The following is a 57,671-nucleotide window of genomic DNA, read 5'->3' as shown; positions in this document are numbered from 1 at the left end:
TGCTGGTGGCCGCAGCGACGATTGGGAAGCAGAAATTGTTAACTGGGGTAGCGAGAAAGAGTGGCTAGACAGCAAACGCCGCAATGAAAAAGGTGAACTGGCTAAGCCTCTGGCTGCAGTACAAATGGGTCTGATTTATGTTAACCCTGAAGGCCCTAATGGCGTGCCTGATCCGCTGTTATCTGCACAGGAAATTCGTGACACCTTCGGCCGTATGGCGATGAACGACGAAGAAACCGTTGCGCTGATCGCGGGTGGCCACACCTTTGGTAAGGCACACGGTGCACATAAGCCTGAGAAATGTGTTGGCGCAGATCCCGCTTCAGCCGGTACTGAAGAGCAAGGCTTTGGTTGGAAAAATAAGTGTGGTAAAGGCCACTCTGAAGACACTGTGACCAGTGGTTTAGAGGGGGCTTGGTCTGTGAGCCCAACCAAGTGGACTATGCAATATTTAGATAACCTATTCGGTTATGACTGGGTGCAAACTAAGAGTCCAGCAGGTCATATTCAATGGATCCCTAAAGACGGTCAGGCAGCTAATCTGGTACCTGATGCGCACGTAGCGGGTAAACGTCATGCCCCAATCATGTTCACATCAGACTTAGCACTTAAGGAAGATCCGGCATACCGTGAAATTTCTCTGCGCTTTAAGAACGATCCTAAAGAGTTCGAACTGGCCTTTGCTAAAGCCTGGTTCAAGTTGACTCACCGCGATATGGGACCAAAAGCAAGATACTTAGGTAGCGACGTTCCAGCTGAAATGCTGATTTGGCAAGATCCTATCCCAGCAGTTGATCACGTGTTAATCGATAACGCTGACATCAAAGCGTTAGGTAACAAGATCTTGGCTTCTGGTGTGACGGTTCCTGAGTTAGTCAGAACCGCTTGGGCTTCTGCGAGCAGCTTCCGTGGTACCGACATGCGTGGTGGTGCAAACGGTGCGCGTATTCGCTTAGAGCCAATGGCTAACTGGGAAGCAAACAATCCGAAAGAGTTAGCTAAAGTGTTAGCGAAACTCGAAAAAGTACAGAAAGACTTTAACAGTTCACTGAAAGGTGGCAAGAAGGTTTCTCTGGCTGACGTGATTGTACTCGGCGGTAGCGTAGCTATCGAGAAAGCGGCTAAGGACGCGGGTGTAACAATATCTGTTCCATTCACACCAGGTCGTATGGATGCGACACAAGCGCAAACAGATGTGGCATCATTTGCCGTACTTGAGCCAACAGCAGACGGATTCCGTAACTACTTTGGTAAGGGCAACGCTCACTCACCAGCTGAAATGCTGATTGACCGTGCAGCTATGCTGAACCTGACTGTGCCTGAAATGACCGTATTAGTCGGTGGTTTACGTACTTTGGATGCGAACAGCGCTGGCGTGAAACATGGTGTGTTCACCGACAAGCCTGGCACCCTGAGCAATGACTTCTTCGTTAACTTACTCGACATGTCTACCAAGTGGAGCAAGTCTGAGAAAGAAGAAGGTATCTACGTAGGTCAAGACCGTAAGAGCGGTAAATCGAAGTGGACAGCAACACCTGTAGACTTAGTCTTCGGTTCACATTCAGAGCTGCGTGCAGTATCTGAAGTGTACGGTGCCGCTGACGGTAAAGACAAATTCGTACAAGACTTTATCAAAGCTTGGACCAAAGTCATGAACGCTGACCGTTTCGATATCTAATTTGATTTTGAATCAAAAGCTTAAGTGTTGGATTAAGTTGAGATTAGCGTAAGTAAACCCAGTTATATAAGTAAATTATAAGTCCATCCGCAACCTCCTGTGCGGGTGGACTTTTGCTTTAGGCATTTTCTAAATATTGATAATGGTGTAACCACTTTGTTGGGGAAGTGTTATGGCATCAACTAAAGCGTTTGCTTATCCGCTGCTGCCAAGTAGTATCGGTATATGTCTTTCTTTAATGAATGAGTCAACATGGGTCTAACACATAGTGCAACTCAAGTCGGAAGAGCCGCTTATCCTCGACTGACCAATGCCTTCGGTCCAACCTTACAACGTGGGTTCACTGGGCTGCAGGTTTTATTGATCATCTTAGTGACTATCGCCGTGACGATAGGAGTGACCTTTTTTGTAGTACGCAGTTATATCTTCCCAAAACCGCTGACGCCAGTGAGTTTAACGGCAAAGGAAGAAGCCAAACTCGATAGCAAATTGAGCCAACTCGGCTGGCAGAGTGATCGCAGTACAAAATCAAATGCGACAAACACAGGCTCTGGCAAGACTTCGGGCAACCTTTCTGACAAAAATTCGACCAATACAGATGATTTTCAGCCCGAGCCCTACCGTGAAAACCCTGAGAATAGAAAAGTTACCTTTAGCGAGCGTGAGGTAAACTCCATCATTGGTCGTAATCCCGATTTTGCTAAACGTATCGCCATCGATTTTTCGGATAATCTTGCCAGTGCCAAAATTCTTATCCCTATTCCACAGGATTTTCCGATTATGGCGGGGGAAATATTAAGAGTGAATGCAGGGCTCGATATTCATCTCGATGCGAATCGTCGCCCGAGTGTGGCCTTAGTAGGGGTAAGTTTAATGGGCGTGCCTATTCCCAATGCTTGGCTTGGCAATATTAAGAATGTGAATCTGGTGAGTGAGTTTGGTGACCGCGGATTTTGGAATGCCTTCGCCGATGGTGTAGAGGATATTCATATCCGAGAAGGTGAGTTGTATATCCATTTACGGCCTTGATATGAGTTAAAGTAGAGTTCTCTGGAAGAGCCTACTTATTCGATCACTAATTTACGATTGTGAGAAAAATAAATGGGGGCATAAAAGCCCCCATTTATATAGGTAACATCAACCGTTAATCGTTACTTTTTACCTTTCTTTTCGACGGTAATGAAAGCCACTTTTGGTTTATCTTGAAAACAATCGCTATCTCCAGTCTCCACCACAATGGCATAAGTACCATTTGTGAGTGCAGATAAATCGGCATTGTAGATATATTGCTGTTCTACAGGGTCATAACGCATGATATTGCCAGAATCAGCACTTGATACTGAACTTGCTGCTTCGATTACCTCACCAAGCTCATTTCCTTCATACGCTTTATAAATCCAAACTGTCGGCTGAGCATCTGATACTGGATTTTGATTAGCATCAAACAGTTTTATTTTTACAGGGATAACACGGCCATTGCCAAAAATACTGTTACCTTCGGGATTGATCGGGGGCAAGAAGCCGCTGAAATTGTAGTAAATACCCATCATTGCGCTATCGTCACTGGAAGTGTAATGGCTATTACCTTTATAGGCGGCAAATAAGTTGTGATCACCAACTTTTAGATTATTGACGTTGTATGGCAGATTGGCCTCACCACTTCCATCTGTCATGGCAGAGTCAACTGGTTCGCCATCAATCATATAGTTTACAGTCGCATCGGAAATAACTTTTTTGCTGCTAGTTTCAAAGAGGTTGGAAGTTAAATTAACTTCACCAGCTTGATAGGCAAAACATTGGCTGTCCTTAACTTTTAGCGTAGTGCCAAGTTTGACAATATTTTCTTCTTCAACAGTGAAGTTGATGTGCGTATCTTCAGCTTGAAGCACATTATTCTTATTGACTTCATTAGAATCAGGACTGGATGTTTTAATATGAATTTGTGCTTGGTTAGCTTCATTTGGCAGGTTGAAAGAAATATCAAATTCGCATGAAGACTCTGCAACTGTATCAGGATCTGCAAATGTACATGTAGTAGTTGAAAGTTGGATATTTAGTGCATTGTTTGCTGGGGACATGGCACTAAATGTAATGACATTATGTTTGTTATCATAAAGGGTTGGAGCGCCGTTTCCTGTATCAACTTTCCATTTAAGTGTTAATTTCACTTTTGAATTAACAACGAAAGGTGTTGCAAAAGTTAATTTTTCCTTGTCCGCCAACCTACTTTTGAAATCATCTACAGTAATATCATTGATTGTTAGGCCAGTAATTTCATCAAGGTAAACAGTATCCTTTGCATAAGCCGATGTGGCGAGTAATAAAGCCACACTACCCGCAATAATATTTGCACGCTTTAGAATTGAAGCATTAAACATGTATATACACTCCAAAAAGGGCAGTCCTGCCCATTGATAAATTCAATGAGGCAGCATTACGCATCTTCGGAAATATTCCACGCTCGGCCTCAAGCGCAGATTTATTTTAATTCTTGGCCAAAAAAGTTGCAGATAATCATTCGGTATAAAGTGTGATGCTTGTCACATTTTTCGTAAAATTTAAATACCCATTAAATTACGAAATTAACGTTTTCTACTTTTAAAAATTGAGAGGGTTTACATTAGATTGATAAGTGAGCATTAATCGCTAGGAGATGTCGATTTCGTCCTCAAATATATGTAGTGGGATTTATATACGCCGAGTTTGGTTTTGATGTGCTTCTTAGATTGGTTTTTGGTTTAACTTTGGGTTTTGCTTTATTTTTGAGCAGTTTTAAGAGGTTAGTTTTGCTTCATAAGCCCCATAGCTTAGATTTCACAATATCTTTTAGGTGTACATAAAATAATCGTGACTGTTTGTGATTCGTCAAAGTTCTTAAAGGTGCAGTTAAATAAGATGGCTATTTTATATAGTGAATCTGAGTGTTGATTTGGGGTTTAAAGTCTAAAAAAACGTTTTTCAAGTATTTAATGCTGAATATGTTTGTGTTTTATGTTTTAAAATCTATGTGTTGTTGTTATTGTGGTTTTTTATTTGGCTTAAAGCCTGGGGTGAGTGAGATGTGATAAGTAGAAAATAACCTTCGGCATGTTCAATGTTTGCTCGGAATTGGCATATTGTTTAAACGTGATGAAAACAACGGATGGTTTTTTAAATACGAGATGCAATTGGGTTGCATAAAGACAAGATATTTTGAGAGGCAAATTCTTGCTAGTTTGCGTTGAGCGCTAATTCCGAACTATTCATTTTCGGTCAAAGGTGCCCTAGGGCATCTTTTTTATTGCGCTAGTTTTGGGGAATTTGCTGCATTTTATACAGAACCGAAAACCATTTAACCATCATTTTATTCATAGTGTATTGATTCATTTGGTAAAAATGAGTAAGGCCGTTCAATCGCGCTACGTAGATCATTTAAAGAGAATACTTTGGCAAAGCGGCCAAAGGATTTCCCCTCAAATAGACATTCCACCACGGGTAGGCTGAATACTTGGTACTCCGCGGCAATTTCGCTGTGCTGTGTGCAGTCTATGTAGGCCATTTGCATCAGCGGAAACTCCGCTGCGAGCATGTCGGCAATTCGCGGTTTGAGGTTCTGGCATACACCACAATCCTGTGAGCCGAAGAGTAATAGCAGAGCTGAATGCATATTTATTAATGAAGTGAGATGTTCCATTGAGTCAATTTGATGGATTGATTGTGTGTTCATCGTTTTTCCTAAGGTATTTTGGGATAGTTTGGTGTACTCACTTGTTTACAAGTTGATATTTTGGTTTTGAATTGCCAGTCAATAATTTTGCATTTAATTAGTTTTGAAGCATCAATTGTCACCCATTGCTTTTTGGGTGATGCCTTGTTTTGAATGTAGCCATTTGTACCAAGTGTCGGTGCTAAATTGACCGTCAACGGTTTACTTGTGATTATTCGCGATGTTTTAAAATTGTTACCACTTGGTAGCTATAAATAATTTTTATTGTGAAATATAAGGGCAAGTAATGCTTACAATGAATAAAGTCGCCGTGATGGTGGCTACAGCTTTGTATGTTGGTAGCGGTGTCGCTTCAACTGCTACTGTTGCGCCATCTGATGAGCTGAACTCCGTTTGGGCAACGCAACCTGCGGATTATGCTCCGCAGCCATTAGCAGAAGAATCCTATACTTGGGAAAACCAAGTTAATAAAACAATCAAAAAACAGCGCGAAATCTTCACTGCTGAAGCCGATATTCATGGTGTACATAAGTACATTGTACAGCTAAGTGATGCACCTATTGCGACTTACGATGGTGGCGTTGCACAACTTGCCGCGACACAAAATACGGTAGTCAAAGCACGTGGAACTAATACTCCGCTTAACTTGAATCAACCTCAGTTAAAAGCTTATAACAATTACTTGGCTGAGAAACGCGCGAGTTTCGTTGCCCAAGCACAGGCATTACAAGGCGTTGATGTCAAAGTTAGCCGTGAGTTTTCGGTTGCATTAAACGGTTTTGTTACTGAACTTACACAGGAACAAGCTCAACGTCTGGCTAAAGTACCAGGTGTTAAGCGTATTACCCGTGAAAAAATCTATGAGTTAAAAACGTTTAGCACGCCAGCTCAAACTGGCGCGACGAGTGTTTGGAGCTCTAGCGCACTCAATACGTTGTCTAACAAGGGTGAAGGCATGGTAGTCGGTATTATCGATACCGGTATTAACTATGATCATCCGTCATTTGCAGAAGTCGGCGGCGATGGCTTCAAACATACTAACCCTAACGGTTCGGGTAAGTTCCTCGGCGATTGTGTTGACTCACCAGAGTACTGTAACGACAAGCTTATTGGTATTTACTCTTATCCAGAAATCACCCAAGCCTATACTGACCCAGTGTTTGCTGAAACTCGACCTGCAATAGGTTTGGACTATAACAGCCACGGTTCACACGTAGCTGGCACTGTTGCTGGTAACATCATCAAAGACTTAATCCACTCAGGTCCCGATTTTGCCGCTCAGAGTAAAGGGGTTGAAACGGGTCTTAAGTTAGACCAAGTGTCTGGTATGGCTCCACACGCTAACATTATTTCGTATCAAGTCTGTTGGCCAGGTGGTTCGGGAGACCCATATGCGGGTTGTCCAAGCTCTGCTATTGTCGCTGCAATTGAGCAATCTGCCATCGATAACGTTGATGTTATCAATGCTTCTTTAGGTTCGCTTGAAGAAGATCCATGGTTAGACCCAATGGAGCAAGCATTCTTAAATGCGGCTGCATCGGGTGTATTCGTCGCTGTGGCTGCGGGTAACTCGGGCCCAGACTTAATGACTGCAGACCACTCATCTCCATGGGTGACGACAGTTGCAGCTCACACTGCTGATCAAATTGTCGGTTTCAAGAAAAACACCGTTGAGCAAATGTCGGGCGGTGCTACGGCTGCTCCAGCAGATATCATTGGTGCAACCCGTAACTTCAATTCAGTTACAGGACTGATGGTTGATGCGAGTAAATTCAAAAACGCTAATGAAACCGTTGCGTCTGCGATTAAAAACTGTGATAAGCCGTTCCCTGAGGGCACATTCGATCTGGCCGATAATCCAGATACTGAAATTGACGAAAGTGCACAAGACGTAATTGTTCTGTGTTCTCGCAGCTCTTACCCTCTGATGACGAAAGCGGCTAACGTTAAAGCAGGTGGTGCAGAAGGTATTGTTATTGCAAACCAATCATCGGTATTGGATTCGAGTGCCCCTGAAATTCCTTATGCGGTTCCAGGTTCACTGATTAAGTTTGCCGATGGCGCTAAACTGCGCACTTGGTTAGCGACTGGCTCAGGTCATATGGCGACGATTACAGCTGGTGCGGCTGAAATTAAAAATGTAGATAAAGAGCGCGTCGCTCACTTCTCTGGCCGTGGTCCATCTTACTTTGGTATTGATACCCTGTTTGTGGATATCGCAGCTCCAGGTGTCGATATTTTCGCTGCTGCATCAGACGATCAGCCATTTACCAAAAACCCTTCAGCAGGTGATTGGGCGACCTTATCAGGTACTTCCATGGCGAGTCCGCACGTGGCAGGCGCTGCTGCGCTACTGCGTCAATCGCACCCAGATTGGACACCAATGCAAGTCCAATCGGCACTTCTGATGACGGCATCGAACGATCTGACAAACTCTAGCTTCTTAGATTTCTATTCAGATTTCAATGAAACTTCAGCTCTGCAAGATGTGGGTGCGGGTCGTATGCACGTTGAGTTAGCCGATAAAGTGGGTCTGGTGCTCGACGAGTCTATGGATAATATGGCGACTGCTAACCCTAATCTGGGTGGACGTCCTAAGAACTTGAACACGGCGTATATGGTCGATAACGAATGTCCGACAGAATGTTCGTTCGTGCGTACCTTTACCGCAACTGAAGATGCAACTTGGACTGTTAACGCTGAAACTTGGTTCGGTGATTTTGATATCAGTGTTGCACCACAAAGCTTTACCATTAAAGCAGGTGAAAGCCAATCTATCGTTGTGACCGCTAAGACGAGAAAGAATGTTGCAGGTACTAGCGTTATTGATTTAACCGGTAACCAAGGTCAAATCGTGCTCACTTCTGATAATCCAGCATCTCCAGTGCTTGAACTACCAGTGTGGACCTATGAAGGTGATTCTGGTTTACCTGATTACTTGAAGATTAACGCACACCGTAAGTCTGCAACCTTAAACGTGGGTCCATTCAATACTGCGGAAATCACCGATTTCACTGCGCGTAGCTTTGGTATGGTGAAGGGTGAAGACAAGACTGTTCATCTGTATACCGACAAAACGGGTGCCGATCCGTTCGACACCATTGAGATTGATGGTAAAGACGTTGTGAATTACAACCACGTCGAGTGGACTGATGTGCCTGAGGGCGCTAAGTTACTAGCGGGTAGTGTTGTCGGAAGTGATTACGGTCGCGTACTGGTATTTATGGGTCAAGACACAGATGGTGACGGTTTACCATCAATGGATGAAACCCTATGTATGTCTACCACTTACACGATTGCTAACTTCTGTACCATCACTAACCCACAGGCGGGTCGTTACTTTACCGTCTATATGAACCTAGCGACTATCTCTACCGGTCAAACGGATATGGGTCGTGATATTAGCTTCTCGACCGCGGTTGTTACAGGTGACAACGGTAATTTAACCGTTAAAGCGCCTTCGCAAATCCCTGGTTACGAAGAGTACAACTTAGAACTAGCTTATCATCTGCCAGAAATGGAAGTGGGTAATACTTACTTCGGTGGTTTCGATATCGGTTCTAACGCTAATGACGCGGGTAACTTAGGTTTTGTGCCGGTTATCATCAACCAAATCGACAAAGATGTGACCTTTACTGCGAGTCGTGAAACGGCCCATGCTGGTGAAGTGGTTGAATTCAACATCAATGTGATTGCTAACAATGAAGCGGCTGCCCGTGATTTCGCCTTAAATGCGAAATTCCCAGAGGCTATCCAAATCATTCCAGGTACTATCGTTGCTTCTAACGCAACGCCTGGTACGCCAGTGCTGGAAAATAACAGCATCAACTTATCGGGTGTACAGGAAACGACTAAAGACGTTGTCCGTAACTATAAGATCACGAATAACCAAAATGATCCTATGTGTTCGTTGACTGCGGCTAAATCGCCATACCCTGGTTATCTTGAACTGAAAGAAGGCTTAGGTTGGAGAACGTTAGAAGGTGTTCAAGGTACTTATAGAAATGAGTTTAAGTACAATCTGAAAGACTTGATGAATACCCAGGAAGATATTACCTTCCCATTATTTAATAAGTTTATGATTAACACCATTAAACTCAATCCAGCGGGCCTAATTAGTTTAAATACTGATCGCCGTGCACCAGCCTACCACGTAGAGTTTCCATCTGGTGGTGCTGCAAATGGTATTCCTGAGTTCATCATTGCTCCTTACTGGACAGGTGATAACACTATTCCTGCACGCTTCGATGGCGGTTATGGTAAGTACCACCTAAACGCAGGTATTACCCCAACTTATACTTCTTCACGTGAATGGTTAGTACTGGAGTGGGATAACGTTGAGCGTACTGGCACGCCTGGCCAACTGGTTGACTTTGAAATGTTCTTACGTATGAACATTAACTACGAACCAGGTAACTATGAAATGTTGTTTGCCTATGACAACTTGCAAATGGTTGATGGTAGCGGTTCTATCGGCTTTAAAGCTGCCGATGGTCGTATCCTAGTTGACGGTGACATGCCAGTCGATTTAACTCTAGGTGATTCAGTTGCCTATAACAACTTAGATGCAGTGATCAGCAACAAGTTTGTGGTTTGTATGGATTATACCGGTCCAGAAGAGTCACAATTCAATGTGAAGTTCAATGCCTATGTGTCTGAAAAGGCTGCGGGTACCACGCAAACTCTGATGGTTGAAAACCACTTAGCAGGCGCGGATAGCGAAGTGTTAGAACTGCAACTTGAAGTTTCAGGCAACATCACTTTAGCACCAATTGGCGACAAGACGGTGAAGGAAGAAGAGACCTTAACTTTCGAAGTGCTGTATGCGGATGAGAACCAAGTCAGCAACATCATTGAAGTAAGTGGTGATAACTTTACTTCAACTGTAAGTGGTAACACTTCAGGTAGCATTGTTACCTTAACACCTAAGAAGCACTTCCATGGCGAAACGACTGTGACTGTTAAAGTAAAAGACAGTGTTAACCCAGAAGATGCAGCAACAACTAGCTTCAAATTAGAAGTGATTTCTGACGGTATTGAGTACGGCTGTACCGATAAGAAAGCCTCTAACTATAATGCGAATGCTAACAAGGATGACGGCAGCTGTAAGGTGCCTGTGACTCCTGAAGCGGAAGCTGAAGAGAAAAGTTCTGGCGGTGCTTTAGGCTGGTTAGCTTTAGGTCTGCTGCCTTTCGGCTTCAGAAGAAACCGCAAGTCACACTAATCTGCTAATGCTTATCAACTGGTAATAGTTGTAGCTAACAGGCTGAATACTCAGCCTGTTATCCAGTGAGAGAGATAAAAGCCCCAGTATTGCTACTGGGGCTTTTTTATTTTGCAATTTTGAGTCTTTCTTAGTGTCCACACCACTGGGATTCACAGGGAATACCATCGCCATCACCATCCATTTTGGTATCAGGGCAATGGTTTATATAAAAAGTGGCTTCTTCACAGGAAGTCATTTGGCTGCAGTAGGTTTTACCCGATTCGCATTGAAATTTAGATACGAGGGGGAGAGTTTCATATTTTTGCATCCTTGCTACGTCTTCGTTCGTGATAATCGGTGTACCTAAATAGGCTTGATACTTGTTATAGGCAAATAAGCCGATTCCCACGATTAGGAATAACGGCATGATAAGTCGAGGAAATGATCCAGTGGTAGAACTTGGGTTACGGTGCGTGCGTGAGGATTTTTTGAGGTTATTGGAAGCAGCAATGACAGCAACGCCTTCAATTGAAGCGATAACGGCTTTTACCTTACCGTCATTTTGTCTTTGCGCCTGATAGCGAATGCTATCACCCACTTTAGGTTTGCGCGCCATATGTCGTAACACTGAGATATGAATAAAGACATCTTGGTGTTCGGAAGTATCTGGTTTAATAAAGCCAAATCCTTTGTCGTCATTCCATCGAACTAGCATACCTTTTTCCATCAACTTTTCCTTAAGTAAACTGACATTCCCTAGGCGGGGATTGTTGCCTTTAGGTTAAGTTTTGTAAAGGTGTTGCTAGCATCACTAATTTTTGTATCAGAAGAATTGCGTAATTGAACTTAAGCCGAGTACAACTTCTTGGTTTTACGTTCCTTTTTAACTAGATACATGGCTTGGTCGGCGTAATTGATCAGGGTTTTAGCATCGGTACCATTATTGGGATAAATGGATGAACCAATACTGACGCCAATTCGCAATTGGTGCCCCTGTATGATGCAAGGTTCTGTCACCATTTGAACGATTTTACGGATCAGCGGTGGCACGCTTTCTTCATTGGGTAGGTTTTCGAGTAGAATGACAAACTCGTCGCCGCCAAGTCGGGTAATGGTATCAATTTGCCGAATGCTGGCTGACAAGCGTTTAGCGACTTCCTGCAGTAATTTATCGCCTACATCGTGGCCGTATTCATCATTAACCGGTTTGAAGTTATCTAAATCGAGGAACAATATCGCAAACATGCCCTTCGCGCGCTGGGCATGGACTATTGCCTGTTCTAATTTTGTATGAAATAGCACACGGTTGGGGAGGTTGGTTAGTGCGTCGTGGTGAGCGATATGGCGCAAATGTTCTTCTTCGGCTTTGCGCTCCGAAATATCGGTGAGCACTATAACAAAATGAGTGAGTCTGTCCTGTTCATTGCGCACTGTACTAATGCGAACACTAAGGGGAAGGATGCCATTTTCCTCGGTTTCTTTGATTAATTCTCCCTGCCACTGCTCACCCTGTTGAATCAGGTTCACCATCGCCTGATAGGCGTCCTCATTGACATGTCCGGTATTGATAAAGCGATGGGCATCGTATTGTAATTGCTGTGCAGTGAACCCAGTAATATCAGTAAACGCTTGATTAATAGATATAATGTTAAGAATTGGATCCGTGATAATAATACCATCGGTACTGGCATTAAATACGGTCGCTGCCAATCTCAGTTTATCTTCAGCCTGTTTACTGCTGGTGAGATCCATAAAATACGCAACCCCCTCTTGGGTGCTGCCACTTAAAAGGCTTCCCCCTAACATCACCGGAACTAAGGCGCCGCTTTTACTGATCAGTAATTTTTCATACTGATTACAGTGCCCTGTAGTGAGTAATTCCTCTATCGCGATAGCATCTCTCGCTTCACATTCTGGAGGGGTTAATAGGCGCCAATTGACTAAACCTGCATTTAAGTCTTCGCGATCGTATCCGATCATTTGTAGGAAATGATCATTGGCATCATGGATATCGCCATTCACTTCCCATGAAATAATGCCGATAGTGTCTGAGTTTTTAAGACTGCTAAAGCGTGACTCGCTGATCAGCAATTGTTTCTCTGAGCTTGCGATGCTGCGAATAATCTGGCGGCTGGCGAAGGTGGCGATACTGATAAACAGTAGCAGTGAGCCAAGGCTTATCCACCAAGTCACATTTTTTACCCAGCGAGCGCCTTCACTCAAAACGGCGGAAAATTCGATCTCAAGGTCGAGTAATTCTTCGTTTAATGCGATAAGTTGCTGTCGATATTGAGCGAGGATCCCTGGTCTGCCGCCAAAGAGCGTGATTTCATTGTGCATCGAGTCTGCTAATAGCATCGTGGTTTTGAAGCGTTCGTCCGCTAAAGTCCATATTTCGATGGCTCTTTGCATGTAGTAGGTGGATTGAAAATTCTGAAAGAACCAAATCAGTGATTCGGTATCCCGTTCGTCATTTAATCCCTGAATAAAGCCTGCTTTGGCCTTTAATAGATCAGGGGGATTAGCTAACAGGGCCCTACGGGCACTGTTATCACCTTGCATGACATGGGTCGCCTCAAGATAGCGTTGGTATTCTATTTCGTTTTTATTGTAGGAGTAGTGGATCAGATAGAAGGTGGCATCCTTTTGCGCCTTTGCCCATAACCCCTCGCCACGAACATAGGTTCTGACGCCATCGAAAATATTTCCTCGGATATAGATAAGCGCGGCTAGGGCAAAACAAATCCCAAAAAACATACCAATAATCAACACGACCTTAGGGACGGTTGATTTTGAGGGTTGACGTAGCCGATGTAGGATTTGTCTAAGCTTAGCGAACATGCGATTCCTCGTTCCTAGTAAAGTGCAAACCAAGAGGCGGAGAGGAATGTTTGGACGCCGTAAGTTTGTATGGGAGTGGCTTTTTGATAGTGATTCATCTGTTCCTTAGAAGTTATCTGTGTTATCGGCATTTCATCCATAAAAATGCCCAAAAACCTGCCTTTATGAGCCTATGTATGAATGTAGCAAACACTGATGGGCTTTCAAGTTAACTGAATGAAATACCATAAATTTAATTAATTAATCGCACTATTGTGGGCTGGTGCTCCGATTCATTTCTAAGCGCGCATTTTCGAGATAAAGCTCAAACAATCCCTCTTGTTTCATTTGCTTTAGCGTTTCACTCAGTTTTGGGGCAAGCAATCGATGTCGTTTGTGTAAATAGGCGAAGCTGATGAGGGTTTCTAGGTCGACGACTGAATGTATTTTGCTGTGTTCAAATTCGGCCTTTTGTAGAAGGGGAAATCCTATTACGGCTGTATCAATATAAATATCGATTCTATCGTGCAACAGCTTACGGAACGAATTTACAGGGGAGGAAGAGGTGGTCAGGCGCTCTGCTGGCAAAAGGGTTACAAGTTTTTGCTCCGCGAAAAAGATGCCGCGATTATATTCGACGCGATAGGGGAATTGTTTTAGCGAGTCCCAATCCACCAATCTAATATCAGGGTTACGCGCGAATGCGAGCAATTTAGTCTCCAGAATAGGCTCTTCAACGCGGACAAGGTTTTGAAATTTCATTCCGTAGGAAAATACGCGGGCCGGCTCTCCATCCACTTTGCCTGAATCGGCTAACAGGCTGGCACGCATGGCAGGAACCACTTGATAGGAAAATTGATAGCCAAGACGTGCAAAGGCTTCGGTATAAAGCAGCTCACCCCATCTGAAATAGAGGTTGTGTTTTGGATCGGCATAAAAGGCCATTGTGAAGGTCGGATGCTCTTGGTTTTGCTGTGTTGCACTTTGCTGTGCTGGCAGCTCTGATGCGTGCAAGCTGGTCAATAGCAACAGACTAATGCCAAAACCAGATATCCCCGAAAATAAATATTTTACTGTCATGGGCATTTCTTTGTTGTTACGTCTCCAAAGTATAGACAGCACATTATGGTCATATGGCGCTAAGGCGGATTTTTCCGGTTAGATTTTCGAGCATCACGGGTAAAACCCCATTGTGGCGGGCTATGCGGTGATACTGGGCGGTTAACGTTATTTATCGATTATTCTTTTTCGGCTGCTTAGATGCAGTGTTTAGCGTCTTGATGACGATTAAGTGCAATCCTACTGACATGCTTTTGCAATCAAATCGCCATTTAAATCATTGAGAATTTGGACGCTCAAAAGGGAGCCCCTCATACACTCTAATAACTCGGTGATGAATTGATGAATATGAAAAGGATTGCTGCAGCCGTTACCTGCAGTTTAATGACGCTTGTCGCCCATGGCGCAGTCTTACCCACCACCCAAACTGACAGCCAGTGGTTTAAGGACAGTGCCGCGAATGTCGAAGCCAAAGCGCAGCTACAGACCCAAACCCATGCTAAAAACGTGATCCTGTTTGTGGGTGACGGCATGGGTATTTCAACCCTGACCGCAGCTCGTATTCTGCAGGGACAAAGCCAAACGGGTAACCAAGGTGGTGAGGAAAACTTCTTAAGTTTTGAGCAGTTTCCCCATACTGCGTTAGTAAAAACCTATAACACTAACCAACAAACACCTGACTCTGCGGGTACGATGACCGCTATGGCAACAGGGGTTAAAACCAAGGCTGGTATTATCTCGATTTCCGACACGAGTCTTCGCGGTAATTGCTTATCTTCCAAGGGCAATGAACTGGTTTCGCTCCTTGATCTTGCTAACGCCAAGGGATTATCGACAGGGATTGTCACCACGGCACGATTAACCCATGCGACACCGGCGGCAACCTACGCCAAATCTCCTGAGCGTGATTGGGAAGGGGATGCTAACTTGCCAGCTGAAGCGGTTGCCAATGGTTGCACCGATATTGCCAGTCAACTAGTGATGCGTGATGAAGCCAATTCATTAAGCGTTGCCCTCGGTGGTGGCCGCAGCTATTTCTTACCTAAAGAAGTCACAGACGGTGAAAACAAAGCGGGCAAACGTAAAGACGGTAAGGACTTAACCCAAACTTGGGTGGAGAACTTCAGCAACGCCGCCTATGTGTGGAATAAAGAGGGTTTCGATGCCATCGATAGTGCCAACACTGACCACCTATTAGGCCTGTTCAATCCCTCCCATATGGAATACGAAGTCGACCGCAATGATGATGTGGGAGGTGAGCCTTCACTTACCGAGATGACCGCAAAGTCATTAGAGATCCTGAAGAAAAACGATAAGGGTTATTTACTTATCGTCGAGTCGGGTCGAATCGATCACGGTCACCACGCGGGGAATGCAAGCCGCGCCCTAAGCGATGCGGTGGAATTATCCAATGCAGTAAAAGCGGCGGTCGATGCCACCAGCAGCGATGACACCTTAATCATGGTCACCGCCGACCACAGCCACGTATTTACCATTGCGGGCTATCCAAAACGCGGCAACCCAATCCTAGGTTTAGTCCACGATGTGGATGGTTCGTTAGCCCTCGCTAACGACGGTAAGCCCTATACGACGCTGGCCTACACCAATGGTCCTGGTGCAGTCGTAGGTGGGCGTGACGACTTAACTTCGGTCGATACTCAAGATAAAAACTTCATGCAACAAGCGCTCATTCCAATGGAAAGCGAGACCCACGCCGGTGAAGACATCAGTTTGCACGCCACAGGCCCAGGTTCAAATCTGGTGCAGGGCGTGATTGAACAGAACGTCATCTTCCACATTATCAACCAAGCCCAGCAGCTTGGTGGCACTAAGTACTAATCGGTCTTTCACGACCTGAGTCTCACTTTTGGAGTTAACAATGAATAAGAAATTACTGGTACTCGCAATGTCAGCCCTGCTGGGATTAGCCGCCTGCGGTGATGATGGCGATAACGGCGTGGCGGGTTCGCCCGGTTCAAATGGAGCTAACGGAGCCGATGGCGCAAACGGTAGCGATGGTAAAGACTGGAGCGCAGTCAACCAATGGTATGTGGATGCGCAGGCCCGCGTGACTAAGGCCGAAGGCTTAACGGTCAATAACGATGTCGGCGCGGCGAAAAATATTATCCTCTTCGTGGGTGACGGCATGGGCGTATCGACTATTACGGCAGCCCGTATTTTAGACGGCCAATTAAAGGGGAATACGGGGGAGGAAAACTCACTATCCTTCGAGACCTTACCCTATGTGGGCTTATCTAAGACCTATAACGTCGATGGTCAAACACCTGATTCTGCGGGCACTATGTCGGCGATGGTGACGGGTGTGAAGACCGATGTCGGCGTGATTTCACAGGCTGAAGGCGTAGTGCGTGCTAACTGCGCATCGACTAAAGATCAAAATCTGGTGACATCATTGGAATTAGCCGCAATGGCGGGGATGTCGACAGGTGTTGTGACAACTGCGCGTTTAACTCACGCGACACCCGCGGCAACCTATGCCCATGTGCCAGAACGTGACTGGGAGGCTGATTCAAACCTGCCAGCAGAAGCCGTCACGAACGGCTGTACCGACATCGCCGCCCAAATGCTCAACTTTAATTACGGCGATGGCTTAAACGTGATGATGGGCGGTGGTCGTCGCAGTTTTATCCCTAAAACCACTGTCGATCCGGAGGGGAAAGCGGGTAAGCGTAACGATGGCCGTGACCTCACCGCAGAATGGTTAGCCAAATACACAAATGCTGCCTACGTGCAGGACAGAGATGGTTTTCTCAATGTGGATGTATCGAGCACAGATCATTTATTGGGTCTGTTCAATTCCTCCCATATGGAATACGACTACGACCGTACCGAGTCGGGAGTGACAGGTGAGCCGTCACTGGCGGAAATGACCGCTAAGTCGATTGATATTTTGAAGAAAAATACCAAGGGCTATGTGTTGATCGTCGAAGCTGGCCGCATTGATCACGCCCACCATGCGGGTAACGCTGCCCGTGCGCTGTACGATACTGTGGCCTTATCAGAGGCGGTGCGTGTCGCGATGGAAAAGACCTCGGCCAACGACACCCTGTTAATGGTCACGGCGGATCATAGTCATGTGTTTACCATTGCTGGTTATCCAACCCGTGGTAACCCCATCCTAGGGCTAGTGAAAACCAACGATGCTAATGGTATCGCTGAAGTGACGAACTCGACCGATGCTAATGGCCTGCCTTACACCACAGTGGGTTACGCTAACGGAATGGGCTATGCGTCGTTGGCGACTGGCGGTGATGAGCGTTATAGCTTCCCCATCGATGGTGGTCGTAAGGATTTAAACTTTGTGAATACCGAGGATGCGGGCTTTCATCAGGAGGCGTTAGTCCCGCTGAGCGATGAAACCCACGCAGGTGAGGATGTGGCGATTTTTGCCCGTGGCCCAAGCGCGGCACTAGTCCAAGGTACGGTTGAGCAAAACCATATTTTCCACGTGATGAACCGCGCAGGTAACTTAGTTGCGAAAGCGGAAGCTGCGTTGGCGGCTAAATAAGCCAGATGCCGATGGTGGGATGGCTCACTATCGGCATTGTTATGGGTATTTCAGAATCAGTTTGGTTTGTAGTGAGAAAACAGATGAATAAATTTTGCTTGGTCACGCTTTTTTCTACCTTGGTCGTATCGGTACAAGTTTCGGCGCAGCCTATCGAGCCCTTAAATACACTGGGCGGCAGTAAGGTAAGTCGTCAATGTCTGCCCTTAGATAGCGCTCATTTAAAAGCACAATATCAAGTGACCAATGCCAAGGGACAAAACTGGTCGATGACGTTGCTGCGTGATGGTCAAGATTTTATTATTCAAAGGGATGCGACCAGCTTTGAGCTATGGTCGGCCAATGGCGAGTATGTGCGCTATTTCCCGAAGGAAAAGCGCTCTGTCACCTATCGTAGGGGGGATTTATTGGCGCTAAATATTCAGCATGACCGCGAGCAGTTATACCATTTAGTGTCTCCGACCTTAACTAAGCGCATGCATAAAACGCTGCTTAAACATGATGGTTGCTTCGATGCGCAAGGCTATGCGGGTAAAGTGAATGGCGTTGAGAGCGAGCTCAATTGGATTGAAGGCATTGCGCTGCCAAAGCAGTTTACCCTCGGTGAGGTTACTAACTTTCAGTTGCAATATAAGTTAGTGTCGGTCGAGCCATTTGATGCTAAGGCTTTTGCGGCGTTAACCCAGCATTATCAAGATATCGATTTTGCCGATGTAGGTGACAGTGAGTCAGACCCATTTATTGCCAAGATGATAAATCAGGGCTTTATTGAACACGGCAGCAGCGGCTTTTACAGTAGCGAAGGCCATGCGATTGGATCCCAAAATGACCATGGTAGCCATGTTCACTAGTCATCATCGCTCGCCTTTGCCCTTAAGCCTTTAATGTCGTGATGGCTAAAAGGGTAGATAGCATGACAAAACAGTTAAGCCCCGAGAGGGGCTTTTTTCTGCTTAGGGTTTTCATTATGCTTGGGAGTTATTTAAGAATTTATTTTAAAATTAACGACTAATACACAGCTGTTATAGGGTAAGTCGTTATTTGCCTTAATTGCGGAGTCTTCGATGGATTTATCCCTGTTAGCGACCTTAGCCATGATTCACAGCGTTGCGTTGGTAAGCCCTGGGCCCGATTTTGCCATTATGCTGAAAATCGCCACCTCCCAGGCACGCAGGACAGCCATTGCTACCGCACTTGGCATTTCCGTCGCCATATTAGTGCATACGATTTTGAGTCTCACAGGGGTGAGCCTAGTGATTAAAAGCTCCCATAACCTGTATCTTCTAGTGCAGTTAATTGGGGCGAGTTACTTGGCGTGGATGGGTTATGGTGCGCTGCGCGCCGTTATCGGGCAATTTTTTAAAGCCAAGACAGAAGTCGAGCTGGTGGGGAGCCCCATAAAAGAATCGCGAGATACACAAGGGAATGAGGAAACCGCTGCTCATCCATCTGTGACTGCTAAACATCTTAAATCAGTGCGTCAGGGTTTTATGACGGGGCTTTATACCAATCTGTTAAACCCTAAGGCGCTGGTGTTTTTCTTAACCTTATTTTCTGCGCTAATCACTCCAAGTGTGACAGTTGCAACTAAGGTCACTGCGTCAGTGCTTCTGTTTAGCCTGTCTTTTATCTGGTTTGGCACCTTGGCGCTGGTACTTTCAAAACCCCAAGTGCAACAAAAATTAACCCGTATTACGCCGATTATCGATGCCATTATTGGGGTGATTTTTATCTCGGTTGCTATCGCGATTGTGGTCAGTCTGTTTAGCGTGTGATGGTCAATGATGAAAAGAACAATAGGATAATAAGCTTATCGAGGGTGAATCCTTAACGGCTGAAATTGTGATCTTCACTATTGGAGCCGATTAACGGTAAGTGAACCGCAATCTGCAATGCCGCAGCAATGAGTCCGTTTATTAAGTTGTGTTAGTAAAATTTAGCAGTAAATAACCAATTTAAGCTTTGATAATATGACTCTAGTTAACCCCAGAAACACTGTGATTGCCGCAAAAAACAGCAATAAGCGGGTTTGGCACTTCATAATAACTGGCGCTCACGACTTCAATCGCGACCTCCAAATGTTGAAGGTCGTCATTTCAGGTTTCGTGGGCGCCTGAATCGGCTGAATGATTAAGCCGTGAACTCTTCTTCCGCTTTTTTGTAGAGTGAGCGAACAGGCTTTTTAAAGACCTTGCGGATCATCGGCTCAAAGAATTCTAGTGGTAAGGTATCCAGCTTGGAGTCGAATGCTGGTGCATCGTACTGACGCACAAACTCTAGCGTGCGCTCATAGTGAGGGTGCTCGCTGTAAGCTTTGTATTGATCTCTGTCCATATTGAGATAGTGGAAAAAATAATAGCCTTGGAAGATAGCGTGGTGCTTGATCATCCAATGATTTGCCTCACTGACAAAGGGCTCAAGAATCGCCGCTGCAATATCGGCATGATTAAACGAGCCTAGAGTGTCGCCAATATCGTGCAGCAGGGCGCAGACCACATATTCATCATCTTTACCATCACGGTGGGCTAGGGTTGCCGTTTGTAAACAATGGGTCAATCTGTCCACCTGAAAACCACCAAAATCACCATCAAGCATCAATAAGTGACTGATAATTCTATCGGGTAACTCTGCGGCATATTCAATGAAGTTTTTGGCAATAATTTGCCAATCCTGAGCCGTGCCATGTTCCATATGGGTAAAGTTTGCGCAGGTTTGGTTTTCTGTTTGCATTATGATTTCCTGATGTAGAGTGTATGAACCTTATCACAGCACAATAGTTGCGGACTAAATGTAAAAAGATTTACATTTGGGCAAAATGTTTGGCGAGGTAAGCAATGGAAAATCTGCAGGCACTGCTCCAAAAATGTCCTGTGCTGTCGGGATTGCCAGCCGAAGGCATAATTGAAGCGGCCAGTTTTGCCCGTGTACGCCATTTCGATGCTAAGGAAATTATCTACAGTAAGGGCGATGCCCACTCGGCCTTATTGGTGATTGCCAAGGGGGCGGTGCGGATTAACTCAGTTAGCTCACTCGGGAAAGAAGTCTCATTGATGATTTTGGAGTCCTATAGCTGGTTTGGTGACAATGTTTTTTCACCCGGTACGCCGCGAGTGTTTGGGGCTACAGCCCACACTGATGCCACTTTAATAGAGCTTCCCGGTGATAAATTTCGCCAATTGCTCGGTAAATACCCTGAGAGTTATCCCTTGGTGCTGGACTTACTGAGCCGCAGATTGTGGGCGGCTATGTCTGTTATGGAGGATGATGCGTTAAGGGGCATTGATGCCCGTATTGCGCGCAGATTGTTACTGCTGGCAGAGCACCAACATAATGCAGTCGATTGTGCAGAGCAATGTGTTGTGAGGGTCACCCGCGAGCAGCTCGCCAATATGATGGGACTGACACGGCAAAGCGTACATAAAGTATTAAAAAAATTAGAAAAACTTGGTGTAATTAGTCTGCAGTATGGTTATATCCGGATTTTGTCGAGTTCAGGGATAAAAGCGCAACTTAAAAAGCTGGAGCAGGAGTGCTAATTAGCTGGGATGGATTAGCCTCCTACTTACACAAAGGTTCGCGATGGGATAGCGCAAACGACGGCTTATTATTTTATCAACTTTAGCAATGCCTTAAAGCGTTCACCCTGCGCTTCATGCTGCAGTTCAAAGAGCAGCGACTCCACATTATTCAGTTTCGCGCCATGTGAGAGCATCATCTGTAGTCCTAGCTGTTTGTTGTCGTTGCTGCGGGACGATACCCCATCGGCTATGACGTGCACGCCATAGCCTTGGTCGAGTAAATCTCGGCAGGTTTGATAAACGCACACATGGGTTTCAATACCTGCAAGTAAGACTTGTGGGCGAGTCGATGTCTTTAACGCTGTTGCAAATTCTAAGCAGGGCCAACCACTAAAATGATGCTTGGCGATAGGCTGAGTGCTTTGCAGCAAAAGGTTTTGGAGCACAGGGCTAGTTGCGCCGAGTTTTTCGGGGAGTTGCTCTAACCACAGAATGGGAATTTCAAATAGCTGCGCCCCTTGGATCAACGTCTGCAGCTGCCTGTGCAGTCCCTCAGTATTATCCATAATTTGGGCGAGCTTGCCCTGCACATCCACTATCACAAGTACGCATTCTTCAGGCTTTAGCATCTGTCACTCCTTTCTTGGCGAAGACTTTTAGCTGAGATTGTTGATTTTTTGCACCACTAGTTAACCTTATTTGGGCAATGGCACCAATAGGGCAAAGGTCGAATAGTGTTTGCACAAAAATTGCTCACTAAAAGAGTGCGCTGCTCCCTATGATGCACAGATATGGTGCATTTTTAATCTTAAAATAAAGCTGAAAATAAAATAAATTAATAAAAAACAACAATTTAAAATATTGGCCTGATGATTGAATTACCTCTGACACAAGTTAATAACAATCGTGTTTTTTGGAGGTCAGGATGAAACTAGTCAGCGCTATCATCAAGCCGTTTAAATTGGATGATGTCCGTGAAGCTATCGCCGGAATTGGCATTGAGGGTATGACGGTGACCGAGGTTAAAGGTTTTGGCCGTCAGAAAGGGCACACTGAGTTGTACCGTGGCGCCGAGTATCAGGTTGATTTCCTGCCTAAGGTAAAATTAGAAATAGCCACTAAAGCAGAAAACCTAGACATGCTGATTGAGGCCATTACCACTGCAGCTCATACGGGAAAAATTGGCGACGGAAAGATTTTCGTTGTCGACTTAGAACATGCAATCCGTATTCGTACGGGTGAACTCGATACTGAAGCGCTATAGGGGGCGAAGATGGAAGAATTAACCAAATTAGGTGTCACGGTCTCTGAACTGCGTTTTGCACTCGATACCTTTTACTTTTTGATTTCTGGCGCATTAGTGATGTGGATGGCTGCGGGTTTCGCCATGCTCGAAGCGGGTTTAGTGCGCTCTAAAAATACCACTGAAATTTTAACTAAAAACGTCGTGTTATACGCAATTGCCTGTGTGATGTATCTGCTGGTTGGCTACAACATCATGTACGTCGACAACACAGAAGGCGGTTGGTTGCCATCTCTTGGCATACTCATCGGCACTCAGGCTGCCGATGCTGATCATGCATTAGAATCTGACTTCTTCTTCCAAGTGGTGTTCGTGGCAACGGCAATGTCGATTGTCTCGGGCGCAGTGGCAGAACGCATGAAGCTTTGGGCTTTCTTACTCTTCTCTGTGGTGATGACGGGTATTATCTACCCAGTTGAAGGTTACTGGACATGGGGCTCAGGTTTTATCTCTCAACTTGGTTTCGTTGACTTCGCAGGTAGCGGTATCGTGCACATGACAGGTGCAGCTGCAGCCATCGCTGGTGTGTTATTACTGGGGGCGCGTAAGGGTAAATACGGTCCAAACGGTCAAGTAAACCCAATCCCAGGCTCTAACTTGCCAATGGCGACCTTAGGTATGTTCATTCTGTGGATGGGTTGGTTCGGCTTCAACGGTGGTTCACAACTGATGGTATCTGACGCTGCTAACGCAAGCTCTGTGGCTAAAGTGTTCGTTAACACGAATACTGCAGCGGCCTTCGGTGCTATCTCTGCGCTGATCGTGTGCAAAATGATCTGGGGTAAAGCAGACTTAACCATGATCCTCAACGGTATTCTGGCAGGTCTTGTCGCCATTACCGCTGACCCATTATCACCCTCATTATTAATGGCCGGTGTGATTGGTCTGGTTGCTGGTGGTATCGTGGTATTTGCTATTGTAGGTTTCGACCGTATCAAGATTGATGACCCAGTAGGTGCTATCTCTGTTCACGGTGTTGCGGGTTTCTTCGGTTTAATGTGCGTTCCTTTGTCGAATGCCGATGCATCTTTTAGCTCACAATTAATCGGCGCGGCCATCATCTTCGCCTGGGTATTCACAGCATCATTCGCAGTATGGTTTGTACTGAAGATGACCTTAGGTATCCGCGTATCCGAGGAAGAAGAGTACAATGGTATGGATGCTTCTGATTGTGGTATCGACGCCTACCCTGAGTTTGTGACAGTTAAAAGTGCAGCTTAAAATCTGCCTAACAACTTGATCCCTTGATACCTTCAAGGGATAGTTAAACAGAGCACTAATATGAATTAGTGCTCTGTTTTTTTATGGATGACGAAAGCTCACAGCAGTAGGAGGTTAGCTATGGGACAGGGATTCAGAGGATTTAGCCTGTTGAACTGGTGTTTTATGCTCATGATGGTCGGTGCGACCTCTACCTATGCAGGAGAGGTAATAGTGACTCGCTCTAGTGAGGAGCCCGTTGATGTGTTTGCCGTTCGCGATCAACTGCTTAAGGATCATGCGTGGCAAGAGTCTCTGAGAACTCAAGAGCAAATTCACATTTTACAGTCACTGCCCATTGGCTGCATCGCACTGCAACATCCCTACCCCTATTTTAGCTGTGGTCAGGAGACTTATCGGCCTTATCGTTATCAGCAGCAAGATGTGTTTATTAAAGTTAACCCACCCAGACAACGCTAAAACAGTTACCCCTGCAATCTAGTCATTCACTATTTGTAACCATTTAGTGGCGTGTTTTTGCCAAGTTGACATAAGCTCAAATAGACGTCACTCAATGGGGATGAATGATGGCAAGATTACGCGCGATTCTTAGTGGGATTCTATTTGGTGTGTTGTTGAGTCTGTTATGGTCTTGTAGCTCGTCATCGCAAAGACCTAAGCAAGAAGACATTGAGGCTCTATTTGCCGATAGCCTCTTTAAACCAGTTAACGATATTCCAAGTGTTGACGCTATTTTTGCCCTACCAGCTGAAGCTGTGACTGAGGCTAGAAGGGCTTTTGAACGGCATAATTTCAGCAGTAAAAGCCCATTGCCTGTGCACCAATGGCTTGCTATGTACATCAATGCTAATCAAGAGGGGGGTAAGAGTCATTTTCGCTATCAGGACAACCTTACTCAAGTGGCGAGTTTGACCTATGACCAGCGTGCGGGCAATTGTATGTCCCTAGTCATCATGGCATCGGCGCTCGCCGATATCTTTAACATCGGCACCGAGTTTCAGGATATTGCTATCGAACCTGTTTGGGATAAGCAGGGTAACTTTTACCTCGTCAATGGCCATGTCAATTTACGTTTTTTGCCCACTGAAATAGGTAACACTGTCTATGTTTCGAGCCATGCGATATTAGTCGATTTTATGCCAGAGCGTACTTTGAGGGGATATCAAAAAACACTGATTAGTCGCCAAACCCTAACCGCCATGTTCTACAACAATATGGCGGCCGAATCCCTAGTTGATGGGGATGTTGATAGAGCTTACGCATTAGTAAAGGCAGGGCTTAAGGCAGGCAATTTTGTCCCAGCATTAAATACGTTAGCGGTGATTTATCGTCATCGGGGGAATAATCATCTTGCTGAGCGAGCCTATCGCTATGCCCTTCAGTTTGACCCTAAAGATATGACGACCCTGTATAACCTAGCGTTGATTTTAGGGGAGCAGGGGCGGCTGGAAGAATGGGCTGAGGTCAACAAAGTGCTCGAATTAGCCCGTATTCAAAATCCTTTTTATTACTATGATATGGCTGAACATGCCTTCGATGAACATCAATATGATGCGGCCTTGACTTGGTATAAGCGGGCGGTTGAAAGGGCAGATTATCGTCATGAATTCTTCTTTGGGTTATCGCGTACCTATTGGGTATTAGGGGATGAAAAGCGAGCCAAACAAAATATGGAAAGGGCATTTGCATTGAGTCGCGAGGCAACCGACAAATTTAGGTATCAGGCAAAATTAAAGGCAATGCAGCAGCATTAAGGCATTCAAGTGTATATATCCATGCTTCCTTGAACGGTTTAATTAAGGCCAAGCAAGCTGAGGGAGCATACTCTTTCGGATTATTCTCATTTCTAGGCAATCTCCCGTTTGCACCAGTCGAATGCACTTAATTAAAGTATTTATGATTTATATTTTTAAAAATATTTTAAAACAATGTGTTATATATGAATTTTTGAAATTTTGACAACTTGGTTGCATAAAATTCGCATACTAGATAAATTGAACTCAGTAGTGCAGTTGAGAATTCCTTTTGCAATAGTAGACACAGCCAAAAAAACTAAGTTGGAGCAGTAAATTATGTTTTATCAGAATGATGACGTTCGCATTAATGAGATTAAGGAATTACTTCCACCGATTGCGATCCTCGAACGATTTCCTGCCTCCGAAAAAGCCTCTGCTACTGTGTTTAATGCCCGTCAGAGCATCCACAATATTCTTACCAAGGATGATGATCGCCTGCTAGTGGTTATTGGTCCTTGCTCTATCCATGATCCTAAGGCTGCCTTGGAATATGGTCAGCGTTTAGTTGCCCTACGTGAAAAGTATAAGAGCCAGTTAGAGATTGTGATGCGGGTTTACTTCGAAAAACCCCGTACCACAGTGGGCTGGAAGGGGCTAATCAACGATCCTTATCTGGACAACAGCTTTAAACTCAATGATGGCCTGCGCACCGCACGTAAGTTATTGGTCGATTTAAACGACTCTGGTATGCCAACTGCGGGTGAATTCCTCGATATGATCACTCCACAGTATGTTGCCGATATGATGTGTTGGGGCGCGATTGGTGCGCGTACAACGGAGTCACAGGTTCACCGTGAGCTGGCTTCGGGTCTGTCATGCCCTGTTGGCTTTAAAAACGGTACCGACGGCACTATCAAAGTGGCTATCGACGCCATTGGTGCAGCCAATGCGCCGCATCATTTCCTGTCGGTGACTAAATTTGGCCATTCGGCCATTGTGTCGACTAAGGGCAACCCAGATTGCCACATCATTTTGCGTGGTGGTCGAGAGCCAAATTACAGTGCGTCCCATGTTGCCGAGATCAGCGCGCAGCTGCAACAGGCCAAATTGGCTGACAATATTATGATCGACTTTAGCCATGCCAACAGTTCTAAACAATATCAGCGCCAAATGTTGGTGGCTGAGGATGTGGCAGGACAGGTGGCTGGAGGCAACCAGGCTATCTTCGGTGTTATGGTGGAAAGCCACCTTGTTGAAGGGCGTCAGGATCTGATCGAGGGCCAACCTTTGTGTTATGGCCAGAGTATTACCGATGCCTGTATTGGTTGGGAGGATACCGAGCGCCTATTGGCGATGTTGAGTGACAGTGTTGCTGCTCGTCGTGAGCACATCGCTTAATGGACTGGAGTCCTACGCATTAACATTAAAGGCGCTTAAGCGCCTTTAATTTTGTTATTTTTTGCTCATTTCAGCTAAGTATTCGTTTGCCTTAGCGAGACTACCAAAGGCGCCAATTAAATTACTGCGGCCCTTTTCCTGAATTTCTGGATTACCTGATTCTATCATCATCCACACCCAAGTCTGGATCAGTGGTAACGGTGGGTATTGAACTTTAGATGAATCCAACATAAAGCTTCCTTTGGTCTTGATTGATTTGGTTATTTTTATTGTTATCGCAACACCGATGTTGTTTCTTTGGCTCTCATCGGAAACGCGGCCAGTAGTCAGCACATCCTGTTGCATAATCATCAGTCCATTGGGCCATTTTGGGTAAAACTGAAAAAATAATCAACAGTTCAAGCCTTGATAGCACAGACTTTTTTAGCGTTTACTGTACTAATAAAAAGCCATGTTGGCTGCGGTTTTACGCTGAGTTTAATTGATTGCAGCTATTGACTAGCGGTAAGTCCTTGGTATGACAATTTTTAGACATCCTAGGGGGTTATGAGTTATTGCGTCCAAGTGTAGAAAATCACTCTGATTTCATTTTAATTTTGTTAATTGAACTTACCTTTCAGCACAGTACTGCTGTTACACTTGGCGGACAATTCTTAAGGTACTCTCCTATGCGCCCATCACTCTATTTCGAAGGTCCGATAGAAAAACTTAATTGGCATGTGCTTAAGTTACTTTGGCCCTATTTACTCGAATACAAAGGCCGAATTACCCTCGCCATGTCCTGCCTTATCGTGGCGAAACTGGCCAGTGTAGGTTTGCCCTTTATCCTAAAAGACCTTGTCGATACCTTAGATGCTAACAAAACCGCACAGCTACTGAGTGTGCCCGTGGGATTAGTATTAGCCTATGGGATGGTGCGATTATTAACAGTCATCACAGGTGAAATCCGCGACACCTTGTTTGGGCGAGTGACCGAGCGGGCGATTAGACGCTTAGGCTTGGCGGTTTTTGACCATTTGCATCGACTGGATCTCGATTTTCATTTAGAGCGTCGTACCGGAGGGCTGTCGAGGGACATTGAGCGCGGTACCAGCGGCGTGAGCTTTTTGATGCGCTTTATGGTGTTCAATATAGTGCCGACCCTGCTCGAAATTGCCATGGTGATTGGTATTTTCTTTTTCAATTATGGAATCGCCTTTGCAGCCATTACTTTTTTCTCCGTTGTTGCCTATGTTTGGTTTTCAGTTATCGCGACAGAGTGGCGCACTGAATATGTGCGTGATGCGGCTAAGGCTGATTCACTCTCTAATACCCGCGCCATTGACAGTCTGCTGAATTACGAAACGGTTAAATATTTCAATAATGAGCGTTATGAATCCGATCGTTATGATCAGGCGCTCGATGAGTGGGAGGTAGCGAAGCGGAAGAATCGCTTATCGCTATTTGCCCTGAACGGTGGTCAGGCGTTTATTATTGCCTTTGCGATGACGGCGATGATGGCACTGGCCGCTTATCGCGTTACCGAGGGTGATATGACCATTGGTGACTTCGTACTTATCAATGCTTTTATGATGCAGCTGTTTATGCCGCTAAACTTTTTAGGCTTTGTCTACCGTGAAATACGTGGAGCCCTTGCCAATATCGAACGCATGTTTAGCCTGCTCGACAAACAGCCGACCATAGTCGATAGCGCCGATGCGATAGATTTTCAGCCGACAAAGGGTGAATTATCGTTTGAGAATGTGAATTTTAGCTACGATGACAGAACCATTTTAAAGGATGTGAGTTTTAAGGTGTCTGCGGGTCAAAAAGTCGCGGTTGTCGGCGACAGTGGCGCCGGCAAATCGACACTCATCAAGTTATTGTTTCGTTTCTACGATGTCGATCAGGGCCGAATTTATATCGACGGACACGATATACGACACTTAACCCAAGAGGCGCTGCGCAGGGCCATCGCCATCGTCCCCCAAGATACAGTGTTATTTAACGATTCCCTTGTGGAGAATATTCGTTATGGGCGACCGAGTGCCAGCGATGACGAAGTGCGTCATGCTATTAAACTTGCCCATCTAGAACAGTTTATCGCCTCGCTCTCACAGGGGTGGGACACCAAAGTGGGCGAGCGCGGCTTAAAACTTTCGGGCGGTGAAAAACAACGGGTTGCGATTGCTAGAGCTATATTGAAGGGCTCGCCTGTCCTCGTGTTTGATGAAGCAACATCGTCACTCGATAGTCGTTCTGAGCAGGCCATTTTGGCGGCATTGCGTGAGGTTGCTAAGGGACACACGAGTTTAGTCGTGGCTCATCGACTTTCTACTATTGTCGATGCTGATCAGATTGTCGTACTGAGCCAAGGGCAAATTGTGGAGCAGGGCACCCATAAGTCACTTTTAGCGTTCGATGGCCTGTATGCCAAATTATGGCGCATACAAAATGAGCAACAACAGGCCACTTCAGAGAATTAACAGCAAGGAACAATTCAGTTTTTATTCAGCTTGGCCTTACTATACTCGCTGCCAAACATAAGAAAATAGGTGCTTGGCATGGAAAATATGGCATTAAGAGTCAATATCGAAGGCAGATTAGAGACTGTGAGCACAGATTGGTTTGCTGTAATGGCGACACTGAAAAAACGTGGCGTCGATATGGACTCTCTGCAACGCATTCATTCGGAATTAAATGCGGGGCTTAAGGTAACAACCCGCCGTTTAACCTTGGCTAAATTGAATCAATATATAGATTTAGCTGGGATTGTACGTGGCGTAAGTTCGGCTAAAACGGCTGCGTGGAATATTCGTTAATGGCTTCAGTAAAAAGTGGGGCTGTTATAGGTTGAGGGAATATACATTGTTATATTCCCTTGTTCTTTGTTGATTTCCATCCTTCGCACAGCAAATTCAGCTTAGTTGTCGATTCATCCATAAGCGTGAGACGAATAATTCGTCCTTCACGAAAACACACCAATTCACCTTCAATTTCCGTTAAGCGATTGCAATTTTTGCAGCTCGTGCTCATGGTCTTGCTGGCTGACAATGGATTTACAATACTGTCTTTCAAAATCTTTCCTTAAAGTAGGTGGTTTAGTGGAAACCATTTACTTCACGAATCTTACCTTTTTCGTGATGTCTATTCAAATTTCTCAAAATTTCCAAAACTTCAGATATTATTATCATAAATACAATTGGTTATTCATATGTGAATAATATTTATCGAGCGATATAGATAAGCCACTTTCGAGCACAATTCGCACATGGTGAGGTTTTAACTGTCTGGGTTCTTGAACGCCACAGGAATGGGCAATTAGGCCTAAGTCGTGGTGTAGATTGTGATGGTAATTAGCCACCCGAACGGATTTATCCTTGGGATCTAAACCTTCTTGTAGCCTGCGATTGTGAGTGGTAATTCCCGTAGGGCAAGTATCTTTGTTGCACTGCAGGGCTTAAATGCAACCCAGGGCGAACATATTCCCCCGCGCAGAGGTAATAAAATCGGCGCCTAGCGCCAAGGCCCAAGCAACCCGAGAAGGCACGATAAGTTTGCCCGATGCAATGATTTTGATACGTTTACGCAGTCCACGCTGGATAAGCACATTAACCAGAATAGGCAGGCTTTCTTTGAGTGGTAGACCGACATAGTCCATTAAAGGTTGCGGCGCGGCGCCTGTCCCGCCGTCGGCACTGTCTAAGGTGAAAAAGTCTGGGGCGGAGGACTCGCCACGCCGTTCGATTTCATCACAAAAATCCTCAAGCCATTGCACATCACCAAGTACCGCCTTTATCCCTGTCGGTTTACCTGTTACTCCACGCACCCTTGCAATCATATCCAAAATATCGCCGACATTTTTAAACTCAATATGACCATTCGGGCTAATGGAATCCTGTCCCTGCGGGATACCGCGGATATGGGCGATTTCTTCGGTCACCTTGATTGCGGGTAATATCCCTCCTTTACCGGGTTTTGCACCTTGGCTCATTTAGATCTCAAACATTTTGACTTCGGAATGGGCGGCAATCGCTCTGAGTTTTTCATCATCTAAATGTCCTTCTGCATTGCGTACTCCGTATTTTGCAGTGCCGATTTGAAACACGAGGTCACAACCGCCTTTTAAGTGATGTGAACTTAATCCACCCTCACCGGTATTTAGCCAGCAACCCGCTTGAGCGGCACCTTGGGAAAGGGCGGTGATGGCGGGGCGAGATAACGCACCAAAACTCATGGCGGAAATATGGCAAATAGCGTGGGTGGTATAGGGGTGTCGGCAGTCGTTACCAATACTGAGTGGCAGTATTGGGGTGATGTCAGAGTCCTGTGTAGGGAAGGCGGTATTCATAAACATAATTGCCCCCGGACAATCTAGGGGTCTTGTTGAACCAAAGGCGATAGTTCGATCGACATTTTTGGCTGCGCGGTATACCCAACTGCGTTCGGCGCGGTTAAAAGGGAGCTCCTCCCTGTCTTGTGCGAAAAAGTATTGTCTGAAGAACTCCCCCTGTTTTTCGAACAAATATCGAAAGCGGCCAATGACGGGGTAGTTGTGTCTAATGGCTTGTTTGGTTTGTACTTTATCGGCAATGTACATATAGATAATGGCAAGAAACCCCAATCCAAGCAGTATTAAAAATAATCCCGAAAACAGATCCAATCCCCACATAAACCAGTTAGTTTTCTGCATTTGAGATCCTCTATTCCTGTCCGTAGTGGGTGGTGATTAGACTCGCCTTCTGGCCATCTTGAATCGAAAGTAAGAACAACTGACTGTAGTCATCTTCTGCCATTGCATTGAGTTCTGGTCCATTGAGCGCTTTGATGATCAAGGGAATGGTATTGGAGTGTCCTACAATGAGCGTATTGCCTTTGACGGCATGGACTTGCTCAACAATTTGTTGGATATGTGCCTCTATCGGTTTCTTTGCTGGCAGCACTGTTACTGTGAGGTGACGGGCCATAGCAATCGGAGCTAAGGTTTGCTGGGTTCGTTGATATTGGGTGGCGATTAATTGCGACAGCGGCGTGCGCTTAAGGGCAGAGATCAGACTTATGGCTCGTAATTCTCCCGCAGAAGAAAGCGCGGGATCCCCGATAGGATAATCGGATTTCTCGGCATGCCTCACGAGAATAATTAGACGGTTATCAGCATAGGCCGAAGACATGCCAAGGACCGCCGAGGAGAATACACATGCAATGGCGAGGACTAAAGCGACGAATATGTTTGGCCTTCGAAATGAGTGATACGGCATCGTTGCCATAGTGACATCCTTTTTGAGCTTGGGTGCTATTTCTGTGGTGAAGTGCAAAATGCTTAGATTGATTTAGTCGTTAAATATTTAAGACTAAATAACTTAAGCACCACAGTATTATTCCTATGTTATTGATACTAATGCACGGGGGAAATTTTCTAAAGTCGCTTTATTTTTAGCCGATAATTAAGCTAACCCGTATTGATTGGATTACCATCATGGAAATCAAGCAAGCTTCTCAAATGCCTATTACTTCATCGTCACAGCGAAAATACGCTGAAAATATGGCGACCAACTGGGAAAACGCTAAATCAGCCAAGACAAGCAGCGCAAGCGAAGCCACAACTAAGCTGACGGTTAGTCAAACGAGCAAACATTTGATGAATCAGGCGATACTTTCTGCTCAGGAAAATGTCTCCCTTAAGTCGGGTGATCAATCGATGACATTGCTTTATCGTGCTGCGATAGAGGCGATTGATAAAGAGCTGGCACCGACCATGGGGGCAAATGCTACTCAAACCGCCTACGACAATAATGTCGATACTTCACCTGAGGCGACAGCCGATCGCATTGTGAGTTTTGCGACTCAATTTTTTAGTATTCACCAGCAGCAAAATTCGAGCATGGGCTTCGATGAACAGTTGAGTAGCTTTATGGACATTATCGGTGGCGCTATCGATAACGGCTTTAAGGAAGCCCGGGATATTTTGTCGGGCCTTAAAGTGCTTGAGGGTGATATTGCCGCTGGCGTGGATAAAACCTACGGTTTAGTACAAGAGGGGCTACAGGCCTTTAGAGACAGTTTTAATAAAAAATCAGATGAAACCTCAAATGCTTAGCTAAGTTGAGCCGGATGTTAACGACATAAAACCCCTTATTAAAAGGGGTTTTTGTTGTCTAGATTAGGGTCTATGCTAGAAGTCTATTTAACATTTGCTTGAGGGCAGGTTATGTGGACTAAGGGATGCGTTATTGAGCGCATTGATTGGAGTGATAAATTATTTTCGCTGCGGATTAAAGCGGAAATCGCGCCTTTTATTCCTGGGCAATTTATTAAACTCAGCCAAGTTCGAGATGATAAACGCATAGCCAGAGCTTATTCCCTCGTTAATTCCCCCGATAAACCCTATGCCGAAATCCTCGCGGTCGCTGTCGAGGAAGGGCAGCTCTCACCAACGCTGCAGCACCTCAATATCGGTGATGAAATCGACATTACCCCAACTGCAACCGGTTTTATGACCTTAGACGAGATCCCTAAAGGGGAGACTCAGGGCAAGCATTTGTGGTTTTTAGCCACAGGCACAGCTGTTGGTCCCTTTCTGTCGATGCTCGATACCGATGAGCCTTGGCAACGGTTTGAAAAGATCGTACTGGTTTATGGTGTGCGTGAGGCTAAGGATTTAGCCTATCTCGATAAATTACGCGCCTGGGTTATACAGTATCCAGATAAGTTTATGCTGTGCCTTTGTATAACTCGTGAAGCAATGCCAGGCGCATTAAGTTGCCGTATCCCCGATGGATTGGTCTCGGGGGAAATTGAGCGTAAAGTGGGGCTGACCATCAGCGCAAAGGATTCTCAAGTCATGATTTGTGGTAATCCGGGGATGATAGGTGATGCACAAATCGCGCTCATTAATAAGGGATTAACCAAAAATTTGCGCCGAGAACCTGGACAAATCACCGTAGAGAAATATTGGTAATGAGCGAGTATTAACTCGTTACCCCGTTAAGCTGATTTTTATTGTATGTAAGGAGATGTACATGAAGTTGCTTTGCTCGCTAGCGTCACCCTATGCCCGCTGCGTTCGTAGTTTAATTCGCTACCTTGGGATTACCGATATTGAGGAAGTGATCATTAACCCAATGGAAAATACTGCCGAGCTGCTCGATGCTAATCCCCTAGGGCAAATTCCCTGCCTTATCACCAACGACGGTGTACCTATCTTTGATAGCGAAGTCATTATGCGTTATCTCGATGCTGAGCTTGGGGATAATCAAATGTTTGGCGGCAAAGCAAATAATTGGGTGTTGCAGTGTCAGTTTTCCTTAATCAAGGGCTTAATCGACAGTTCGGTAAAGCTACGTCAGGAACAGATGCGTGAAGATGAAGGTGTGCGTTCGGCTTTTTGGACTTCACGTTTCGAGCAGGCGTTACTTCGCGGCTTAATGCAGATGGAAAATCAGGCCGTTATTACGCAAACAACCATTCAGGCTCCGCAGTTGGCGCTAATTTGCCTATTGGATTATATCGACTTTAGACACCCAGAGCTTGACTGGCGTAAAGTCGCTCCCGCTACTGCGTTGTGGTTTAGCCAGATGCGTGATCTGCCCGCTTTTATAGAGACTCGCCCGCACTAAAAATAATGGGATTAGTCGTTTGAACGTCTTCCCCGTCGATTTTCGCGGCGATTTTCCTCACCGAAAAGGCCATAGAGATCGTGGGTCACCCCATAGTCCATTCTGCGTTCGTCTTCATTGTGCCGTCTATCATCGTAGTGTTGATAGCGGCAATGGCAATCGGGATAGGTACATTCTTCCATCGGGATCTCAGGGGCTTCCTTTGACAAAAAACGTTTACCTTTGACCTCATTCGCTTTTTCACAGCAGTTGCCATAATGCTCAATACTGACACAGTGAAAACGCTTATCCGAAGTGTCAGGGAGATGTTGCTGTTTATTACTTACTTTCATTGATTTAACAAAATGTTTCCCCTTTTTTGAGCTGCGTTTAAGTACCATAAACGCGAGTAACGCAGCCACGGCGACAAGCAGTAATAACACACCAAACATACTGCCTCCTTATGAATTTTAAGCGAATTAAGGTTCAGTTTAGTTTGATTTGAGATAATCACCAGTTTTAAGTTAATTCTCGCAAAAACAAAATGTTATCACTTATATTGCCCTTGTTGATGGGATCTATTACCCTTGCATAACTGATAATTATTATCATTAATAATTTGAGTACACACTAGGTTCGATATAATCAATTTGGGGAGTAGTCGCTAATGAAAAGGGTAACGTTTGCTGCTTTGTTCGGGTTAATGTCGGTTGCACAGTCTGCGTACGCGGATGAGAAATTAACGGTTTATTCATACCGCCAAGCTTTTTTGGTTGAGCCGATTTTGAAACGCTTTACAGAAGATACGGGAATTAGCGTCAACCTAGTGTTTGCCAAAGATGGCATCGCCGAACGTATCGCCCGAGAGGGGCGTCTTTCACCTGCAGATTTAGTGTTAACTTCAGATTTTTCCCGTCTCGTTGAACTGGTTGAAAAAGATCTAACTTCACCGGTGAACAGTGACAAGTTGAACACGAATATTCCCGCACAATATCGAGATCCCGAGGGCCAATGGTATGCATTAACGATGCGTGTACGTAACCTCTATACGGCAAAAGATCGCCTCGAAACTCAAACGATAAGTTATGAAGAACTCGCCGATCCTAAGTACAAAGGTAAAATTTGTACCCGAAGTGGTAAGCATCCTTACAACATAGCCTTAGTGGCTTCTATGATTGCCCATCACGGTGAAGCGGAGACTAAAACATGGTTGCAGGGAGTGAAAACCAACTTAGCTCGCAAGCCACAAGGTAACGATAGAGCGCAGGTTAAAGCCGTAAAAGAAGGCTTATGTGATATCGCGATTGGTAATAGCTATTACTACGGCAATATGTTGCAAGATCCTGAGCAAAAGAGCTGGGCAGAAGCCGTGAACATTAATTTCCCTAATCAGGCAGATCGTGGTGCCCATGTGAACGTCTCTGGCATGGTGCTCACTCGCCATGCACCGAACAAAGACAATGCCATCAAGTTAATGGAGTTTTTATCGGCAGATGTAGCACAAAAGGCCTATGCCGAGGTAAATATGGAATATCCAGTTAAAGCTGATGTTGCTCCTTCTACCTTAGTGGCCTCTTGGGGCGAGTTTAAATCTGATCAGTTACCGATTTTTAAATTGGCAGAATATCACCAAGCGGCGGTTAAGTTGTTAGATGAAGTACAGTTTGACCTTTAGTAAGACAATTTAAACCAGTCAGTGCGCCATTAATTGGCGCATTGACCTTAAAGGACTCACATGATTTTAGGATTAGCCAGAAGCTGGTCGCTTACTGGTTATGCCATAGCCGCGCTACTGGTGTTACCCCTCTTAGCATTAATTTTTCAAGCGGCTCAGCCCGATGAGGCCGTATTCGCTCATCTGCTCTCCACCGTGTTGCCAACATATATATCCAACAGCCTTTGGCTGATGTTGTGGGTGTGTGTCGGGGCATTATTGCTGGCACTGCCCTGTGCTTGGTTAATGGCGCGCTGTGAATTCATTGGTAGGCGTTATCTACAATGGGCTTTGCTGTTGCCATTAGCTATGCCAGCTTACATCGTCGCCTATGTGTATACGGACTTACTCGACTATGCAGGACCCGTACAGATGGGACTGCGCTCCTTATTTGGATGGAATTCGCCAAAGGATTACCTTTTTCCGGAAATTCGGTCTTTGGGCGGGGCTGCTTGCGTATTGTCGCTGGTGCTCTTTCCCTACATTTATTTATTAGTCCGTACAGCCTTTATGGAACAATCCTTAAGCTTGGCGCACGCCTCGCGAATAATGGGGTGTTCACCTTGGCAAAGTTTTTGGCGTTTGTCTTTGCCAATGGCAAGGCCGGCGATTGCCGTCGGCGTGGCTTTAGTGGCGATGGAAACCGCCGCGGATTTTGCGACGGTGAGCTACTTTGCCTTACCGACGTTGACCACGGCGGTGTACGACACATGGCTTGGTTATGGCAACTTAACCGCAGCAGCTAAGTTATCGGCCATTATTTTGCTGGTAGTATTTAGTCTGATTGGGTTTGAGCGCTTTGCTCGTCGCAAACAGCAGCTATTTCAAAAACAATCCCGTATTCAAGAGAGCGATTTATATCGGCTCTCTCCAATACAAACTCTGTTGGCTATAGGTTATTGCATTTTACTGTTATTGCTGAGCTTTATTTTGCCCTCTGGCATTCTATTATCCTATGCCATCGATTATTTTGAGCAGAGTTGGGATCCAATTTTTTGGCAACTGAGTCTTAACAGTTTTAGCTTAGCGCTGATTGCTAGCCTTATCTGCTGCCTCATTGCGCTGTTATTAATGTTTATTCGCCGCGTAAGTCCTAGAGCGACAGACACTTTGCCTTCCCGATTAGCGTCAACTGGGTATGCGCTGCCTGGCACTGTACTTGCCATTGGTGTATTGGTGCCTTTAACGCTGCTCGATTTTGCGATTAATGACATGGCAGAATGGATTGGCCTATCAGGCCCAGGCCTGCTTCTCACGGGGAGTACTACTGCACTGGTGTTTGCATTCTGTGTTCGCTTTGCGGCGATTGCAATTGGCAGTGTCGAGGCTAGCTATAAGCGTATCTCCCCTTCGTTAGACATGGTGAGTTTGACGCTAGGGCAGACGCCCAGACAGTTGTTGCAACGAGTTCATTTACCATTGCTCACCAAGGGCTTATTTGCTGGTGCATTATTGGTGTTTATTGAAAGTATGAAGGAACTACCTGCAGCACTACTGCTGAGGCCAATCGGTTTTGAAAATCTCGCCACCTATGTATTCCAGTTTGTGTCTGACGAAAAGCTTGAGCATGGCGCGTTGCCCGCCATTGTGATTGTGCTTGTGGGTTTAGTCCCTTTAATTTATTTAAACCGTTCCTTGGAGCAAGATAGCCGATGACCAGTACGCTTAGTATTCATCAAGTTCATAGCGATTATCAGGGGCAGCAGGTGCTCCAGGGATTAGATTTGACAATCCAGCCAGGGGAAATCTCAGCCCTGTTAGGCCCGAGTGGCTGTGGTAAAACCACCTTGCTGCGGGCTATCGCGGGATTGCAGGCGATTAGCCAAGGCGAGATCCATATCAATGGCAATGTCGTCAGTGGTGCTGGCCAGTTTGTACCGAGCGAGCGGCGCGGTATCGGGATGATTTTTCAAGATTATGCATTGTTTCCCCATTTAACGGTGGCAGAAAATATTCTCTTTGGTGTGTCAAAGTTAACTGCTTCGCAGCGCCAAGCACGGTTAGATGAAATGCTTGCCTTGGTGAAGCTTGAAGGATTAGCCAAGCGCTATCCCCATGAGCTTTCAGGCGGTCAGCAACAGAGAGTCTCGATAGCGCGGGCGCTGGCGTATGAGCCGCAATTACTATTGCTCGATGAGCCTTTTTCAAATATTGACGCTCAGGTGCGCCACAGCATGATGGCGGAGATTCGCAGCATTCTAAAGCAGCGTAATGTCAGTGCCGTTTTTGTGACCCACAGTAAGGATGAGGCGTTTGTATTTGCAGACACGTTGGCAATATTAAACCAGGGCGTAATAGTGCAATATGGCCGCTCAGAGGATTTATATGCTGCACCAAATAGCCGATATGTAGCTGATTTTCTTGGTAGTGGTAATTATTTACCCGCCGAGGTGCTTGATGGGCATAGCGTTGCAACACCGATTGGCCAATTACGCAGTCTCACACCATTATCGCAATCCAATACGTTCAATGGGCAAGTGTTTCTGCGACCACAACAATTGGCTATTAATGTCGATGAATCAGGGGTAGGCACTATCACTGAGCGACGATTCTCAGGCGCATTTTGCCATTACTGGGTGAAAGTTGAGGCGGCATCCCATGCCTATTATTTAGAAGTGCGTAGCCAAATAATGCAGTTCAATGTGGGGCAAAGAGTGGGATTAAGCACTGAGCCACACACTCTCGTGTTATTTGAGTCCTAGTATTTAGGGCTGGAATCATGCGCCAACCTGTAAAATAACGGCTTTCAGTTGAAAGTATGACACTTTTGCTTACGTTTAACTTCAGTAAAAACAGGACTAGATAGCTGATATTTCCAATCTTACTTGTTACTTTTATGCCTCCAGATTGGGAGGAATTATGATAAAAACAATAAGATCATTTTGTACCTTAGTAACAGTGACGACATTGATGTCGTCATCGGGAGTGATGGCCATGGACAGGATAACCGGAAAAGCCTTTGCAACCCGCTCTGAGGTGTATGCTACCCAAGGAATGGCGGCAACAAGTCAGCCATTAGCCACTCAAGTCGCCATCGATGTGCTCAAGCAGGGTGGTAGCGCCTTGGATGCGGCGATTGCAGCCAACGCCATGTTGGGTCTAGTAGAACCGACCGGAGCGGGTGTGGGTGGCGACCTCTTTGCGATTGTTTGGAGTGCAAAAGATAAAAAACTCTACGGCTTAAACGCCTCTGGCCGTAGTCCAAAATCCTTGACCCTCGAAAAGCTCCAATCCCTCGGCTTAGATTACTTGCCACCGCACGGACCGTTGCCCGTCTCTGTTCCTGGTGCAGTAGATGGTTGGTTTGAGCTACATAATAAATTTGGCAAATTGTCCATGGCGGAGAATCTCGCACCGGCAATTAGCTATGCCCGTGAAGGCTTCCCTGTTTCAGAACTTATTGCCTACTACCTTGCGGGTAGTGGCAAAAAACTCGCGAAATTCCCCGGCTTTAAAGAAACCTATATGCCTAATGGCAAAACTCCTGAAAGGGGCGAAATCTTTAAAAATCCAGCACTGGCTAACACCTATGAGAAAATCGCTAAGGGTGGCCGCGATGCCTTTTACAAAGGGGATATCGCCAAGAGCATTGATAAGTACATGAAAGCACAAGGTGGCTACTTAAGTTATGATGACTTAGCCAGTCATAGCAGCGAGTGGGTTGAGCCAGTTTCAGCCAACTATCGTGGCTATGATGTGTGGGAGTTGCCACCCAATGGTCAAGGGATCGCGGCGCTGCAAATTTTAAAAACCATGGAGCCCTACGATGTCGCGGCCATGGGATATAACAGCCCCGAATATGTGCACCTGTTTGTTGAAGCGAAAAAGCTCGCCTTTGCCGATCGCGCTAAGTTCTATGCCGATATGGCCTTTAACAAAATCCCTGTTAAAGCGCTGATTTCGGAGAAATACAACTACGAACGTGCCAAGCTGATTGACCCAAATAAAGCCGCGATGAGTGTCGATGCGGGCAATCCTGCGCTGATGCACGGTGATACTGTGTATCTGACTACGGCTGATAAAGACGGCAATATGGTGTCCTTAATTCAGAGTAATTACCGCGGTATGGGATCGGGCATGACACCGCCGGATCTTGGTTTTGTGCTGCAGGATCGTGGCCAAATGTTCGACTTAACCCCAGGCCGTTTCAACTCCTACGAGCCGGGTAAACGTCCGTTCCACACTATTATTCCTGCCTTTGTGACTAAGGACGGTAAACCTTGGTTAAGCTTTGGGGTGATGGGCGGTGCGACTCAGCCACAAATGCACGCGCAAATTATTATGAACCTTGTTGATTTTAAAATGAATCTGCAAGAGGCGGGCGATGCACCGCGCATTTTGCACACGGGTTCTACTCAGCCAACGGGTGAAGTGATGAATGACGGCGGCTATGTGAGTCTAGAATCGGGTTTCCCGGAAGAAACTCGCCGTGAACTGATTAAGAAAGGTCATGTGCTGCGCGATGCGCTAGGCGATTTTGGTGGATACCAAGCGATTGGCTTTAATGCCGAAACCGGTGTTTATCGTGGTGCCTCAGAGAGTCGTAAAGACGGGCACGCTGCGGGCTACTAAGCTCGACCAACGCTTTGAGTGATGAGATTGGTGGGGTCTTTTAGGGGCCTCGTCAATTTTTTATGTTCGTTCTCGTGTTTGCTCCAAGCTTCACCCATGAGCAATTACATTAGATAAAACGAGTACACTATGCCGGATTTTTGATCTAGCTAATGTCATTTTCAGGTAAAGTTGCGGATAATATTGCCGAAAATGAATCTACATAAAGGGTGATAACCAAATGGATATTCAAAATATGCCGCGTGAACAGTTGGGTGTGTGTGCAGAGGGAAACTTACATAGCGTCTATTTAATGTTTAATGCGAACGACGGTGTTGAGTCTCAATTACGTCCCTGTATTGCCAACGTAGCGCAGTATATTTATGAGTTGACGGATCAATATTCTGACAGTGCATTCAATGGTTTTGTCAGCATTGGTGCAAACTTCTGGGATAGTCTCTATCCTAGTTCTCGCCCTGAGCTACTCAAGCCTTTTCCTGCTATGGAGGCGGGCAACCGTGAAGCCCCAGCCATAGAGTATGACTTGTTCGTGCACCTGCGCTGTGACCGTTACGACATACTGCATTTAGTAGCAAATGAAATCAGTCAAATGTTCGAAGACTTAGTCGAACTCGTCGAAGAAGAACGTGGCTTTAGATTTATGGACAGCCGTGATCTCACAGGCTTTGTCGATGGCACTGAAAATCCTAAGGGGCGCCATCGCCAAGAAGTCGCGCTCGTGGGTGATGAAGACCCTGAGTTTAGGGGCGGCAGTTATATCCACGTACAAAAGTATGCCCACAACCTGAGCAAGTGGCATAGATTACCCCTTAAAAAGCAAGAGGATATCATCGGCCGTACCAAGCAAGATAATATCGAGTACGAATCTGAGGATAAGCCGTTAACCAGTCATATTAAGCGGGTTAACCTTAAGGATGAAAACGGTAAGTCGATTGAAATCCTGCGTCAGAGCATGCCCTACGGCTCGCTCAAAGAGCAGGGATTGATGTTTATTTCCACCTGCCGTACGCCTGATAACTTTGAAAAGATGCTGCATAGTATGGTGTTTGGCGATGGCGCAGGTCACCACGATCACTTGATGCACTTTACCAGCGCCTTGTCGGGGTCATCCTTCTTTGCTCCCGCGCTCGACTTTATGCTGCAGTTTGATAACTAAATTTATTCAGTCGTATTAGCTAATCAAGCAAACTAAGCGCACCGTATCAAGGATCCGGTGCGTTTTTGTTTGTGTTTTTTATCGTCCACTTTTTGATACCGAGTTGCCACGCCTCGGCGGTAAAGTCGATAAAGGCGCGGACTAACATCTGCTGATAACTGCGGGATAAATACACAGCACACAGGGCTTGACCTTGAGCGCGATAATCGCAGAGGGCTTTCTTAAGTTCTCCGCTTTTAAAGTGCTGATTGGCTAAGTCGAAGGGCGCTGTGAGTTAAAACGATGCTCCAGCAACAAACGATTGCTAATAGCGATTGTTAAAAAGCATGGCTAACTGGGTAAATTAGGCTCAGAAAAACAACAGGTCAGCATATGCTGACCTGTATTTTTTATTCTGCGTAATTGAATAAAGATTTGATGGTTTCTAGGGTGTCGGCGATATCTTGGATACTCGATGGACAAATAAAGATGGTATCGTCACCGGCAATCGTCCCTAAAATGCCTTCGGGCTTGCCGATGGAGTCGAGTAGCCTAGCAATTAATTGTGCTGCACCTGGACTGGTTCTTACGACGATCATCGCCTGATTGTGGTCAACATCCAGCACGAGATTCTTCAGTGGGCTGCCTGCGGTCGGCACGCCAAGTTCTGCGGGTAAGCAATACACCATCTCCTGTTTTGCATTGCGGGTGCGGACTGCGCCGAACTTGCTTAGCATGCGGGACACTTTAGATTGGTTAATATTGCCAAAGCCTTCAGCTTGTAATGCGGAGACGATTTCACTCTGAGAACCAAAACGTTCTTCCTTTAAAATCGACTTAAAAATTCTTACAAGGTCATCTTGGTTCTTGGTCGTTTGCATAGTCTTATTCTTTATTCAAAAAATCAGGCGTATTTTGAATAGTTTTGGGCCAAGAGTCAACAAATAACCACTATGACTGAATAAAAATGCAATATCAGTCTTTGGCATTAACCGCCTAAGCCTTATCTTGTGAATAGCGTAAATATCAAACTAATGTATTCACACCAAGTTGAAATCTTTTACAGGCAGACTAAGGGATAATTGAAATTAGGACGACATTCCAGTAATGTGGCGCCAACGGAAATAAGATCCATGTCACACATGTCCGAGAATATAACGGAGATAACTATGAAAGTTGCTGTACTTGGTGCTGCTGGTGGTATTGGCCAGGCTCTCGCCCTACTGTTAAAAACTCAATTACCTGCGGGTTCTCAACTGTCTCTATACGATATCGCACCGGTTACTCCGGGTGTTGCGGTTGACTTAAGCCACATCCCAACCGCCGTTGAAATCAAAGGTTTCGCCGGTGAAGATCCAACTCCAGCACTAGTTGGTGCTGACGTAGTTCTGATCTCTGCGGGTGTTGCGCGTAAGCCTGGTATGGACCGTTCAGATCTGTTCAACATCAATGCTGGTATCGTTCGCAACCTGATCGAAAAAGTGGCTGCAACTTGCCCTAAAGCGTTAGTAGGTATCATCACTAACCCAGTTAACACGACTGTTGCTATCGCTGCAGAAGTACTGAAAAAAGCTGGTGTTTACGACAAGAACCGTCTGTTCGGTGTTACCACTCTGGACGTTATCCGTTCTGAAACCTTCGTAGCTGAATTAAAAGGCCTGAACGTTGCTGACGTTAAAGTTAACGTTATCGGCGGCCACAGTGGCGTGACGATTCTGCCATTACTGTCTCAAATCGAAGGCGTCACTTTCTCTGATGAAGAAGTTGCCTCTCTGACCAAACGTATCCAAAACGCGGGTACTGAAGTGGTTGAAGCTAAAGCCGGTGGCGGTAGCGCGACTCTGTCTATGGGTCAAGCAGCTTGCCGTTTTGGTCTGTCTCTGGTTCGTGGTCTGCAAGGCGAAGCTAACGTTGTTGAATGTGCATACGTTGACGGCGGTAGCGAGCACGCTGAGTTCTTCGCTCAACCAGTTCTGCTGGGCAAAAACGGTATCGAACAAGTTCTACCATACGGCGAAGTCAGTGCTTTCGAAGCTAACGCTCGCGATGCAATGCTAGATACGCTGAAAGGCGATATCACTTTAGGTGTTGATTTCGTTAAGTAATCTGTCCTTGGATAGACATTAAAAACGGAGCCTAGTGCTCCGTTTTTATTTTCCGTCCTAATCATGTGAAACTGACGTTGGATTACAGCTGACAGTCGCTATCACACACTTTTTTACCCGTGAGCAGGTAGGAGAGGCGATATCTGTGTTTTGCCAGCAGCAGATAACCCCAATCGGCGATGGGCTTAATCGGGGGCAAGCGCAAAAGTTTAAGCCAAGGGCGACGATCAAGCAGTGACCACGCGCGCTGACTGACATCTAAACCGAGTAACAACTCGCCCTCAAAAGTTTCGCCATGTAGCACGCGTTTAGCATCATGCTTATTGATATGGCTAAAACGCTGCTCAAAATCCACGGCATTAATGTCTTCAAGGGCGATAAGCCCCCTTGAATCGAATCTTTTAAGGCGGCGCATCTCTGCCTGACACAGCGGGCATTGGCCATCAAAAAATATCCTAAGTTGCATTGAGTATCCTGCGGCGTTTTCTTGCATTCTCTCGCTAGTATAAGAGGCTCAAGGATGAATACCATGTTCCCTTATCAACAGAGCGGTCATTTTATCGGGCTAAATTTTTAAATTTAACGTAAAATTCACGCTATTCATTGAGTTAACTGATGTATTTCTTGGCGATAGCATATCCATCTAACGCAGTGAAACATTTATAGGATGACCATTTTAGGATAGCTATGATGAAAAGGACTCTGTCTGCTCCCATTCTTATCACAGGTGTCGGTAAACGTATCGGCTATGCGCTGGCTAAGCATCTGCTGGCTCAGGGCGAAACCGTTATTGGCACCTATCGCAGTCATTATCCCAGTATTGACGAGCTCAACGCGCTAGGCGCAATCCTTTATCAATGTGATTTTTACGATAAGGATGAGCTGAAAACCTTAGTCAGTGAATTACAAAAGCTGCCAACGCTTCGCGCCATTATCCACAACGCTTCGGATTGGTTATCCGATGGTAAATCTACCGATGGCGCATTGGATGGGATGACGCAGGTGATGGAGCGGATGATGCAGGTGCATGTGCACGTGCCCTATCTGTTGAATTTAAGTTTAGAGTCGCAGCTGCGAGCAGGTGCGCAGGGAGAAATCGGCGCGGCCGATATTATTCATCTCACCGATTATGTGGCTCAAAAGGGCAGTGCCAAGCATATCGCCTATGCCGCAAGTAAAGCCGCGCTTGAAAATCTGACGCTTTCCTTCGCCGCCAAATTTGCGCCCGAGGTGAAGGTTAACTCCATCGCGCCTGCGATGATCCTCTTTAACCCAAGCGATGATGACGCCTATCGGCAAAAGACTTTAGCCAAGGCGATGTTGCCGAAGGAAGCGGGTAATCAAGAGATTATTGCGTTGGTGGATTACTTACTTGGCAGTCGTTATGTAACGGGCAGAAGCCATGCTGTCGATGGTGGACGACAGCTTAAATAAGGGGCGAATGTGTAAAACTTAAGTTCTAATGGTTAGCACCTAGCACCTAGCACCTAGAGCTTAAATCTAAGCAGGCCACTCGGGGTCACGATAATCGGCAGCGGTACATCCCAGTGCTCGCAGGGCAGTAGCTCGACTTTTTGGCAATCGTGGGCGTAACCCATGGGCAGTGGTTTGCCATGAATGCTCCAATTGGCAAGGGTTCTATCGTAATAGCCGCCGCCCATCCCCATGCGATTACCTTTGCTATCGAAGGCGACCAGCGGGGTGATCACTACATCCAGCGCATCAATAGGCATCACGTCACGTACATCCAGCTTGGGCTCTAGAATGCCAAATTGATTCGGCAGCATGATGGAGCTTTCGCTGTAATGCAAAAACAGTAATTGTCCTGGATTAAAGGGATGCAGTCTTGGCAGGTAAGTGTGAATCCCCAACTGCCAAAGCGCGGCGATTAAGGGCGCGGTGGCAAGCTCTCCATCGTGGGTAAGATAAAGCGCCACCCGTTTTACTTGTCTTTCCATAAGTTCGCTAAGGATGTGCTTAAGGGCGGCAATGCTTGCCTGTTGCTGTTCGGTGTCTGTTAGTGAGTTACGTTCAAGGCGAATTTGCTTACGAAGCGCCGCGCGATTTAAGCCGTTAAGCGCCATAACTGAATCTGGGTTATTCAGTGTGCTAACGCAGGCACTAAGACAAGAGCTACCACTCGCGCTTTTTTCTGTGCTTGTATTTGAACGTGTGCTAGATGATATCTCAGATAGATGACTAGACATAAATTGAGATGCTCCCCAGAGTGCCGCTACCGGTGTAGCCCTTGAACCGTAGGTTCAAGGCGGGTAAATGATTACTTCCTAAGGCTTCTCGGTACGAGCCGAGCCTGCTCAATGTCGGCAAAACATTCACCCTGAGATCAAAATTATCGGCACAGGGACATTACCAGTTGGCCTGCACCCCAGGGAGCAAAAACGGTACTGAATCACTTACAGCTTGGCCTAACAGTATAGGTTAGTCTAGTGATTCACTGTGCAACTCTTAATGGTCTGCAAGGTGCATTGACCAAGAGCTACACAGTCTAAAACTATTTGGTTGAACGCTCAACTAAGGCGTTTTCGAGGGTTGACTGCAACAGGTTGATACGGTCATCCATTTGTTTCATATATTGCTTATTTTTCTGCTTTTCTTGGTACAGCTCGTGACCAATATTCAGCGCAGCCATAATCGCAATCTCTTCACGATTAATGCTGTTTCTCTTTGTTTTCATGGCGGTGAGCTGTTGTTCTACACCTTGAGCTACGACACGCAGCGCCTCTTCCTGACCCGCAGGGCAGGCAATCGAGTAGGTGCGTCCTAGCAGGGTGATTTCAACGGCACTGTTACTCATTTGAGGGTAATCCTTTCGTTCGCGTCGATACGGCGGACTATATAGGGCTGATATTAAAAGTGCAAGGCGAGGTGCTGCCCGATTGTGTAATCGCCGCTTTGTTTGCTGCTTGTGTGAGCAGTTACCCGAATTTTTATCTTAAGGCCTGAGAATCGGGATTCAGAGTTGGTTCAAGCCTTTATCTCTGCTAGCATTGCTGCTGAAAATGTCTATTTGGAATCAGTTATGGCAACCCCTCCTTCGTTACGTATCGACAGCCTGAAAATCGCCCTCGATGCGGCTGAAATTGGTCAACATCCGGTTGAAGTTCACGGTGCCCTCGTTGGGTTAATTTGTGGCGGTGTCGATCAAAGCGGTGATATGTGGATTAAACCCCTCTTCGACCTGATGAACGATGGTCAACCACTGCCAGCACCTTTGCATCAATTAGTGTGTGAATTATTCCAAGATTCGATTACCCGTCTGGTGGATTTTGAGTTTGGTTTTATGCCACTGCTGCCAGAAGAGGAAGAGCCATTAAGCAAGCGTGTCGAGGCGCTGTCGCTGTGGACTCAAAGTTTTCTTACCGGTATCGCGATTATTCAGCCTAAGTTAAACCAAGCGTCGGCCGAAGTGCGCGAAGTGATTAAAGATTTAGCTGAAATCGCCCAAGTTGAGTTCGATGTTGCCGACGATGAAGAGTCAGAGGCTGCCTATGTTGAACTGCTTGAGTTTGTGCGCATTGCCGCTATTTTATGTTACTCCGAATTTGGCCCCGAATTACCCGAGGGCGAGCCGGAAGAAACTGCGGTTATCCACTAATCGCACATAGCATAAAAGGCGGGGGAGACTCTGCCTTTTGTTTAATAGATGGCTTTTATTAAGCACAGCCTGTTGTTGAAAATCCTAAGACACAACACTTGTTGTTCGTCCTAGCTTGAATGGGAACTGTGACGGCTACGAATCAGATGCAAACTTCAATTCAAAACGTTGATATCGCCATTGTTGGTGGCGCCATGGCAGGCGCGACGCTCGCCTTGGCATTGAGTCAGTTATCCTCGCCTAATGCGCCGTTAAAGGTCGCGCTGATTGAGGCTATGCCTCCAAGCACAAACCATCCAGGATTCGATGCCCGCTCGATTGCCATTGCCCACGGCTCGATTTTTCAATTATCGCGCCTTGGTATTTGGCCTAAGCTTGCCCATTTAGGCACGCCGATTCGGGATATCCATGTGTCCGACCGCGGCCACTTTGGGATGACAGAGCTCAATGCCGAGCAGTTTCACTTAGATGCCCTAGGCCAAGTGGTTGAGTTAGAGCGCGTGGGCAAAGCCCTCTTCGATGAACTGAAAAAATCTTCCGTGTTGCTCTTTTGCCCAGCCAAGCTTAGCGATCTTAAGGCCGATATCGATGCCCACACACTGGTGCTCGATACTGGCGAGCACATTCGCGCTAAGCTGGTTGTCGCCGCCGATGGTCTGCAATCCAAGGTGCGCAGCAGCTTTAATCTGCCTGTTACTCAAGTCTCCTTCGAGCAAACCGCCATAGTTGCCAACCTGCAAACCGATAAGCCCCATCAACATTGGGCCTATGAGCGTTTCACTCAAACAGGACCATTAGCCTTACTGCCAATGGCCGATAACCAAGGTCAGCCGAGGTTATCCCTCGTATGGGCGTTGGATGATGAAGCCGCGAATAAGATGCTCAATGCACCAAAGCAAGCGTTTTTAGCCACGTTGCAACAAGCCTTTGGTTACCGTGCGGGGCAATTTATCGATGTCAGCGAGCGCCATGCCTACCCATTAAACCTTGCCTATATGCCAAGACCGATACACCACCGCTGCGTGTTTATCGGTAATGCGGCGCAAACCCTGCACCCAATTGCAGGGCAGGGCTTTAACTTGGGGCTTAGGGATGTCATGAGCCTGCTTGAGGTGCTACAGGAAGCGCTTCTCGCGGGGAACGATGTTGGCGCTGCTAACATCACCCATGCCTATTTAAAGGCGCGGGAGCAGGACAGAAACACCACTTTGACCAATATCGAATTCTTAGTTCGTGGCTTCTCTAACCAATACTGGCCGTTGGCGCTGGGTCGTAATTTGGGTTTGCGACTGCTGTCTTGGTTGCCACCACTAAAAACCCCCGTTGCCCACAGGGCGATGGGCTGGAAATAACAAGTTCAAGCTAAGCGTGAGAAGGATGTATCCATGTTAAGTTCACAAGCCTATGACATTGCCATTGTGGGTGGCGGCATGGTGGGACTGGCCACCGCGATTGGATTGGCCCAGGCCGATCTTAACGTTGTCGTGATTGACGCTGGCCAAACCGAGCCCGTGAGTGGTGAGCCGCGCCTTCGGGTTAGTGCCATCAATAAGGCGAGTCAACGCTTGCTGGAGCACCTCGGTGCTTGGACTTATTTAGATACGGAGCGCGTAGCGCCCTATCAAAAAATGGCGGTCTGGGATAAGGACGGCTTTGGCAAGATAGCCTTCGATGCCAACAGTATCTGTGAACCTAGCCTTGGCTCGATTATCGAGAACGATGCCATCAGCTATGCCTTAGCCAAACGCGCCGCCGAATTCGACAATATCACTCACATCGAGAATCAACGCCTCGATCGTATCGCTTTCGGTGAGCGTGAAGCATGGCTGACTTTAGCTAACGGAGCTGATTCTGAAATAGAAAGTGTGAGCGCAGCCCTCGTGATTGCCGCCGATGGTGCTAATTCCTGGGTGCGTGAGCAGTGCAAAATCCCACTTACCTTCTGGGACTATGGCCATAATGCCTTGGTTGCGACCATTCGCACTGAGCTGCCGCACCTTGCCACCGCCCGTCAGGTGTTTTTAAAAGATGGTCCGCTGGCCTTCCTGCCGCTCTATGAGGATAACCTCTGCTCTATCGTCTGGTCGGTGCCGCCAGAAAAGGCCAATGACTTAATGGCGATGACGCCGGAGCAATTCGAGCGCAGCCTTACCGCCGCCTTCGATGGCAGCTTAGGTCTGTGTCAGTTAGCCAGCGAGCGTCAGGCATTTCCACTGCGTATGCGTTATGCCCGCCATTTCGCCCGCCACCGTTTAGTGCTCGCGGGCGATGCCGCCCATACGATTCATCCGCTGGCCGGCCAAGGCGTCAATCTTGGATTTCTCGATGCGGCAAGCATCATAGAAGTGGTGAGTGAACTGCACGAAGCGGGTAAAGACATTGGCGATTATGGTCAGCTAAGGGCGCTGGAGCGTTGGCGTAAGAGCGACGCCATGGAGATGATTGCCGTGATGGAAGGCTTTAAGCGCCTTTTTGAAGGCGGCAACCCAATCAAGAAGGCGATTCGCGATCTTGGCCTTAACCTTGTCGATAATGTCGCTGGGCTGAAAACAGTGTTCATGCAACAGGCCATGGGCAATAAGTCCTCCTTGCCTAAGCTGTGTCGATAGCCTCGGTTACGCTAATGTAATCAGAATTGCCGCTAATATCAGCATATTGGTGGCAAGCTGAGCAAAATACGCATTCGCATGAAATAAATTGTCACATATCGGATAAGAAATTCTAATGAGGCATAGCTTCGGATTAGAAAAATCTCTTGTATACAAATTTGTGACGCAATGTATAATTTCGCCGCATTTTAGACCCTAGTATTTTACCAATCACGATAAATATCTGATGAGTTCTGCATCTGTTAGGCGTTTAGATTAAGGTGCATTGATGCCGAAGAGGGTAACCTTTTCCCATGAGTCCATCCTGTAAATAGCATGTCTATACAGCCAGATATTTAGCCCGATTGGTATCACCCTACGCTAGGCAGAGACCTGAATAAGGCCGCACAAAAGGGATAACAATGGCTAATAAAACTGTTCTGTTTAACAAGCACTTAGAATCAAACGCTAAGATGGTCGACTTCCACGGTTGGGATATGCCCCTCAACTATGGTTCACAAATCGAAGAACACCACGCCGTGCGTCAAGACGCAGGTATGTTCGACGTTTCTCACATGACAGTGGTTGATGTCATCGGTAGCGATGCGTGCGCATTCCTCCGTAAGCTGCTGGCAAACGATGTGGCCAAGCTTAAAGTGCCTGGTAAAGCCCTTTACGGCGGCATGTTAGATGAAAATGCTGGCGTTATCGACGACCTCATTACTTACTACTTAAGCGACACTAACTACCGTGTGGTAGTGAACAGCGCGACCCGCGAAAAAGACTTAGCTTGGATCGCCAAGCAATCCCAAGGTTTTGATGTGACTGTGACCGAGCGTCCTGAGCTGGCGATGATCGCCGTTCAAGGTCCTAACGCTAAGGCCAAAGCCGCCGCGGTATTCACAGCCGAGCAAAACGCCGCTATCGAAGGCATGAAACCTTTCTTCGGTAAACAAACCGGCTCTCTCTTTATTGCCACTACGGGTTACACCGGTGAAGTTGGCTACGAAATTATTGTGCCAGAAGCCGAAGCCGAAGCACTGTGGCAAGCCTTGTTAGATCAAGGCGTTAAGCCATGTGGTCTTGGCGCCCGCGACACCCTACGTTTAGAAGCCGGTATGAACCTCTACGGCCTCGACATGGACGAAACCATCAACCCACTTGCCGCCAACATGGGCTGGACCATTGCATGGGAACCAAGTGATCGTGATTTCATCGGCCGTAAGGCGCTTGAAGCCCTGCGCGATGCGGGTACCGACAAACTGGTGGGGCTTATCATGGAAGAGAAGGGCGTTCTGCGCCACGATATGCCAGTCTATTTCACTGACGCTGCGGGTGTTGAGCAGCAGGGTGTGATCACAAGTGGTACTTTCTCGCCTACATTGGGCTATTCTATTGCGATGGCGCGTGTTCCTAACACTATTGGGGATACTGCAGAAGTCGAAATGCGTAAAAAGCGTGTGGCTGTTAGAGTAGTTGCGCCAAACTTTGTGCGTAACGGTAAACAAGCATTTTAAAAAACTGAACAAGGAACAAGAATAATGAGCAATATTCCTACAGAACTGAAATACGCCTCTTCACACGAATGGATCCGTAAGGAAGAAGACGGCAGCTACACTGTGGGTATCACTGAGCATGCCCAAGAGCTGTTAGGTGACATGGTTTTCGTTGAGCTGCCAGAAGTGGGCGACACTGTATCTGCTGGTGAAGACTGCGCAGTCGCTGAGTCTGTTAAAGCGGCTTCTGACATCTACGCACCTATCTCTGGTGAAGTGATTGCAGTGAACGAAGCGCTGGAAGATTCTCCAGAATTAGTAAACAGCGATGCATACGGTGAAGGCTGGTTCTTCCGCGTAATGCCTTCTGACGAATCAGAAGTTGACGCGCTGCTGGATGCCGAAGGCTACCAAGCTGTAATCGACGAGGAATAATCCTCGCCGCTAACGAAGCCCCACTGGGGCTTCGTTTGTTTTAGCGCAAGTTTGACATAACAACAGCCCGTTTATCAGAGCCCTACCTTCTGCATAACGGCAAATCTGGAACAAGGTTTATCATGACCCAGCAAACCCTCACTCAGTTAGAACAGCACGATTTATTCTTACGTCGCCATATCGGCCCAGATAGCAACCAACAACAGGAAATGTTGAACTACGTTGGAGCTGAGTCTCTGGACGACTTGACCGCGCAAATCGTCCCTGAGTCGATTCGTTTAAACCAAGAGTTGAGCATTGGCGATTCCTGCGGTGAAGCCGAAGGTCTGGCATACATCCGTGGCCTCGCTAAGCAAAACCAAGTCTTCAAGAGCTACATCGGTATGGGTTACTACGGTACACAAGTGCCTAACGTAATTCTGCGTAACGTGTTCGAAAATCCAGGTTGGTACACGGCTTATACCCCGTATCAGCCAGAGATCGCCCAAGGCCGTTTAGAAGCGATTCTAAACTTTCAACAAGTGTCGATGGATTTAACCGGTTTAGATTTAGCGTCAGCATCACTGCTGGACGAAGCGACTGCCGCCGCCGAAGCAATGGCACTGGCTAAGCGCGTATCTAAAGCCAAAAAAGCGAACATCTTCTTCGTTGCCGACGACGTGTTCCCACAAACCTTAGACGTAGTGAAAACCCGCGCTGAGTGTTTTGGTTTTGAAGTGGTGGTGGGTCCGGCAACTGACGCCGTAAACTACGAGCTATTTGGAGCCCTGTTCCAGTATTCAAACCGTTTTGGTCAAATAACTGACTTTACTGAATTATTTGCAGAGCTGCGCGCTAAAAACGCAGTAGTAACTGTTGCTGCCGACATCATGGCGTTAGTGTTACTGAAATCGCCAGGTGCCATGGGCGCCGACGTGGTATTCGGTAGTGCTCAGCGTTTCGGTGTGCCGATGGGCTTTGGTGGTCCACACGCGGCCTTCTTCGTTGCCCGTGACGAGCACAAGCGTTCTATGCCGGGCCGTATCATTGGCGTGTCTAAGGACACCCGTGGTAACCGCGCACTGCGTATGGCAATGCAAACCCGCGAGCAACATATCCGCCGCGAAAAAGCCAACTCTAACATCTGTACTGCGCAGATCCTGTTAGCGAACATGGCGTCTTTCTACGCCGTATTCCACGGCCCACAAGGCCTGAAGACTATTGCATCACGCATCAACCGCTTCACCGATATTTTAGCGGCTGGCTTACAGGCTAAGGGCGTGAGCTTAGTCAACAACACTTGGTTCGATACCATCAGCTTTAAAGGCTTAGACGTTGCTGCTGTTAATGCACGCGCACTGGCCGCTGAAATGAACCTGCGTATCGATGCAGACGGTATCGTGGGCGTGAGCTTAGACGAAACCACTATCCGCACCGATATCGAAGCCCTGTTCGATGTGATCTTAGGTGCAGGCCATGGCTTAGACGTTGCCGCGTTAGATGCGCAAATCGTAGCCCAAGGTAGCCAATCAATCCCTGCTGCGCTGGTGCGTCAGGATGCTATCCTGAGCCACCCAACCTTTAATCGCTACCAAAGCGAAACCGAGATGATGCGTTATATCAAGCGTCTCGAAAGCAAAGACTTAGCACTGAACTACTCAATGATTTCATTGGGTTCGTGCACTATGAAGTTAAACGCTGCGGTTGAAATGATCCCAGTGAGCTGGCCAGAATTTGCTAACATGCACCCATTCTGCCCACAGGATCAAGCTAAGGGTTACACCCAGCTTATCGAAGAGCTGTCTACCTGGTTAGTGAACGTAACAGGTTACGATGCAGTCTGTATCCAACCTAACTCGGGTGCTCAAGGTGAATACGCGGGACTACTCGCGATCCGTAAATACCACGAGTCTCGCGGCGAAGGTCACAGAAACATCTGTTTAATTCCACAATCTGCCCACGGTACTAACCCTGCTTCTGCCCAATTAGCGGGTATGCAAGTGGTAGTGACGGCCTGCGACAAGCAAGGTAACGTTGACTTAGACGACCTGCGCACTAAAGCGGCTGAAGTGGCTGAAAACCTGTCATGTATCATGATCACTTACCCATCGACCCACGGTGTGTACGAAGAATCCATCCGCGAAATCTGTAACATAGTTCACGAGCACGGCGGTCAAGTTTACTTAGACGGCGCGAACATGAACGCACAGGTTGGCGTAACGTCACCAGGCTTTATCGGTGCCGACGTATCGCACCTTAACCTGCACAAAACCTTCGCCATTCCACACGGCGGCGGTGGTCCAGGTATGGGCCCAATCGGGGTGAAATCACACCTTGCGCCATTCGTTGCGGGTCACGTTGTGGTTAAACCAGGCCGTGAAAGTGACAACAACGGTGCAGTATCGGCAGCGCCATACGGCAGTGCTGGCATTCTGCCAATCAGCTGGATGTACATTAAGCTGTTAGGCTCTGAGGGACTTAAAAAGTCGACCCAAACTGCGCTGTTAAACGCTAACTACGTGACTAAAAAGCTGTCTGAACACTACCCAGTACTGTTCCGTGGCCGTAACGATCGCGTAGCCCACGAGTGTATTATCGACCTGCGTCCAATCAAAGAAGCCTCTGGCGTGACCGAAATGGATATCGCTAAGCGTCTGAACGACTACGGTTTCCACGCGCCAACCATGAGCTTCCCTGTGGCAGGCACTTTGATGATCGAGCCAACGGAATCTGAATCTAAGGTTGAGCTGGACCGTTTCATCGACGCTATGGTGTCAATCCGCGCTGAAATCGCGAAAGTGGAATCGGGCGAGTGGCCAGCGGACAACAACCCACTGCACAACGCGCCGCACACTATGGCTGACATTATGGACCCAGCGTTCGATTCACGCCCATACAGCCGTGAAGTTGCCGTGTTCCCAAGTGCCGCAGTGCGTCATAACAAGTTCTGGCCAACAGTGAATCGTATCGATGACGTGTATGGCGACCGGAATTTGATGTGTAGTTGTGCACCGATGGAAGACTACGAATAAGGGCTGAATAGTTGATAACGACAATTGAAGTTGGAAACTACGTAATCGAAGTTGGAAACTGCAATTGAAGTTGGAAACTAACTAAGTATAGAGGGCGAACCGAAAGGTTCGCTCTTTTTGTTACACGCCTTTGCCCCAAAGCAATTTACACCTTTATAGGCTCTAATGTGGAGTTGTCTAATCTCTTGAGAGAAGAGCATCCTTTAAAAACTTGGGTAGAACATAATGGTAAAAGCCTAGAGAGCGATTGGACCATTCACGATTTACGCACAACCTTCACCGCATTGCTTCCACAAAGGTTTCTGAAATTATACTCGGTCATCTGTTGTCTGGTATTCAGTCTGTTAATCAGAATGTGGTGTAAATGAAAAGACCCGTTAGGGCCTTATTTATGTGTGATCACGCATCATCAGGAGTTTTGACTATTGCAGGTTGAGCAACTTGTGCCATCGCTCTAATTATTAATGGGGCTGATACACCTACGTTTACAGCCAAAAGAGGAGTAAGTAATGTATTTGACGATACGTAAACATGTGCTAGACCGCCACCCAGAATAGGTAATATTAAAAATGGTAACCAGTAAAGCCAATCTTTTAAATCAGGTCTTTCAATAAGTGGTAATTTATGTAATTCGGCCAATTCTAGAAGTTTGATAGAAAAGGCTCCCCCCATAGCAAACCAAACCGAAGGACTTAGAGATAATAGTAATTCCAATATACTATGCCCCTCTATTTCTTATTATGGATGAAAGTCTTTCACTAATGCTTCGGTTTCTATAATTATTTCTTGAAGTATAAAGTGACTCACCTTTTTCATTGCGTGCAGAGGATTTGACAATTTCACTACCATTCTCTGCTATATACATCTGTACAAGTTCATTACTGACATTACTTTCTTTGGCGACTCCATTTATAGTGCGCCACTCATATTCATCATTATTGAAAGCTATTTGTATTCGTTTAGCAATTTCACGGTTCAATTTGAATGTCTCCCATTATCAATTATTTCGTGAGTCTAATTCTATTAGTAACTCTTATTGTTTTTAGTGTCTGATTTTGCTGCAATATTTTGTTGTATGTTTCAGTTTCGCCCTCTGCCCTTATGGATAAAACGAGTGAGTAATTGAGTGGTTCGGTCTTATTTTCAGGGCTTGCACCATGTTCTCTCGCATGAAATTTAACATCAAACACTGGTGCCAATAATGTCGATTTTTTGAATCTATGTTCCTTTGATATGCATGTTTCCCATTTATAAGCATCTTCTCTAAGCTGTGCTTCAGGTTCATACATTTTTTCATTTGAAAAAAAGGTTATAGTGTCAGCGTGAGTAGCAGTATCATCTTTCTTTTTATCTTTATGTGCTCTGAAAGATATCACTAAACCACTCCGTGTATAATGTTGTGGGTGTTCAGGGTCTATATTTGCGTTGAAGCAAAATGTGGCTTTTAAGTGAACCCACTTACAGTCAAGTCCAAGCCCCTCAGGAACCGGAATAGGTATTCTTAAGTGTCCTGACGATGGTAATTCTCCCTGATAGACGATAATTGCTTCATCATCTTTACACTCGATAACTTCTTCAGGTGTACAGGGTAATTTACCCCAGCCTACATCATTTATATCTTTTGAGCCTTTATAGGCGCGATGAATTAGCAAAGCTTTAATGGCTGTTGTACTAAGATCAAAATCAGTGATTGCATCAACCCCAGCAGCTACCCTTAAAGCAAATGGCGCCGCATAACTAGTTCCTTGTGTGCCAATAATTGAGTGAGTTTGTGGTGAGTAGACTTTGAATAAATTATCGTCAGAACCACCAAAAATCACACCATCAGGCTTAACAAAACCAGGACTACGGCCAGGTCCTTTACAGCTATACGAAGCTCTTTCCCAATTGGTATCACTAGTAGTCGAAGCCCCTACAGCAAAACAGTTCACCATATCACTAGGTGGCTGTATTCGCCCTAAATCACCTGATAATTCACCATCATTCCCTACTGCAACAGTAGCAAAACAGTGACCATCTTGAAGGAGGGTATCAATGACGGATGTCCATACATGAACTTCATCATCTTCTACAGGTAATCTTGGCCCTAAACTAAAATTGACATACTTGTATTTCTTTTGTTTTAAAACATTCTCTATTCTATTTAATACATCAAATAAGTCAGGATCCGCATCGTTAGGACATAGCACCCTTACTATATCTACATTGGTGTAAGGGGGGGGGAATGATTTAATATTAGTGTCATAAGGAC

49 protein-coding genes, 1 other RNA gene and 2 pseudogenes (2 of these 52 running past the window's edge) are annotated in these 57,671 nt (G+C 46.2%); 31 read left to right on the top strand and 21 right to left on the bottom strand.

All coding sequences use genetic code 11. The features are described 5' to 3' along the window. Both katG and K0H61_RS15035 read left to right on the top strand, forming a co-directional pair. A protein-coding gene (katG, locus tag K0H61_RS15040) for a catalase/peroxidase HPI (RefSeq protein ID WP_220052755.1) crosses the window boundary here: on the top strand, nt 1-1,678 show its 3' portion. It extends 545 nt beyond the left edge of the window; 1,678 of the gene's 2,223 nt are visible here — the last part of the coding sequence; its start codon lies off the left edge, out of view; its stop codon occupies nt 1,676-1,678. 252 nt (nt 1,679-1,930) lie between these two features. Beyond that, nucleotides 1,931-2,707 carry an arginine N-succinyltransferase gene (locus K0H61_RS15035; RefSeq protein WP_258405960.1) on the top strand — a complete coding sequence of 259 codons (777 nt, stop codon included), beginning with the start codon at nt 1,931-1,933 and terminating at the stop codon, nt 2,705-2,707. Nucleotides 2,708-2,829: 122 nt separating this feature from the next. Here the strand turns inward: K0H61_RS15035 and K0H61_RS15030 are convergent, their stop codons facing one another. Both K0H61_RS15030 and K0H61_RS15025 read right to left on the bottom strand, forming a co-directional pair. Next, nucleotides 2,830-4,056: a PxKF domain-containing protein gene (locus K0H61_RS15030; protein WP_220050292.1), complete on the bottom strand. Its 1,227-nt coding sequence runs from the start codon at nt 4,054-4,056 to the stop codon at nt 2,830-2,832. Nucleotides 4,057-5,021: 965 nt separating this feature from the next. Continuing rightward, a complete protein-coding gene (locus K0H61_RS15025; protein ID WP_220050291.1) occupies nt 5,022-5,384 on the bottom strand; it encodes a thioredoxin family protein in 363 nt (120 codons plus the stop codon). 295 nt (nt 5,385-5,679) lie between these two features. Between K0H61_RS15025 and K0H61_RS15020 the strand changes: the two genes are divergently transcribed. Continuing rightward, a complete protein-coding gene (locus K0H61_RS15020) occupies nt 5,680-10,608 on the top strand; it encodes a S8 family peptidase (RefSeq protein ID WP_286670282.1) in 4,929 nt (1,642 codons plus the stop codon). 130 nt (nt 10,609-10,738) lie between these two features. Here the strand turns inward: K0H61_RS15020 and K0H61_RS15015 are convergent, their stop codons facing one another. From K0H61_RS15015 to K0H61_RS15005, 3 genes are all read right to left on the bottom strand, one after another. After that, nucleotides 10,739-11,317 carry an excalibur calcium-binding domain-containing protein gene (locus tag K0H61_RS15015; RefSeq protein ID WP_220050289.1) on the bottom strand — a complete coding sequence of 193 codons (579 nt, stop codon included), beginning with the start codon at nt 11,315-11,317 and terminating at the stop codon, nt 10,739-10,741. 119 nt (nt 11,318-11,436) lie between these two features. Beyond that, a complete protein-coding gene (locus K0H61_RS15010; RefSeq protein WP_220050288.1) occupies nt 11,437-13,431 on the bottom strand; it encodes a sensor domain-containing diguanylate cyclase in 1,995 nt (664 codons plus the stop codon). A gap of 249 nt (nt 13,432-13,680) precedes the next feature. After that, complete coding sequence (locus K0H61_RS15005; protein ID WP_220050287.1) at nt 13,681-14,490, bottom strand: substrate-binding periplasmic protein; 810 nt, start codon at nt 14,488-14,490, stop codon at nt 13,681-13,683. A 321-nt stretch (nt 14,491-14,811) separates the two neighbouring features. Here K0H61_RS15005 and K0H61_RS15000 point away from each other — a divergent pair, with 321 nt between their 5' ends. The 4 genes from K0H61_RS15000 to K0H61_RS14985 all read left to right on the top strand — a co-directional run bounded on the left by K0H61_RS15000 (nt 14,812) and on the right by K0H61_RS14985 (nt 19,773). Continuing rightward, nucleotides 14,812-16,308 (top strand): alkaline phosphatase family protein, encoded by a 1,497-nt coding sequence (locus K0H61_RS15000; protein WP_220050286.1) that lies wholly within the window; start codon nt 14,812-14,814, stop codon nt 16,306-16,308. 40 nt (nt 16,309-16,348) lie between these two features. Beyond that, entirely contained in the window at nt 16,349-17,998 is a 1,650-nt protein-coding gene (locus tag K0H61_RS14995) for an alkaline phosphatase (protein WP_220050285.1), read from the top strand. An 83-nt stretch (nt 17,999-18,081) separates the two neighbouring features. Next, nucleotides 18,082-18,849 carry a hypothetical protein gene (locus K0H61_RS14990; RefSeq protein ID WP_220050284.1) on the top strand — a complete coding sequence of 256 codons (768 nt, stop codon included), beginning with the start codon at nt 18,082-18,084 and terminating at the stop codon, nt 18,847-18,849. Between the two features lie 213 nt (nt 18,850-19,062). Continuing rightward, complete coding sequence (locus tag K0H61_RS14985) at nt 19,063-19,773, top strand: LysE family translocator (protein WP_220050283.1); 711 nt, start codon at nt 19,063-19,065, stop codon at nt 19,771-19,773. Between the two features lie 355 nt (nt 19,774-20,128). On the opposite strand, the gene K0H61_RS14980 is transcribed toward K0H61_RS14985, so the two are convergent. Next, a complete protein-coding gene (locus K0H61_RS14980; RefSeq protein WP_220050282.1) occupies nt 20,129-20,728 on the bottom strand; it encodes an HD domain-containing protein in 600 nt (199 codons plus the stop codon). A 104-nt stretch (nt 20,729-20,832) separates the two neighbouring features. Here K0H61_RS14980 and K0H61_RS14975 point away from each other — a divergent pair, with 104 nt between their 5' ends. Then, entirely contained in the window at nt 20,833-21,534 is a 702-nt protein-coding gene (locus tag K0H61_RS14975; protein WP_220050281.1) for a Crp/Fnr family transcriptional regulator, read from the top strand. Nucleotides 21,535-21,602: 68 nt separating this feature from the next. Here K0H61_RS14975 and K0H61_RS14970 read toward each other — a convergent pair whose 3' ends face one another. Next, nucleotides 21,603-22,145, bottom strand: coding sequence for a hydrolase (locus K0H61_RS14970; RefSeq protein ID WP_220050280.1), 543 nt, complete (start codon nt 22,143-22,145; stop codon nt 21,603-21,605). Nucleotides 22,146-22,441: 296 nt separating this feature from the next. On the opposite strand from K0H61_RS14970, the gene K0H61_RS14965 reads away from it, so the two are divergent. From K0H61_RS14965 to aroG, 5 genes are all read left to right on the top strand, one after another. Next, complete coding sequence (locus K0H61_RS14965; RefSeq protein WP_028761800.1) at nt 22,442-22,780, top strand: P-II family nitrogen regulator; 339 nt, start codon at nt 22,442-22,444, stop codon at nt 22,778-22,780. A 9-nt stretch (nt 22,781-22,789) separates the two neighbouring features. Further along, on the top strand, nt 22,790-24,040 hold the full coding sequence (locus K0H61_RS14960; protein ID WP_220050279.1) for an ammonium transporter: 1,251 nt from the start codon (nt 22,790-22,792) through the stop codon (nt 24,038-24,040). A gap of 171 nt (nt 24,041-24,211) precedes the next feature. Next, nucleotides 24,212-24,499, top strand: a complete 288-nt coding sequence (locus tag K0H61_RS14955; protein WP_220052752.1) for a hypothetical protein — start codon at nt 24,212-24,214, stop codon at nt 24,497-24,499. 104 nt (nt 24,500-24,603) lie between these two features. Beyond that, nucleotides 24,604-25,794: a tetratricopeptide repeat protein gene (locus K0H61_RS14950; RefSeq protein ID WP_434086591.1), complete on the top strand. Its 1,191-nt coding sequence runs from the start codon at nt 24,604-24,606 to the stop codon at nt 25,792-25,794. Nucleotides 25,795-26,112: 318 nt separating this feature from the next. Further along, nucleotides 26,113-27,174 carry a 3-deoxy-7-phosphoheptulonate synthase AroG gene (gene aroG, locus K0H61_RS14945; protein WP_220050278.1) on the top strand — a complete coding sequence of 354 codons (1,062 nt, stop codon included), beginning with the start codon at nt 26,113-26,115 and terminating at the stop codon, nt 27,172-27,174. Between the two features lie 54 nt (nt 27,175-27,228). Here the strand turns inward: aroG and K0H61_RS14940 are convergent, their stop codons facing one another. Continuing rightward, nucleotides 27,229-27,405: a hypothetical protein gene (locus tag K0H61_RS14940; protein WP_220050277.1), complete on the bottom strand. Its 177-nt coding sequence runs from the start codon at nt 27,403-27,405 to the stop codon at nt 27,229-27,231. Between the two features lie 437 nt (nt 27,406-27,842). On the opposite strand from K0H61_RS14940, the gene K0H61_RS14935 reads away from it, so the two are divergent. Both K0H61_RS14935 and K0H61_RS14930 read left to right on the top strand, forming a co-directional pair. Beyond that, on the top strand, nt 27,843-29,639 hold the full coding sequence (locus K0H61_RS14935) for an ABCB family ABC transporter ATP-binding protein/permease (protein ID WP_220050276.1): 1,797 nt from the start codon (nt 27,843-27,845) through the stop codon (nt 29,637-29,639). 78 nt (nt 29,640-29,717) lie between these two features. Continuing rightward, a complete protein-coding gene (locus K0H61_RS14930) occupies nt 29,718-29,975 on the top strand; it encodes a hypothetical protein (protein WP_220050275.1) in 258 nt (85 codons plus the stop codon). A 49-nt stretch (nt 29,976-30,024) separates the two neighbouring features. Here K0H61_RS14930 and K0H61_RS17865 read toward each other — a convergent pair whose 3' ends face one another. From K0H61_RS17865 to K0H61_RS14920, 3 genes and pseudogenes are all read right to left on the bottom strand, one after another. Continuing rightward, nucleotides 30,025-30,231: a hypothetical protein gene (locus tag K0H61_RS17865; protein WP_258405959.1), complete on the bottom strand. Its 207-nt coding sequence runs from the start codon at nt 30,229-30,231 to the stop codon at nt 30,025-30,027. Between the two features lie 112 nt (nt 30,232-30,343). Then, nucleotides 30,344-31,846 (bottom strand): annotated as a pseudogene (locus K0H61_RS14925) (FMN-binding glutamate synthase family protein). 10 nt (nt 31,847-31,856) lie between these two features. Then, nucleotides 31,857-32,420 (bottom strand): histidine phosphatase family protein, encoded by a 564-nt coding sequence (locus tag K0H61_RS14920; RefSeq protein ID WP_220050274.1) that lies wholly within the window; start codon nt 32,418-32,420, stop codon nt 31,857-31,859. 209 nt (nt 32,421-32,629) lie between these two features. Here K0H61_RS14920 and K0H61_RS14915 point away from each other — a divergent pair, with 209 nt between their 5' ends. From K0H61_RS14915 to K0H61_RS14905, 3 genes are all read left to right on the top strand, one after another. Further along, a complete protein-coding gene (locus K0H61_RS14915; RefSeq protein ID WP_220050273.1) occupies nt 32,630-33,250 on the top strand; it encodes a DUF5610 domain-containing protein in 621 nt (206 codons plus the stop codon). A 111-nt stretch (nt 33,251-33,361) separates the two neighbouring features. Then, nucleotides 33,362-34,111, top strand: a complete 750-nt coding sequence (locus K0H61_RS14910; RefSeq protein WP_220050272.1) for a ferredoxin--NADP reductase — start codon at nt 33,362-33,364, stop codon at nt 34,109-34,111. Nucleotides 34,112-34,172: 61 nt separating this feature from the next. After that, nucleotides 34,173-34,769 carry a glutathione S-transferase N-terminal domain-containing protein gene (locus K0H61_RS14905; RefSeq protein WP_220050271.1) on the top strand — a complete coding sequence of 199 codons (597 nt, stop codon included), beginning with the start codon at nt 34,173-34,175 and terminating at the stop codon, nt 34,767-34,769. An 11-nt stretch (nt 34,770-34,780) separates the two neighbouring features. Here the strand turns inward: K0H61_RS14905 and K0H61_RS14900 are convergent, their stop codons facing one another. Next, the gene (locus K0H61_RS14900; protein ID WP_220050270.1) at nt 34,781-35,200 is read right to left on the bottom strand and encodes a hypothetical protein; all 420 of its coding nucleotides are present in this window, start codon (nt 35,198-35,200) and stop codon (nt 34,781-34,783) included. Between the two features lie 215 nt (nt 35,201-35,415). On the opposite strand from K0H61_RS14900, the gene K0H61_RS14895 reads away from it, so the two are divergent. The 5 genes from K0H61_RS14895 to K0H61_RS14875 all read left to right on the top strand — a co-directional run bounded on the left by K0H61_RS14895 (nt 35,416) and on the right by K0H61_RS14875 (nt 42,190). Then, the gene (locus K0H61_RS14895) at nt 35,416-36,423 is read left to right on the top strand and encodes a Fe(3+) ABC transporter substrate-binding protein (RefSeq protein WP_220050269.1); all 1,008 of its coding nucleotides are present in this window, start codon (nt 35,416-35,418) and stop codon (nt 36,421-36,423) included. 60 nt (nt 36,424-36,483) lie between these two features. After that, a complete protein-coding gene (locus tag K0H61_RS14890; protein ID WP_220050268.1) occupies nt 36,484-38,118 on the top strand; it encodes an ABC transporter permease in 1,635 nt (544 codons plus the stop codon). Beyond that, nucleotides 38,115-39,164: an ABC transporter ATP-binding protein gene (locus tag K0H61_RS14885; RefSeq protein WP_220050267.1), complete on the top strand. Its 1,050-nt coding sequence runs from the start codon at nt 38,115-38,117 to the stop codon at nt 39,162-39,164. The genes K0H61_RS14890 and K0H61_RS14885 overlap by 4 nt, the downstream gene beginning before the upstream one ends. Before the next feature lie 157 nt (nt 39,165-39,321). Continuing rightward, nucleotides 39,322-41,034, top strand: a complete 1,713-nt coding sequence (gene ggt, locus K0H61_RS14880) for a gamma-glutamyltransferase (protein ID WP_220050266.1) — start codon at nt 39,322-39,324, stop codon at nt 41,032-41,034. 220 nt (nt 41,035-41,254) lie between these two features. Beyond that, complete coding sequence (locus K0H61_RS14875; protein WP_220050265.1) at nt 41,255-42,190, top strand: Dyp-type peroxidase; 936 nt, start codon at nt 41,255-41,257, stop codon at nt 42,188-42,190. A gap of 46 nt (nt 42,191-42,236) precedes the next feature. On the opposite strand, the pseudogene K0H61_RS17860 reads toward K0H61_RS14875, so the two are convergent. Beyond that, nucleotides 42,237-42,455, bottom strand: a pseudogene (locus K0H61_RS17860) (hypothetical protein); the annotation flags it as partial. A 124-nt stretch (nt 42,456-42,579) separates the two neighbouring features. Continuing rightward, the gene (argR, locus tag K0H61_RS14870; protein WP_220050264.1) at nt 42,580-43,050 is read right to left on the bottom strand and encodes a transcriptional regulator ArgR; all 471 of its coding nucleotides are present in this window, start codon (nt 43,048-43,050) and stop codon (nt 42,580-42,582) included. Nucleotides 43,051-43,338: 288 nt separating this feature from the next. Between argR and mdh the strand changes: the two genes are divergently transcribed. After that, nucleotides 43,339-44,274 carry a malate dehydrogenase gene (gene mdh, locus K0H61_RS14865; protein WP_220050263.1) on the top strand — a complete coding sequence of 312 codons (936 nt, stop codon included), beginning with the start codon at nt 43,339-43,341 and terminating at the stop codon, nt 44,272-44,274. Between the two features lie 82 nt (nt 44,275-44,356). Here the strand turns inward: mdh and K0H61_RS14860 are convergent, their stop codons facing one another. Next, on the bottom strand, nt 44,357-44,740 hold the full coding sequence (locus K0H61_RS14860; RefSeq protein ID WP_220050262.1) for a thiol-disulfide oxidoreductase DCC family protein: 384 nt from the start codon (nt 44,738-44,740) through the stop codon (nt 44,357-44,359). Between the two features lie 236 nt (nt 44,741-44,976). Here K0H61_RS14860 and folM point away from each other — a divergent pair, with 236 nt between their 5' ends. Further along, entirely contained in the window at nt 44,977-45,708 is a 732-nt protein-coding gene (folM, locus tag K0H61_RS14855; protein ID WP_220052748.1) for a dihydromonapterin reductase, read from the top strand. 53 nt (nt 45,709-45,761) lie between these two features. On the opposite strand, the gene K0H61_RS14850 is transcribed toward folM, so the two are convergent. The 3 genes from K0H61_RS14850 to K0H61_RS14840 form a co-directional block, all read right to left on the bottom strand. Beyond that, nucleotides 45,762-46,358 carry a 5-formyltetrahydrofolate cyclo-ligase gene (locus K0H61_RS14850; RefSeq protein WP_220052746.1) on the bottom strand — a complete coding sequence of 199 codons (597 nt, stop codon included), beginning with the start codon at nt 46,356-46,358 and terminating at the stop codon, nt 45,762-45,764. A gap of 131 nt (nt 46,359-46,489) precedes the next feature. Then, nucleotides 46,490-46,670: non-coding RNA, 6S RNA (gene ssrS, locus K0H61_RS14845), on the bottom strand. A 116-nt stretch (nt 46,671-46,786) separates the two neighbouring features. Continuing rightward, a complete protein-coding gene (locus tag K0H61_RS14840; protein WP_220050261.1) occupies nt 46,787-47,089 on the bottom strand; it encodes a cell division protein ZapA in 303 nt (100 codons plus the stop codon). Between the two features lie 225 nt (nt 47,090-47,314). Between K0H61_RS14840 and K0H61_RS14835 the strand changes: the two genes are divergently transcribed. The 6 genes from K0H61_RS14835 to gcvP all read left to right on the top strand — a co-directional run bounded on the left by K0H61_RS14835 (nt 47,315) and on the right by gcvP (nt 55,420). Beyond that, nucleotides 47,315-47,890: a UPF0149 family protein gene (locus tag K0H61_RS14835; protein WP_220050260.1), complete on the top strand. Its 576-nt coding sequence runs from the start codon at nt 47,315-47,317 to the stop codon at nt 47,888-47,890. Between the two features lie 128 nt (nt 47,891-48,018). After that, nucleotides 48,019-49,242, top strand: a complete 1,224-nt coding sequence (gene ubiH, locus K0H61_RS14830) for a 2-octaprenyl-6-methoxyphenyl hydroxylase (RefSeq protein WP_220050259.1) — start codon at nt 48,019-48,021, stop codon at nt 49,240-49,242. A gap of 33 nt (nt 49,243-49,275) precedes the next feature. Further along, the gene (locus K0H61_RS14825; protein ID WP_220050258.1) at nt 49,276-50,499 is read left to right on the top strand and encodes an FAD-dependent oxidoreductase; all 1,224 of its coding nucleotides are present in this window, start codon (nt 49,276-49,278) and stop codon (nt 50,497-50,499) included. A 401-nt stretch (nt 50,500-50,900) separates the two neighbouring features. Beyond that, entirely contained in the window at nt 50,901-51,995 is a 1,095-nt protein-coding gene (gcvT, locus tag K0H61_RS14820) for a glycine cleavage system aminomethyltransferase GcvT (RefSeq protein ID WP_220050257.1), read from the top strand. 24 nt (nt 51,996-52,019) lie between these two features. After that, nucleotides 52,020-52,409 carry a glycine cleavage system protein GcvH gene (gene gcvH, locus K0H61_RS14815; RefSeq protein WP_220050256.1) on the top strand — a complete coding sequence of 130 codons (390 nt, stop codon included), beginning with the start codon at nt 52,020-52,022 and terminating at the stop codon, nt 52,407-52,409. 122 nt (nt 52,410-52,531) lie between these two features. Continuing rightward, complete coding sequence (gene gcvP, locus K0H61_RS14810; protein ID WP_220050255.1) at nt 52,532-55,420, top strand: aminomethyl-transferring glycine dehydrogenase; 2,889 nt, start codon at nt 52,532-52,534, stop codon at nt 55,418-55,420. A gap of 399 nt (nt 55,421-55,819) precedes the next feature. Here gcvP and K0H61_RS14805 read toward each other — a convergent pair whose 3' ends face one another. The 3 genes in view from K0H61_RS14805 to K0H61_RS14795 are tightly spaced (at most 22 nt apart) and all read right to left on the bottom strand, a layout consistent with a single transcriptional unit that may run on beyond the window. Beyond that, a complete protein-coding gene (locus tag K0H61_RS14805; protein ID WP_220050254.1) occupies nt 55,820-56,134 on the bottom strand; it encodes a hypothetical protein in 315 nt (104 codons plus the stop codon). Between the two features lie 4 nt (nt 56,135-56,138). After that, the gene (locus K0H61_RS14800; RefSeq protein ID WP_220050253.1) at nt 56,139-56,399 is read right to left on the bottom strand and encodes a hypothetical protein; all 261 of its coding nucleotides are present in this window, start codon (nt 56,397-56,399) and stop codon (nt 56,139-56,141) included. A 22-nt stretch (nt 56,400-56,421) separates the two neighbouring features. Continuing rightward, nucleotides 56,422-57,671 carry the 3' portion of a S8 family peptidase gene (locus K0H61_RS14795; RefSeq protein ID WP_220050252.1) on the bottom strand. 952 nt of this gene lie beyond the right edge of the window, so 1,250 of the gene's 2,202 nt are visible here — the last part of the coding sequence; its start codon lies beyond the right edge, outside the window — the gene reads right to left on this strand; it ends in the stop codon at nt 56,422-56,424.

Source organism: Shewanella acanthi, from assembly GCF_019457475.1.
GTDB classification, from domain to species: domain Bacteria; phylum Pseudomonadota; class Gammaproteobacteria; order Enterobacterales; family Shewanellaceae; genus Shewanella; species Shewanella acanthi.
The sequence above is the reverse complement of the archived record's forward strand: the minus strand, read 5'-3'. Positions and strand labels throughout refer to the sequence as shown.

What these genes read in the sequence shown, in the direction of transcription:
- K0H61_RS14840 (WP_220050261.1), bottom strand. Translation starts at nt 47,089, where the DNA reads ATGAGTAACAGTGCCGTTGAAATCACCCTGCTAGGACGCACCTACTCG.
- mdh (WP_220050263.1), top strand. Translation starts at nt 43,339, where the DNA reads ATGAAAGTTGCTGTACTTGGTGCTGCTGGTGGTATTGGCCAGGCTCTC.
- K0H61_RS14875 (WP_220050265.1), top strand. Translation starts at nt 41,255, where the DNA reads ATGGATATTCAAAATATGCCGCGTGAACAGTTGGGTGTGTGTGCAGAG.
- K0H61_RS14965 (WP_028761800.1), top strand. Translation starts at nt 22,442, where the DNA reads ATGAAACTAGTCAGCGCTATCATCAAGCCGTTTAAATTGGATGATGTC.
- K0H61_RS14850 (WP_220052746.1), bottom strand. Translation starts at nt 46,358, where the DNA reads ATGGCGCTTAACGGCTTAAATCGCGCGGCGCTTCGTAAGCAAATTCGC.
- K0H61_RS14985 (WP_220050283.1), top strand. Translation starts at nt 19,063, where the DNA reads ATGGATTTATCCCTGTTAGCGACCTTAGCCATGATTCACAGCGTTGCG.
- K0H61_RS14860 (WP_220050262.1), bottom strand. Translation starts at nt 44,740, where the DNA reads ATGCAACTTAGGATATTTTTTGATGGCCAATGCCCGCTGTGTCAGGCA.
- K0H61_RS15005 (WP_220050287.1), bottom strand. Translation starts at nt 14,490, where the DNA reads ATGACAGTAAAATATTTATTTTCGGGGATATCTGGTTTTGGCATTAGT.
- K0H61_RS14930 (WP_220050275.1), top strand. Translation starts at nt 29,718, where the DNA reads ATGGAAAATATGGCATTAAGAGTCAATATCGAAGGCAGATTAGAGACT.
- K0H61_RS15015 (WP_220050289.1), bottom strand. Translation starts at nt 11,317, where the DNA reads ATGGAAAAAGGTATGCTAGTTCGATGGAATGACGACAAAGGATTTGGC.
- K0H61_RS14955 (WP_220052752.1), top strand. Translation starts at nt 24,212, where the DNA reads ATGATGGTCGGTGCGACCTCTACCTATGCAGGAGAGGTAATAGTGACT.
- argR (WP_220050264.1), bottom strand. Translation starts at nt 43,050, where the DNA reads ATGCAAACGACCAAGAACCAAGATGACCTTGTAAGAATTTTTAAGTCG.
- K0H61_RS14825 (WP_220050258.1), top strand. Translation starts at nt 49,276, where the DNA reads ATGTTAAGTTCACAAGCCTATGACATTGCCATTGTGGGTGGCGGCATG.
- gcvT (WP_220050257.1), top strand. Translation starts at nt 50,901, where the DNA reads ATGGCTAATAAAACTGTTCTGTTTAACAAGCACTTAGAATCAAACGCT.
- K0H61_RS14980 (WP_220050282.1), bottom strand. Translation starts at nt 20,728, where the DNA reads ATGCAAACAGAAAACCAAACCTGCGCAAACTTTACCCATATGGAACAT.
- K0H61_RS14940 (WP_220050277.1), bottom strand. Translation starts at nt 27,405, where the DNA reads ATGTTGGATTCATCTAAAGTTCAATACCCACCGTTACCACTGATCCAG.
- gcvH (WP_220050256.1), top strand. Translation starts at nt 52,020, where the DNA reads ATGAGCAATATTCCTACAGAACTGAAATACGCCTCTTCACACGAATGG.
- K0H61_RS14885 (WP_220050267.1), top strand. Translation starts at nt 38,115, where the DNA reads ATGACCAGTACGCTTAGTATTCATCAAGTTCATAGCGATTATCAGGGG.
- K0H61_RS14960 (WP_220050279.1), top strand. Translation starts at nt 22,790, where the DNA reads ATGGAAGAATTAACCAAATTAGGTGTCACGGTCTCTGAACTGCGTTTT.
- gcvP (WP_220050255.1), top strand. Translation starts at nt 52,532, where the DNA reads ATGACCCAGCAAACCCTCACTCAGTTAGAACAGCACGATTTATTCTTA.
- K0H61_RS15035 (WP_258405960.1), top strand. Translation starts at nt 1,931, where the DNA reads ATGGGTCTAACACATAGTGCAACTCAAGTCGGAAGAGCCGCTTATCCT.
- K0H61_RS14910 (WP_220050272.1), top strand. Translation starts at nt 33,362, where the DNA reads ATGTGGACTAAGGGATGCGTTATTGAGCGCATTGATTGGAGTGATAAA.
- K0H61_RS14900 (WP_220050270.1), bottom strand. Translation starts at nt 35,200, where the DNA reads ATGTTTGGTGTGTTATTACTGCTTGTCGCCGTGGCTGCGTTACTCGCG.
- K0H61_RS15025 (WP_220050291.1), bottom strand. Translation starts at nt 5,384, where the DNA reads ATGAACACACAATCAATCCATCAAATTGACTCAATGGAACATCTCACT.
- K0H61_RS14895 (WP_220050269.1), top strand. Translation starts at nt 35,416, where the DNA reads ATGAAAAGGGTAACGTTTGCTGCTTTGTTCGGGTTAATGTCGGTTGCA.
- K0H61_RS14835 (WP_220050260.1), top strand. Translation starts at nt 47,315, where the DNA reads ATGGCAACCCCTCCTTCGTTACGTATCGACAGCCTGAAAATCGCCCTC.
- K0H61_RS14905 (WP_220050271.1), top strand. Translation starts at nt 34,173, where the DNA reads ATGAAGTTGCTTTGCTCGCTAGCGTCACCCTATGCCCGCTGCGTTCGT.
- K0H61_RS14935 (WP_220050276.1), top strand. Translation starts at nt 27,843, where the DNA reads ATGCGCCCATCACTCTATTTCGAAGGTCCGATAGAAAAACTTAATTGG.
- K0H61_RS14995 (WP_220050285.1), top strand. Translation starts at nt 16,349, where the DNA reads ATGAATAAGAAATTACTGGTACTCGCAATGTCAGCCCTGCTGGGATTA.
- K0H61_RS14950 (WP_434086591.1), top strand. Translation starts at nt 24,604, where the DNA reads ATGATGGCAAGATTACGCGCGATTCTTAGTGGGATTCTATTTGGTGTG.
- K0H61_RS14970 (WP_220050280.1), bottom strand. Translation starts at nt 22,145, where the DNA reads ATGCTAAAGCCTGAAGAATGCGTACTTGTGATAGTGGATGTGCAGGGC.
- K0H61_RS14990 (WP_220050284.1), top strand. Translation starts at nt 18,082, where the DNA reads ATGAATAAATTTTGCTTGGTCACGCTTTTTTCTACCTTGGTCGTATCG.
- aroG (WP_220050278.1), top strand. Translation starts at nt 26,113, where the DNA reads ATGTTTTATCAGAATGATGACGTTCGCATTAATGAGATTAAGGAATTA.
- K0H61_RS15020 (WP_286670282.1), top strand. Translation starts at nt 5,680, where the DNA reads ATGAATAAAGTCGCCGTGATGGTGGCTACAGCTTTGTATGTTGGTAGC.
- K0H61_RS15010 (WP_220050288.1), bottom strand. Translation starts at nt 13,431, where the DNA reads ATGTTCGCTAAGCTTAGACAAATCCTACATCGGCTACGTCAACCCTCA.
- ggt (WP_220050266.1), top strand. Translation starts at nt 39,322, where the DNA reads ATGATAAAAACAATAAGATCATTTTGTACCTTAGTAACAGTGACGACA.
- K0H61_RS14975 (WP_220050281.1), top strand. Translation starts at nt 20,833, where the DNA reads ATGGAAAATCTGCAGGCACTGCTCCAAAAATGTCCTGTGCTGTCGGGA.
- K0H61_RS15000 (WP_220050286.1), top strand. Translation starts at nt 14,812, where the DNA reads ATGAATATGAAAAGGATTGCTGCAGCCGTTACCTGCAGTTTAATGACG.
- K0H61_RS14920 (WP_220050274.1), bottom strand. Translation starts at nt 32,420, where the DNA reads ATGGCAACGATGCCGTATCACTCATTTCGAAGGCCAAACATATTCGTC.
- K0H61_RS15030 (WP_220050292.1), bottom strand. Translation starts at nt 4,056, where the DNA reads ATGTTTAATGCTTCAATTCTAAAGCGTGCAAATATTATTGCGGGTAGT.
- K0H61_RS14890 (WP_220050268.1), top strand. Translation starts at nt 36,484, where the DNA reads ATGATTTTAGGATTAGCCAGAAGCTGGTCGCTTACTGGTTATGCCATA.
- K0H61_RS14915 (WP_220050273.1), top strand. Translation starts at nt 32,630, where the DNA reads ATGGAAATCAAGCAAGCTTCTCAAATGCCTATTACTTCATCGTCACAG.